A 57,417-nucleotide genomic window follows, 5' to 3' on the forward strand; every position below is an offset into this window, starting at 1 on the left:
CTACGACGCCGACACGCTGAAGAAGCTGAAGGACATTCGCGTGCCGGGCGGCGACATGGCGATCACGACCGCGCAGATGTTTACACGATGATGCATGCGCCGGCCTGCGCGCCGGCGCCGTAGACCAGGAGACATCGTGACCACCGCCATCGCCAGCAGCATGCCGCGCGACGGACTGTCGTACGTGCGCGGCGCGACCGACGTGCCGCTATCCGAAGCGACGATCGGCCGGTTCCTGCTCGACACGGCGGGCCGCTTTCCCGATCGTCCGGCCGTGGTGTTCCGCGAGCAGGGCATTCGCTGGAACTGGCGCACGTTCGCGCACGAGATCGACGTGCTCGCGGCGGGCCTCGCCGCGCTCGGGATCGCGAAGGGCGACTGCGTCGGCATCTGGTCGCCGAACCGCAGCGAATGGCTGCTCACGCAGTTCGCGACCGCGCGCATCGGCGCCATCCTCGTCAACATCAACCCGGCCTACCGCCTCGCGGAACTCGAATACGCGCTGAACAAGGTCGCCTGCAAGGCCGTGATCGCGGCCGAGCGCTTCAAGACGTCCGCGTACGTCGAGATGCTGCAGGCCATCGCGCCGGAGCTCGCGAGCGCGACGCCCGGCGACCTGCATGCGGCGCGCGTGCCGAGCCTGCGCACGGTCGTGTCGATGGGCGAGGTCGCGTCGGCCGGCATGTTCCGCTTCGCGGACGTGATGGCGCGCGGCCGCGACACGCTCGATGTCGCGCGGCTCGACGCGATCGGCGCGACGCTGGCGGCCACCGATCCGATCAACATCCAGTTCACCAGCGGCACGACCGGCAGCCCGAAGGGCGCGACGCTCACGCACCGCAACGTCGTCAACAACGCCCGCTCGATCGCGATGGCGATGCGGTTCAGCGAGCAGGATTCGCTTTGCATCCCGGTGCCGCTGTATCACTGCTTCGGGATGGTGCTGGCCGTGCTCGCGTGCGTGTCGAAGGGCGCGGCGATGGTGTTCCCCGGCGAGGCGTTCGATCCGGTCGCGACGCTCGCGGCCGTCGCCGAAGAACGCTGCACCGCGCTGCACGGCGTACCGACGATGTTCATCGCGGAACTCGATCATCCGGACTTCGCGAAATTCGACCTGTCGACGCTGCGCACGGGGATCATGGCCGGCTCGCCGTGCCCGATCGAGACGATGAAGCGCGTCGTGTCGCAGATGCATTTGTCGGAGATCACGATCGCGTACGGAATGACGGAGACGAGCCCCGTGTCGTTCCAGAGCTCGACCGACGACCCGCTCGAGAAGCGCACGACGACGGTCGGCCGGATCCAGCCGCACCTGGAGGTGAAGATCGTCGACCCGAACGGCGAGATCGTGCCGGTCGGCGCGACGGGCGAGCTGTGCACGAAGGGGTATTCGGTGATGCTCGGCTACTGGGACGATGACGCGAAGACACGCGAGGTGCTGGTCGACGGGTGGATGCATACGGGCGACCTCGCGACGCTCGACGCCGACGGCTACTGCAACATCGTCGGCCGCCTGAAGGACATGGTGATCCGCGGGGGCGAGAACGTGTATCCGCGCGAGATCGAGGAATTCCTGTTCAGGCATCCGAAGATTCAGAGTGCGCAGGTGTTCGGCGTGCCCGATGCGAAATACGGCGAGGAGCTGTGCGCGTGGATCGTACTGCGCGCGGGCGAGCAGATGACGGAGGACGACGTGTGCGCGTTCTGCAACGGCCAGATCGCGCACTACAAGATTCCGCGCTACATCCGCTTCGTCGACGAGCTGCCGATGACCGTGACGGGCAAGGTGCAGAAGTTCGTGATGCGTCAGCAGATGATCGACACATTGGGGCTGAAAGTCGCCGACACCGCGTAGTACATGCCACCCGCCGCGCCTGCCATGGCCGCGCGTCGGGCGGTTTTCCCTGCCGCTCGTTCCACCCGGGGTAAAATGCGCGCCGCGCCGCGATGTCGCGCGCGACGGGCACGCCGCCGTTCCGACGAATGGCGCACGCGGATGCCCGGCGCCCGCACCGGGATGTTTGAAGCGCCTCCCGCATGACAAGAACACGCAAGGCGCCGGCCGCCCGACACGCTCGCGATCCAGGGATCGATGGCGGCGTCGGTGCCGGGCGCGCCACCGTCATCCGATGTCCCATCCTGCGCTTTCCCGAGCGATCGGCCCGCATGCGGCCTGATCGCTCGATTCGTCTGATGAATATCGTGTCGACGTCCGTGCCCTGCTGCCGCAGGAACGGTCGCGGATTCTTGCGTGGGGTCGCGCTTCGCGGCTGCATAACGAGTTTCGAGTGTCTCGACAGGGTCGAGTGGCGAGTTTCCATCCAGAACAATGACGGTGAACAGAAGAACAGCGGCGTCCGCACGGCGGCGCGCGAAGGTCGGGCTTGGCGTCGGTCTCGGCATCACGCTTTTCGCGGCGCAGGCCGCCGCGGCACCGGGCGACGCACCGGCATCCGACGCCGATGCGGCCGGCGCAGCGATACTGCCGGCGATCACGGTCAGCGGCGAACGCGGTGGCACGTTTCACGTGCGCGAGGCGTCTGTCGCGGGGCTCGACGATGCGCCACTGCGCGACACGCCGGCCTCCGTCAACGTCGTCACGCGCGCGCAGATCGACGACCAGCAGGCCAGACGCTTGAGCGACGTGGTGCGCAACGATGCGTCGGTCGTCAACGACTATGCGCCGGTCGGCTATTACGAAGGCTTCGCGATCCGCGGCTTTCCTGTCGATCTCGCGAGCGCGATCCGGATCGACGGACTGACGGTGTCCGGCGAGCAGAACGTGCCGCTCGAGAACAAGGAGCGCGTCGAGATCCTGAAGGGACTGGCCGGCATCGACAGCGGCGTGGTCGCGCCGGGCGGCGTGATCAACTTCGTGACGAAGCGCTCGGCGAACGTCGCGAGCGTGACGACCGGCGTCGACAGCCGCGGCTCGACGTCGGCGGCCGTCGATCTGGGCCGCCGCTTCGGCCCCGACAATCAGTTCGGCTTCCGGATCAATGCCGCGAAGGAGAACATGCACTCGTACATCGACGGCACCAACGGGCGACGCACGTTCGGCTCGATCGCCGCCGACTGGGACATCAGCCCGCGCGCGAGCCTGCAGTTCAACGCGGAATTCCAGCAGTGGATCCAGCGTTCCGCACCCGGCTACCAACTGCTCGGCGGCACCGTCGTGCCGTCCGTCAACACGACGTCGAAGGCGCTCGGCACGCAGTCGTGGGCGAAGCCGGTGACGACCGACGCGCTGAACCTGAACGCGCGCTTCGACTACCAGTTCAACGACGACTGGAAGGCCTACATCGCGGCGGGCCGCAGCCGCACGATGATCGACGACAACAGCGCGTTCGCGTACGGCTGCTCGTATGCGCCGAGCTGCGCGGCCGGCGCGACGTCGCCGTTCTTCTTCGGCGCGAACGGCGACTACGACGTATACGACTTCCGCAGCCCAGGCGAATATCGCCGCAACGACAACTTGCGCGCGGTGACGACGGGCAAGTTCGCGACCGGCCCGCTGCGTCACGAGTTGACGCTCGGCGTGAGCGTGCAGCGCCGAGTCGTGCACATGGCGAACGCCGTGTACGACTACGTGGGCAGCGAGAACATCTACGGACCGGACGTCGCGTTCGCGCCGTCGCCGAATACGGCCGGGCCGTCGTATCCGCAGCTCGACTCGTGGCAGTACGGCGTGTTCGGGCTCGACCGCGTCAGCATCGGCGAGCACTGGCAACTGCTCGCGGGCGGCAAGGAAGTGCTGCTGCGCCAGCGCAGCTGGGCCAGCCTCGACGGCGACGCGACGCATACCGACCGCTCGGTGTTCCTGCCGCAGGTCGCCGTCGTCTATAAACCGGTGAACGCGCTGTCGCTGTACGCGTCGTACAGCAAGGCGCTGTCGCTGGGCGACCAGGCGCCGGTGCGCGCGACCAACGCGTATGCGTTCCTGCCGCCGGTCGAATCGCACCGGTTCGAGCTCGGAGCGAAATACGACTGGCTCGATCGGCTGAGCCTCACGGCCGCCGTGTTCTCGATCAGCAAGCCGTTCCAGTTCGCCGATCCCGATGCGTCCGGCACGAGCTACACGTTCGTGCAGCGCGGCACGCAGCGCCACCAGGGGATCGAGCTCGGCGCGGCCGGGCGCGTGACGGAGCGGCTCGGGCTGACGGCCAGCGTCGCGGCGATTCGCGCGCGCGCGTACGATTCGGGTTCGCCGGCGTACGAAGGGCACCAGATCATCAACGTGCCGGCGCTGCGCGCGTCGCTGTATGCGGACTACGCGGTGCCGGGCGTCGCGGGCCTGAACATGCTCGGCGGCGTCGAGTACAGCGCCGCGCGCAATGCGAACGAGGAAGGCACCGCGCGCGTGCCATCGTGGTTCGTGTTCAATCTCGGCGCACGCTACACGACGAAGATCGGCGGCCATCGCACGGTGTTGCGCGTGTCGGTGGACAACCTGTTCAACAAGTTCTACTGGCGCGACGCGGGCGAGCAGCAGGGCGATGCCTATCTGTTCCCGGGTGCGCCGCGCACGGCGCGCGTATCGTTGACCTATGATTTCTGATCGTCCGGATCCGGCCGCGTGATGCGCGGCCCCGACAGCCCACCAGGAGACCACAGACGATGTCCCCACTCGAAATCGCCGGCGTGATCGTCAGCGCGCTCGCGATCTGGCTGACCGCGAAGCGCCGCATGCTGTGCTGGCCGGTCGGGCTCGCGTCGGTCGCACTGTACGGCTGGATTTTCTTCGACGCGAAGCTGTATTCCGACATGCTGTTGCAGGGCGCGTTCGCGGTGCTGCAGGTGTACGGCTGGCGCCGCTGGATCGCGCAGCGTGCGCTGGAGGCGCGCGGCGGCGCGGCGCCGGCGGGCGACGTCGCGCCCGTCACCGGCGTGCGGCCGCGGCAGATGCTGCCCGACCTGATCGCGGCCGTCGTCGGCGGCGCGCTGCTCGGCGGGATGATGGCGCGCTGGACCGATGCGGCGCTGCCGTTCGTCGATGCGTCGCTGACGGCGTTCAGCCTCGTCGCGCAATACTGGACCGCGCGGCGTTACATCGCGTCGTGGGGATTATGGATCGTCGTGAACGTCGTGTACGTCGGGATGTTCGTGTTCAAGGCGCTGTATCTGACGGCCGGCCTCTATGCGCTGTTCATCGCGCTCGCCGTTGTCGGCTGGCGCGACTGGAGCCGGACGGCCGACGCGCTGCGCGCGACGGCAAGCCCGGCGAGCTGATTGACGGGCCGATTCAACTACGGAGCTGCGTCGTCCATGACATTTCCTCTCGAGCCGAACGCGCCTGCATCGCGTGACGCCGCCGATGCGCGAGACGTCGCACCGCCGCAGTTCGGCGTCGACGGCGAGCAGGCCGAGCGCGACTGGCCGCTTATGACGCACGCCGAAGTCGCGGCCGTGCTCGCGCGGATCGATGGCGTCGGCGTGCCGGCGCGGCTCACGTGGCACAGCCCGCGGCCATTCTCGGCAGCCGTGCTCGTGCGCACGACGGACGGGCGCGCACTGTTCGTCAAGCGTCATCACGTGAGCCTGCGCGATGTCGCCGGACTCGAGGAAGAGCACCGTTTCATCGCGCATTTGCGCGAGCGCGGTGTTCCGGTCGCCGACGTGCTCGCCGGTCACGACGGTGCGACTGCGTTCGCATCCGGCGACTGGACTTATGAAGTGCACGTGGTCGCGCCCGGTGTCGACGCGTATCGCGGCGTGATGTCGTGGCAGCCGTTCACGGATGCTTCGCACGCGTACGCGGCAGGCCGCGCGCTGGCCGAACTGCATCGCGCGTCGGCCGGCTACGATGCGCCGGCGCGGCCCGTGCGCACGCTGTTGTCGAGTTTCCGCGTGCTGTCGTCCACCGATCTCGCCGGCGCGCTCGAACGCTGGGTCGATGCGCAGCCGCTGCTCACGCGCGCGCTCGGCACGCGCGACTGGCGTGGCGATGTAGCGGCTGCGATCGGCCCGTATCACGCGCGCCTCGTACCGCTGCTGCCTGCTCTGTCGCCGTTGTGGACGCACGGCGACTGGCACGCTTCGAACCTGTTGTGGACCGATGCCGGCCCCGGCGCGCGGGTGCGCACCGTGCTCGATTTCGGTTTGTCGGATCGCACGTGCGCGGTGATGGACATCGCGCTGGCGATCGAGCGCAATACGATCGACTGGATGGCGCCGGCCGATGCGCGCCGCATCGAATACGCGCACATCGATGCGCTGCTCGACGGCTACGAATCGCTCGAACCGTTGAGCGACGATGCGTATGCGGCGCTGGTCGCGATGTTGCCGATCGTGCATACGGAGTTCGCGCTGTCGGAGGTTGCGTATTTCGGGTGCGTCATTGACGCCCCAGCGATCGTCGACATCGCGTACGACGGCTACCTGCTCGGGCACGCGCGCTGGTTCGGCGAACGCGACGGACGACAACTGCTCGACTGGCTGATGCAGCGCTGGCGCGCGAAGCGGGGCAGCGTGTAACGCCGCGTGCCGGCCGCGTCGGCTGCCCGAGCTTCTTCTTCCCTCCTTCGATGCGGCGATTGCGCCGCACGTTTATCCGAACTGCGTGAGCTTCGAAGCGGGACGCTGTCCCCGCGCGACATCGCACGTCCTCACTCCGTCGCATCCAACATGACGGAATTGTCATCTTCGGCTCATGTTCGCATCGCACCCGATCCGTAGCATCGGTGCGAACCGTTATCGCAGAACCGAACATGCTCAAGTTCCCCCTCGTCGCGGCCGTTGTCTTCGCAACGGCCGCGACGGTCCAGGCACAGTCGTCGCAGGTTGCGGCGCCGCCGCTGACGTTGCCATCGACGGCCTCCGGCACCGCACCGCCGTCCGATGCACTTTCGTTCCCGTCGCTGACGCTGTCCGACGCGCTCGCGGCCGCAGCCCGCAACAACCCGATGTTGCGCGGCGCGCGAGCGGACGTCGATGCATCGGCCGGCGCGCTGATGCAGGCTGGCGTGCGTCCCAATCCGGAAGTGTCGTTCCTGCAGGAAGGTTTCAGTCGCGCGGAGCGCACGTCGACGGCACTGATCAACCAGACCGTCGAACTCGGCGGCAAGCGCCGTGCACGGGTCGATGTCGCGTCGTACGGCCGCGAGGTCGCGAACGCGTCGCTCGACGAGCAGGGTGCCGCCGTGCGCGCCGATGTGATCGCGGCGTTCTACGGATTGCTTGCCGCGCAGCGGCAACTTCAGGTTACCGAAGAGTCGGCCGCCATCGCCGCGCGTTCGGCCGACCTCGCGGGCCGCCGCGCTCGGGCCGGCAAGGTGTCGCCGGTCGAGGCGACCAAGGCGCAGGTGGCGGCGGCCGGCGTGCAGATCGAGGTGACGACCGCGCGCGGCCGTGTCGACGTCGCGCGCGAGAAGCTGAATGCGGTGATGGGTGAAGCGCGCGGCGACCGGCGCGTCGCGCTCGGCGATCTGGAAGCGGTGCCAGCGGTCGAACCGTTGTCCGCGCTCGCCGCGCAGCTCGACGACGCGCCGCTCGCCCGTGTCGCGCGAGCGGAGATGCTGCGCGCGAACGCGTCCGTGTCGCTCGAACGGGCGCGGCGCATTCCCGACGTAACGGTCAGCGCGGGCGTGAAGCGGGTGACGACCGGCGGCCAGCCCGACAACCAGGCGGTGGTCGGCGTGTCCATTCCGATTCCGCTGTTCGACACGAATCGTGGCGCGTTGCTCGAAGCGACGCACAAGGCCGAACGTGCGAGCGCCGACCTCGATCGCGCGCGCATGCGGCTGCGGCTCGAACTGGCGCAGGCGTATGCGAACTTCGACGCGGCGGCGCAGGAAGCTCGGCGGTTGAAGACCGACATCCTGCCCGGCGCGCGGCTCGCGCTCGATGCGATGTCGCGCGGCTACGAGCTCGGCAAGTTCAGCCTCCTCGACGTGCTCGACGCGCAGCGCACGCTGTTCCAGGGGCAATCGCAATACGTGCGCGCGCTTGCCGACGCGCATGCGGCCCGCGCCGACATCGGTCGGCTCGTCGGCACGCCGCTCACAGCCGTCGCGCAATAGCCGCGCCTTTCACCTGAAGGATCATCATGTCACGCAGCAGAATCTTCGTCATTGCGGCGGCCGTACTCGGCGGCGTCGGGATCGTGCTCGGCGCGCTCGCCGTCACGCGAGGCGGTGCGTCCGCGCCAGTGGACACCGAAGCCGCACAAGCGGCCGAAGGCGCGGGCACCGGCTCGCACGGCGGCGTCGTGCTTACGCGCGGCAAACTGTCCGTCGAGATCGTGATGACGGAAAAGCCCGGCGACGCGCGGCTCGTCGTCTATCCGTTCGTCGACGGCAAGCCGGTCGACAAGGGCGTTGCCGTGTCCGGCACGCTGGTGCGGTACGACCGCTCGCATGAACCGATGCGTTTCGACGCGGCGGGCCAGAAATTCGTGTCGGCGCAGTCGATCGCGAAGCCGCACGTGTTCGACGCGACGATCGACGTCAAGGCGGGCGACGAGGCCGCGTCCTTCCCGTTCGCCCGCGCGGACGGCGCGATCACACTGACCGACACGCAACTCCAGACGGCGAGGATCGCGATCGCGAAGGCGGGCCCCGCGCAGATCGCCACGCCGTTCCAGCTGCCGGGCGAGATCAAATTCAACGAGGATCGCACCGCGCACGTCGTGCCGCGCGTGGCCGGCATCGTCGAACAGGTGTCGGCGTCGCTCGGGCAGAACGTCGCGAAGGGACAGGTGCTGGCCGTGATCGCGAGCACCGATCTTGCGGACCGTCGCAGCGAACTGCTGACCGCCGAACGCCGGTTGGCGGGTGCGCGCGCGACCTATGAACGCGAACGCACGCTGTGGCAGGAGCGCATCTCGGCGGAACAGGACTACCAGCAGGCGCAGGTGCAACTGCGCGAGGCCGAGATCGCCGTGCAGAACGCGCGGCAGAAACTGGCCGCGCTGAACGCGCCGGCCGGTTCGGGCGCGCTGAACCGCTACGAGCTGCGCGCGCCGTTCGCGGGCACGATCGTCGAGAAACATGCGACGCCTGGCGAAGCGATCGCGGCCGACGCGAGCATGTTCGTGATCTCCGACCTGTCGACGGTGTGGGCCGAGATGGCCGTTCCCGCGCAGCGGCTGAACGATGTGCGTGTCGGCCGCGACGCGACCGTCAGCGCGACCGCGTTCGAATCGCGCTCGAGCGGCCCGATCGCTTACGTGGGCTCGTTGCTCGGCGAACAGACGCGCACCGCGCCCGCGCGCGTCGTATTGCCGAATCCGGACGGCGTGTGGCGGCCGGGGATGTTCGTGAACGTGTCGGTCGACGCGGGCAAGCAGGCCGTGCCGCTCGCGGTCGCGAGCGATGCGCTGCAGGACGTCGACGGTGCGCCGTCGGTGTTCGTGCGCTCGCCCAAGGGCTTCGTTGCACAGGCCGTCGAGACGGGGCGTCGCGACGAACGCGCGACGGAAGTGCTGAAGGGGCTCAGGCCGGGCCAGGAATATGTGGCCTCGAACAGCTTCGTGCTGAAGGCCGAGCTCGGCAAGGGGAGTGCGGAACATGAATGAACGTCGCCCGCCGAGGGGCCACGCAGTGGCCGTTCCCCGCTTCGAGGAATTTCGCCATGTTTGAGCGCCTGATCCGCTTTGCGATCGCGCACCGCTGGCTCGTGATGCTGGCAATCGCGGCCGTGGCCGCGCTGGGCGTGTTCAGCTACCAGAAGCTGCCGATCGACGCGGTGCCCGACATCACCAACGTGCAGGTCCAGATCAATACGGCCGCGCCCGGCTACTCGCCGCTGGAGGCCGAGCAGCGCATCACCTATCCGGTCGAGACCGCGATGGCCGGCCTGCCGGGCCTCGAGCAGACGCGTTCGATTTCGCGCTACGGGCTGTCGCAGGTCACCGTGATCTTCAAGGACGGCACCGACATCTACTTTGCCCGGCAGCTCGTCAACGAGCGCATCCAGGAAGCGAAGGACAAGCTGCCGGCCGGCATCGCGCCCGCGATGGGGCCGACGTCGACCGGCCTCGGCGAGATCTACCTGTGGACCGTCGAGGCCGATGCGTCCGCGCGCAAGCCCGACGGCACGCGCTACACGGCGGCCGACCTGCGCGAGCTGCAGGACTGGGTCGTCCGGCCGCAACTGAGAAACGTGCGCGGCGTGACCGAGGTGAATTCGATCGGCGGCTATGTGAAGGAATACCGCGTCGCGCCGAACCCGGCGAAGCTCATGTCGTACGGGCTGACGCTCGCCGACGTCGTGCGTGCGCTCGAACGCAACAACGACAACGTCGGCGCGGGCTACATCGAGAAGCGCGGCGAGCAGTACCTGGTGCGCGTGCCGGGCCAGGCGCGCACTGTCGACGACATCGCGAACATCGTGCTGACCAACGTCGGCGGCGTGCCGGTGCGGATGAAGGAGGTGGGCCAGGTCGACATCGGCCGCGAGCTGCGCACCGGCGCGGCGACGTCGAACGGCGAGGAGGTCGTGCTCGGCACGGTGTTCATGCTGATGGGCGAGAACAGCCGCTCGGTCGCGAAGGCCGTCGCGGCGAAGATGGCGGACGTGAACCGTACGCTGCCGGCCGGCGTGAAGGCGATTCCCGTCTACGACCGCACCGTGCTCGTCGAGAAGGCCGTCGCGACGGTGAAGAAAAACCTGCTGGAGGGCGCGATCCTCGTGATCGCCGTGCTGTTCCTGTTCCTCGGCAACATCCGCGCGGCACTGATCACCGCGCTCGTGATCCCGCTGTCGATGCTGATGACCTTTACCGGGATGGTCAACGCGAAGGTCAGCGCGAACCTGATGAGCCTCGGCGCGCTTGACTTCGGGATCATCGTCGACGGAGCCGTCGTGATCGTCGAGAACTGCGTGAGACGGCTCGCGCATGCGCAGGCCGTTGCCGGACGGCCGTTGACGCGCGACGAACGCTTCGCGGAAGTATTCGGCGCCTCGCAGGAGGCGCGCCGCGCGCTGATCTTCGGGCAACTGATCATCATGGTCGTGTACCTGCCGATCTTCGCGCTCACCGGCGTCGAAGGGAAGATGTTCCATCCGATGGCCGTGACCGTGGTGATGGCGCTCGCGGCCGCGATGGTGCTGACCGTCACGTTCATCCCGGCAGCGGTCGCATTGTTCATCGGCGCGCGCGTCGAGGAGAAGGAGAACCGGCTGATGGGCTGGGCGCGGCGCGCGTACGATCCGGTGCTCGCCGCTTTCATGACACGCCCCGCGCGCGTGATGCTCGGCGCCGGCGCGATCGTGCTGGTCACGCTCGGGCTCGCGACGCGGCTCGGCAGTGAGTTCATCCCGAGCCTGAACGAGGGCGATCTCGCGGTCGCCGCGCTGCGGATTCCCGGCACGAGTTTGTCGCAGTCCGTCGAGATGCAGAAGTCCATCGAGAAGACGCTGAAGGCGCGCTTCCCGGAAATCGAGCGCGTGTTCGCGCGCACCGGCACGGCCGAGATCGCGGCCGACCCGATGCCGCCGAACCTGTCGGACGGCTACATCATGCTCAGGCCGACCGACGAGTGGCCCGCCCCGAACAAGCCGCGCGACCAGCTCGTGCGCGAGATCGAGGCGTCGCTCGCGGAATTGCCCGGCAACGCGTACGAGTTCTCGCAGCCGATCCAACTGCGCTTCAACGAGCTGATCTCGGGCGTGCGCAGCGACGTCGCGGTGAAGATCTTCGGCGACGACATGGCCGTGCTGAACCAGACCGGCGAGCAGATCGCCGCCGCGCTGCTGAAGGTGCCGGGTGCATCCGAAGTGAAGGTGGAGCAAACCACCGGGCTGCCCGTGCTGACCGTCAACCTCGACCGCGACAAGCTCGCCCGCTACGGCGTGACGGTCGCCGACCTGCAGGACACGGTGGCCGCGGCCGTGGGCGGGCAGAAGGCGGGGACGCTGTTCCAGGGCGATCGCCGCTTCGACATCGTCGTGCGGCTGCCCGACGAGCTGCGCTCCGACATCGAGGCGATCAAGCGGTTGCCGATCGCGCTGCCCGCGCCGGCCGCAGGCGCCAGCGCGCCGCTCGCACAGGCGCCGTACGTGCCGCTCGCGGAACTCGCGACGATCGAGGTCACGCCGGGCCCGAACCAGATCAGCCGCGAGGACGGCAAGCGGCGTGTCGTCGTCAGCGCGAACGTGCGTGGCCGCGACGTCGGCTCGTTCGTCGCCGACGCGCGCGAGCAATTGCAGCAGGACGTGCGCGTGCCGGCCGGCTACTGGGTGTCGTGGGGCGGCCAGTTCGAGCAGTTGCAGAGTGCAAGCGAGCGGCTGAAGCTGGTCGTGCCGCTCGCGCTGTTCATGGTGTTCGTGCTGCTGTTCGTGATGTTCAACAACGTGAAGGACGGGCTGCTGGTGTTCACCGGCATTCCGTTCGCGCTGAGCGGCGGCGTGGTGTCGCTGTGGCTGCGCGGGATTCCGCTGTCGATCACCGCGGCGGTCGGCTTCATCGCGCTGTCCGGCGTCGCGGTGCTCAACGGTCTCGTGATGATCTCGTTCATCCGCAACCTGCGCGACGAAGGGATGCCGCTCGACGCGGCCGTGCGCGAGGGCGCGCTCACACGACTGCGGCCCGTGCTGATGACCGCACTCGTCGCGTCGCTGGGCTTCCTGCCGATGGCGTTCGCAACCGGCACCGGCGCCGAGGTGCAGCGTCCGCTCGCGACGGTCGTGATCGGCGGTATCCTGTCGTCCACGGCGCTGACGCTGCTGGTGCTGCCGGTGCTGTACCGCGTGAGCCATGCGGTGTCGTGGCGTGCGGTATTGCGCGGCGGCTTCGGCGCGGGCGTGCTGCGCCGGCTGGGTTTCTTCAAGGGTAATGCGTGATGCGAATTCTGATTGTCGAGGATGAACCGAAAACCGGCGCCTATCTGCGCAAGGGCCTGACTGAAGCCGGGTATGTCGTCGACTGGGTGGAGGACGGCATCACGGGCCAGCACCAGGCCGAGACCGAGGAGTACGACCTGCTCGTGCTCGACGTGATGCTGCCGGGGCAGGACGGCTGGACGCTGCTGCAGAACCTGCGCCGCAGCAAGTCGACGCCCGTGCTGTTCCTCACCGCGCGCGACGACGTCGGCGATCGCGTGAAAGGCCTCGAGCTTGGCGCCGACGATTACCTGGCCAAGCCGTTCGACTTCGTCGAGCTCACCGCGCGCATCAAGTCGATCCTGCGGCGCGGCCAGCCGCGCGATTCGAACACGCTGCGCGTGGCCGATCTCGAGCTCGACCTGACGCGCCGCAAGGCGACGCGGCAGCGCGACACGATCCTGCTGACCGCGAAGGAATTCGCGCTGCTGTGGCTGCTGATGCGTCGCGAAGGCGAGATCCTGCCGCGCGCGACGATCGCGTCGCAGGTGTGGGACATGAACTTCAACAGCGATACGAACGTCGTCGATTCCGCGATCCGGCGGCTGCGCTCGAAGATCGACGACGCTTACGAACCGAAGCTGATCCATACCGTGCGCGGGATGGGCTACGTGCTCGAAGTGCGCGACGGCGCGGCGAAATGATCGCGCGCCTGCTGCCGCGCACGCTGCGCGGACGCCTGACCACGCTGATCATTCTGTCGACGTCGGTGATCCTCGCATCGAGCGGGGTTGCGCTGTACGAGGCGTTGAGCAATCGCATCGAGACGACGGCCACCGAGCAGATGGCCGGTATATCCGTTGCGCTGGGCGCGCATTTGGCGGAAGCGCGTTCGACAGCCGAGGTCGCACGCGACACCGATATCTGGGTCGACCAGTTGCACGGGCATCCGAACATGGATCTGGCGATCTACGATGCGGCCGGCACGCGCATCGTCGGCACGCCGGGGTTCCGGACCTACGCGCCGCTGCTGTCGAAGGACGCTGGCCGTATTCCGGTATCCGTCGCGCCGCCCGGCATGCGGCACCAGTATCTGGTGATGACCGTGCCGCTCGCCGGCGCGGGCGCGCCCGTCGTGCGCGTCGCGGTGCAGTACGACCGCAGCGCCGACGTGCGGCTGCTGCGCACGCATGCATACACGATCGTCGTGATCGAGGTGTTCGGCGTCGTGCTGGCGGCCGCGATCGCATACGGCATCGCGGCGCTTGGCCTGAGCCCGCTGCGGCGCTTCGCGGCCCGGGCCGAGCAAATGTCGACGAGCAGGCTGGCCCATCCGCTGCCCGAACTCGATACGTCCGGCGAACTGAAGGAACTGGAACATGCATTCAACGGGATGCTAGCCCGCCTGAACGAATCCTTCACGCGCCTGAGCCAGTTCTCGTCGAATCTCGCGCACGACATGCGCACGCCGCTCACGAATCTGCAGGCGGCCGCGCAGGTCGTGCTGTCGCAGCCGCGCAGCGCGGACGAATACCGGAGCGTGATCGAGTCGAGCATCGACGAGTATCAGCGGCTGTCGAGGATGATCGAGGACATGCTGTTTCTCGCGCGCTCGGAGCAGGCCGGCACGTCGATCGACGTGCGACGGCTCGATGCGGCCGAGGAAGCGTCGCGTGTCGCCGGCTACTACGAGCCGCTTGCGGAGGATGCGGGCGTGACCGTGAAGGTGGACGGCTACGCATGGGTCGATGCGGATCTCACGTTGTACCAGCGCGCGTTGAGCAACCTGCTGTCCAATGCGCTCGCGTATGCGCCGCGCGGCAGCGTCGTGACGATCGATTGTTCGGAACAGGCCGGGGCGACGACGATCGCCGTATCGGATACGGGGCCGGGCATTGATGCGCAGCATGTCGCGCGGATTTTCGAGCGCTTCTATCGCGTCGATCCGTCGCGACACAATTCGGCGTCGGGGACGGGCCTCGGCCTCGCCATCGTCCGGTCGATCATGGACAACCATGGCGGCGAATGCGGCGTCGACAGCGATCCCGGCCGGCGCACGACATTCTGGCTGCGCTTTCCGCAGCGTCCGCCGGTCGCGTCGAATGCGGTGCCGGCCGTCCATGCTTGAGATCTCACGCTGGCACGGCCGTGTGTTCGCCGCGATGCGGTGGCGCGCCGCACGCTGCCCGCGATTGTGCAGCCGCGGCCGCGCCTGACCGGCATCAGCGGGTCGCGAGGCTGTCGTGATTGTCGGCCTGCGGCGACTTCTCGCCGGCGTGCACCGAAATCCCGTGAAGCTCCTTGTTGCGCGCGACGATCTCGCTGGTCGGCGGGTACTGCGTCTTGCTCGTCGGCACCGTGCCGTCGTGCTGCGCCTGCTTCAGTTCGGTGACGACTTCCGAGCGGGTCTTGCCCTGCGTCTGCGTTTGCGTTTGTGCGAATGCGGCTTGCGTCGCGATGCCGAGCGACAACGTCGCGGCGACGAACAGGGCAGCGAGTTTTACCGTTTTCATGGAGCTCTCCTTGATGAGGCCGCCGGGTGGCGATCCATGGAACCAGTATGCGAAAGCAGCCGAGCGTCGCCGTGATCGGCAGATGAAAAATCCGTCAGATTGCGTGGCGGTGTGGAACGTGCGTGGCGGCCGACATGACGCAATCGTCATGTTCGGGTCATGTGTGCGATGAGCGGGAAGCGGAGCATGGCGCGTGCCTGCGACCGATGGTGTCGACGGCATGCACACCGTTCGCCGCGCCGGCATGGAAGGCGGGCGATCTCGTTTCGATTTTCCGCTCCGGACCAAACCGTGGATCGTCCCGCCATTCGCCTGTCGTTGCTCGCCCTGCTGATCGCCCCGTTGGTCGCGGGGTGCGCTTTATTTCCTCCGGATGGCGAAACGGTCGGATCGCCGGCACCGAAAGCCATGCGCGATGCGGTGCCCACCGGACTGATGCCCGGCGAGCAGATCGACTATGCGGGGCATCGCTGCGGCAATCCGAACTTCTACGTGAAAGTGCATCCGTGCCTGTTTCCGAGGCGGTGATCGGCCGTACGTGAGAGAAACAGAATTCGTCGCGGATTTTCGAGGAACGCGGGCAAGAACGCCGGTGCTCGGCCAGTATCTGTCATTCTCTGGCAGGCGCCCGCAGACGCTCGACCAGTCGCTTCTCGGTACACGCTGACGTTCAGTTGCAAACCGCGCTCGTCGTGCCATCGCGCCAATGCCGCTTGTGTTCGTCACCTCCGTGACTAGACTGGAACGATACCGCCCGGACCTGCTTCATCGGCCGCTGGCCGTCGCGATTCTGCGAACCGCTGGCACTCGCGTAAGTTGCATCGATCAGGATGGCATATGAAATGCTCTAATCTGGCGCCAGCAAAGAGCATGGCGTCGAGACTGGCAGGGAGCGCCTTCGCGGCCTCGGTTCTGTTGGCGACCTCCGTGTCTTTCACGTCAGGACATGCCGAACCGGTCGTCATGGGGCCGCTCAGCGTCGACGGATCGCTCGTCGTCCTCGGGCCGGTTACTGTCGACGGCTCGCTGACGGTGGCCGGTGACGTCTTCGCCCGCGGCCCGATCACCGCGGCCTCGATTGAACGGATTCCTCCTGACGGTCATGCCATACGCCGACGTCAGGGAGAAAATACGTTTCACGGTCCTCTTACCGTGCATGGCGCGCTGACCGTGCACGGTGATCTGGAAGCACATGGCCCGATCACCGTTGGCGGCCCCGTCAGCACCGTTGGGAAAGTTGGCGCTGAGGGTCCGATTACGGAGCGTCGTTGAATACGTGCAAGGCCAGATGTTCTGACGGCCTGCAACACCCTGTTGACTCGGCGGTCGGTTGACACATTTCGCGGAATGCGCGCTAGAAGCGTTCGAGGTAACGGCGATGCGCTCGAGTTCGGCCGGTTTCCGACATTGGGTCGCCAGCACTGAATCGACGACAACTGGTAAATTTCCCGAAACACAGGCGCATGGAGGGCTGCGTGTCCATTGGTGTCAGTGGCACGGAGGGCTACGCGGAGAATGCGCCATTGCTCATCGAGCAATGGCGGGACATTTCGTTTGCGGAGCATCACGCGTGCATCATGCATCTCGTTCCGATGGCGCCATCCTGCATCCTCGACGTCGGGGCCGGTATCGGAACCGACGCTGCTGCGTTGGCAACGATGGGGCATTCGGTCGTAGCCGTCGAACCGGTAGACGCGCTACGGGTTGCAGGAATGCGGCAGCATCCGTCTCCCCGGATTGACTGGCTGGACGATAGCCTTCCGGATCTCGCGATACTGCGTTCCAGGCGAAATGAATTTCACTTTGTAATGCTATCCGCTGTCTGGATGCACCTTGACGAGCACGAACGTCGCCGCGCGATGCCGAATGTCAGCGCTCTTCTTTGCGATGGTGCAGTTCTTGTCATGTCCTTGCGCCACGGCCCCGTTCCCGCAGGCCGACGGATGTTCGATGTTTCGGCCGCGGAGACGATGCAACTCGCGAATGCTAATGGCCTGCGAACTGTAATGAACGTTCAGACCGAATCCTCTCAGCGAGGAAATCGACGCATGGGCGTGACGTGGAGTCGCCTGGTTTTCGCCAAGGACGATGGGTAGGGCCACCGGGAAGCTCGGAATTTCCGCACGAGTTACCGCTGTCAGGAACACGATGAATGTCGGCTTCGGCCAGAGTCGCCGGTCGCACGTCGCAGGGTCGGGCGTGACCACGACCGATGGCGGTTGTCATCCCGGTTCGGTCACGCGCGTGACGGTTTGCCTATCCCGCCATCCGGTCATTTGCGGGCGCCATCGGACAAGTGACCGATGGCGCCGGCTGATGCATGGCGGCGCGCGACCGTCGATACTGCGCACGCGAGATGACATCCGTGACGTGCCGATCGGGCTCGATATCGGTGAACGCGTCGATGTCGGCCATGACGTCCGCCGCCTCCGCGGACGCAAACGCCGCATCCAGCGCGGCTCGGTCCGTGAAGCGGCACATCGCCACGACGATCAGTTCGCTGTCCTTTCGTGCCGGGAAAAAAGCATCGACATATTCGAGTCCGTACTGCTTCAAGGATTTTTCCACGAGTGGAATGTGTTGCTCGACGTAGTAACGGGAATCGAACCGCGTGCCTGCGGCTCGGCGATACGAAACGACGAGATACATAAGAACCCTCCGGGTCGCACTGATGCAACGATGAATGTCGAGACGGGCGACTACGGCCGATCGCGTTCAGGGCCGAAGCGCGGCAGGGCGGCTGCCCGCACCGAGGTCCGCTGGGGGGAGGTGCGAGCGAGCGAGATGCCGAGCGCGGTGCCGGCGGCGAGGAACAACGAAATCGAGAGAAGCGCGACGATGAACGCATGCGCAATGGCGGCCGGATCCTGCCGCGTGCCGAGGGCCGTATAGAAAATGCCGCCGATGATCGCGACGCTGAGCGACGTGCTGACCTGCAGCGTCGAACTGGCGATGCCGGCGATCATGCCGGAAAGCGCCGGTGCGACGCGCCCGGTCACCATGCGCATCAGCGTGGGCAGCGCGAGCCCCTGTCCGAAACCGATGACGAACAGCGCGGCGGTGAGTGGCACGGACGCAAGCGGCATCCCGATCGGCGTGGCATCGATCAACCATGCGAGGCCGACCAGCCCGGCGACCTCCAGCCCCATGCCGAACGGATTGACGTAAGCGCCGATGAGACGCGCGCAGAACGGCGTCGACAATGGGCCGAGCAGGAACCCCACGCCGAATGGCAGGAACACGAGGCCCGCGCTCAGCGCGTCGACGTGTAACGCATTCTGCAGATACACGGAGAACAGCAGGAAGAATGCACCGATCGCGTACAGCAGCAGCGCGATCAGCAACGCCCGTCCCAGCCCCGGCGCGCGCAGCGCGGCCGGATCGAGCAGCGGTGCGCCGCCACGGCTACCCAACCGGCGCTCGTAGCGCCAGAAGGACGCGGCGAGGGCCGGCACCGCGAGCAGCGACACCCATGCCCAGACGGGCCAGCCTGCTTCGCGTCCCTCGATCAGCGGCACGATCAGCGCGCCCAGCGTCAGCATCGACAGCGCTGTACCGCCGAGGTCGAGCTTGCGAGCATGCTGCGCACGCGTTTCCTTCAACAGCGGAATTCCGAACAGCACGACCAGAATCGCCAGCGGCAGATTGACGAGGAAGATCGTGCGCCAACCCAGGTTCAACAGGTTCAGCGAGATCAGGATCCCGCCCAGCGCTTGCCCGACCACGGCGGCGAGGCCGAACACCGCGCCATACAAGCTGAGTGCTAACGGCTTTTCCGTTTCCGGGAAGATCGCCTGGATCGAAGCGAGCGCCTGCGGCGCCATGATCGCGGCCGTCACACCCTGCAATGCGCGACCGGCGATGAGCGTCCACGGCGAGCTCGCGAGGCCGCATAGTGTTGAGGCCGTCGCAAATCCGATCAACCCGAGAAAGAACATACGGCCGCGGCCGAACAGGTCGCCCAAGCGCCCGCCGGTGATCAGCGTCACGGCGTACAGGCCGGCATACGACGAAATGACCAGTTGCTCGGCGGACGACGACGCGCCCAGCTCCGCGCGGATCGATGGCAGCGCGACGTTGATGATGAAGAAGTCCAGCGGTGGCAGGAACGCGCCGACGAGCAGGACCGAAAACATGGCCCAGCGACGCGGGTCGGGCGAGACGGGATCATTTCGTGACATGGACGGGTCTCAATAAGGAACCAAATGGTTCCAAAGTGGGTAAAAAAATTCAGTCGAGGAGGCGCATCGTGCGGTCGACCAGGGCGAGCATGTCGGGCTCCGGCACGCCGGTTTTCCCCAGCACGCGCATGCCCTCGACCTGGCAGACGAGCAAACGCGCCAGCACCTGTTCGTCTTGCTCGGCGATCTCGCCGCTCGCCTGGCCGCGGACGATCGCGCCTGCATAGAGCTGCTGCAGGCGCCGGAACATTCGTCCCGTGCGCTCCGCGACATCTGCGTCGCGTGCGGCCAGTTCGGTGGTCATCGCGATCGCCAGGCATCCCCGCCGGCCGGCCTCGCCGACGGACAGGCGCGCATAGCGCAGCAGCGAGTCGCGAATCGCATCCTTCACGGGGCCGGGTTGCGACAGGATGTCCGCGGTCTCCTTTAGCCCGTTGGCCATGTACAGGTCGAGCGCCGCCAGCAGCAACGCCTTCTTGTCGCCGAATGCCTTGTAGAGACTGCCGCGCGACAGGCCCGTGCCGGCCATCAGGTCGGGCAGGGACGCGCCTTCATATCCACGGTCCCAGAAAACGTCCATCGCGTCGCGCGCGGCATCGCCAAGTTCGAATTCGCGGGGGCGGCCCACGCCAGCCGGATTTGCCATCGATCAGTTTCGCAAACGATGCGGTGCTTGAAAGTAGAGGCGATTATATGGACTGATCGGTTCCGATGTCAATGCGCGTGTGTCGCCGGGCGCGGCGATGGCCGTCCTCGCGGACGGCCCGGATATCGTACGGTCAGACTTTCGTGTTCGGCGAGCACCTGCGCCGGGGCGAACTGTGTCGCTGCAGCCGGCCTACCGTGCCACTGAGTTAGCGATCCAGGCGGTTCATCCGAGCGCGCGACGCATACCACCTGGAGTGCGTCGCTTTGTCGATTACCTCACTGAAGCGTTGGGCGAGGAATCCCTCGGGATCGAGTGGCGAAGCTTTGAAAGAGCGGTGGATGGTCATGCGTCACCGGCGTGGCTGCGTGCTGCCAGGACGCCATCCATGTAGTTTCGTCTGCGATCGGCTGTTCAGGGGCGATTGGCGCTGGTCGCGCGTTGCAGGGCGGCGGCCGGCGCCGGCCGCGTTCGGCCAAAAAGCGACATTAGTTCGCGGCGTCGCCACGACATTCGAGAGTCAGCTCCACTCCGCAAGGGTGGTCATTTAAATCCCGAGGGTCTCCATCAAGTCATCGGCATTTTCGTCCATTGAGAAGCCTGAGTTTTACGTTTGCAATGTGACGGAACACTGATGGTGCGGGCACGATGATGCCGGACAACAGTTTCCTGCATCGGCGAACTCACAATCCCGACCATTTGACGCATTGCACGTCTCGGTGAGGCCCGCTTGAACCCCCGGACTGGGGCGCACGGTCCCATTCACTGTTTTCAGTGCGCGTCTATCGTCGATCAAACACTTCGTTCGATCCATTGCGCTGGCAATCCACGCTGGTGCACGACCGTGACCGGTCCAGGTCGCGCCAGCCTTTCGATCGCGGTATTTCGCCGAAACTGCAGCCTTGTCAATTGCCTTTATAGCCGGTCTGCGCCGCGCTTTTTTGTCGCCAAGTGCGCTAAAGACGCACGACTTTATGCCGTTAACCTCTATTCGTGTGCTGAGACCGGCAAATTAACTCCGGTCTAGCGCTTGCCGGTCGAATAGGTAGAGAGGCCTGGCTTTCGGATCTATATAAGGACTTGAATGACGATTCGCAGCCCCATCGTGCTGGGCGTGGCCCTATGTGTTTCGGGATGTGCCATTAACCCGCAAACTGGTCAACCGGAAGTTGTTGCTTCCGTTAAAAGCCAGTTCAACAGCATTTTCAATAACGAAGACCCGTGCTCAAACAATGGTCGCAATATTGGCATTGCCGTTGGTGCGGTGGCCGGCGGTGTAATCGGTTATCTGGCGCACGGCGCAAAAGGTGCTGCAGCTGGCGTCGTAATCGGGGCGGGCGGTGGCTTCCTGGTCGGCCACACGCTAGACGCTCGCCGGTGCGAACTGTACAGGATCGCGCAGGCGAATGGTTTGAAACTGGCATCGGCCCCAATCACTCAGGCGAAGCCAGGAGTTGCCAATTCTGCCGACAAACCAGTGACAATTGGCCTCGACGTCCAGCTCGAAAACAAATCCGACGAGTTCGTCGCGGGCACCGCGGAATTGACTCCGCATGCACGCAAATACCTGGCGCAAATCGCCACCCAGTACTCACCGAAAACGCTACTGGCAGCGCTGCCCTCGAACGCGACGCCCGAGCAGCGCGCGCAGGTAGGGTCACGCAGAGTGCTGATCGTCGGACACACCGACGAAAACGATACGTCGCTCGGCGCGGATCCTGCGACGCTTTCACAGCAACGAGCGAAAGCTGTCGCCAAGGTGTTTGCGGATCAGGGCGTGCCTGTCCAGAACATCTTCTACCAAGGCGCGGGCGACACGCTACCGATCGCCCCGAATACGACAGATCAGGGCCGCGAGGAAAACCAGCGCGTGCAGATTGTTGATGTTCCAACGGAAAAGGACCTGCAACAATTCCTGTCTGCCCGCACGGCTGACCCGGCAAACTATCGCTTCGCCAACGCAAACACGGTGTCCCCGCAAGGGACGTCTTCGGGCGAGCGCACTAACACGATCACTCCCACGTCCGCTACCCACGCGACAACGGGCCAAACAACCATCAAACGGCGATCGAAGCCGACGACCGTCGCGAAAGCAGGCAGCGCGAACAACATCAAGACGGAAGTTAGCGCAAGCCCAACGGTCGCATCCACTGCTGCGCCTGCTTCCGTAGCCCCGCCGCAGGCCACAGTAGCTGTTCGCGATGCAGGATCGGGTTTCGACTTCGGCGGCACGCCAACTGCAGGTAGGGGGATTCCGGTGCGCCTCGGTTCGGCTCCGGCAAAGTCGTCGTCGTTCAGTCTGATCGGCAATGCGAACGCCGACTCCCCCATGACTCTCAACTCGTGCCTGGGCGATCGTCCGCACGTTACATCAGCCGTGCGTAATCTCGCCACTGACCAGGTGCTGAACGTTCGCGATTACCTGCCGGGCTTTTACGGCGCGCCATGGACAGCTGGACTTGGCGGCAACTTGATTGCGCTGCTCGACGTACGCGTGCCTAGTGATGCAGGCAGCCCCGTACCCGAGCCAGAACTCAAAATCTATAAAGACTACAGCGGCAACGTAAGCCAGAAACCCTCGTACTCCGCCCGGGTTCCCGTCAACGTGTATCGCGGCAGTGACGCTACGCTCTATCGGGTTTTCGTAAGGGGACCGATGCAGTGCATGGATCTGGTTGTCCCGGTCAGCAAGCCTCGCGCGACGGGCAACGTCTACTATACGAACCGATCGGTGGACTACACCGCGTCGGGCAACTTCGCACTTCGTTAAAACCAGCTAACCACTAACAACCAATAACCCCGGGGCCCGAACGTGACAACCGATTTTCTCCAGGCTTTAGTCTCCTCGATCGTGTGGTCGCTGCCACTTCTGATTGCGGCTGTCGTGACACTCTTTTTCGTGTGGAAGCGCTATACCGACGACCTCTGGTGGGCTGATTTCTGGGTGTGCGTCCCGCTGGTTGGCAAAATGCGCCGCTGGAAACAGCAAACCCACGGCATTGAAAATATAGCGACGTGGAAGGACGCCGGCCTGCCGCCCGCAGAAGAATCGCTGTGCTCCACCTATATCGACAAGCTGCCGAAAGTGGATCAAAGGGTGTTCGAGCGCGCGAGCGAATATCTCAAGATTACTCACCAGAATGGACGCTCGCCGATGTCGGCGTTCATGTTTGTCGCACTGATCCTGTTGACGATCGCGGAAGCGGCCGGTACAGGAATGCTGATCGCGCCTTTCGTCGCCAGCGAAATCACCGGTAATCAGATGGTCTGGATTGGCTATGTGATTGCAACCGTGATGGCCGTCGGTCTGCTCGGATTGACTCATGCGGCAGGCTCCGCGGTGTACAAGCGCTCCGCTATCAAAAAGGCGCTCGGCTCCGTCAATGCGACGGTTGAAGGTTATACGGGTCACAAGATCAGCAGCGGCGACGACCAGCAGGTCGACAAGGATGCATCGCCCAAGGTGCGCTTCGGCAGCCGCGTGCTGGAAGGTGCGCACGATCGCGGCAGCCTCGTCGTGCCGATCGTTGCCATTACGTTGCTCGCCGTTCTTCTGATCGGCATCACGTGGATGCGGATCAAAGGTTTGCAGATCGAGATGACCAATCATGTCGCCGACCACGGTCAATTGGCAACAAGCGGGGGCAGCAATCCTTTCCCTGCCGTGCCGGGTCTCGATGCGTCGACACCGATGCCGACCGATGTGGCCGACTCGTCACGCGCTGCGCAGCAGACCGTCGACCACGAACTGAGCAGTGAGATGTTTAGCCAGGGCATCGCTGGCGCAATCGTCCTCGCAATCATCTATGTGATCACGCAGGCACTTGGATTTTTTCAGGCATTCGGCAGTTCGTTCATCGGTGACGGCAAGAACGCCTATCGGCAGACATTCGGCCATACCAGCTTTCAGAGCTACCAGGCGAAGCACATCAAGCCTGCCCTCGATCGAGGCAACATGCGGTTGACAGAACTTCGTTCGCACCTCGGTCGTGAAGTGCCGAAGTACCGCGAATACGTATCGAAAGTCAGTTGCAGCGACTACTACAGACGCAAGGTGGAAGAGGAAACGGCTCTCACACCAGCCGCTCGCCACACGCAACAAAGCGATGTCGTTCCTGTATCCCGTGCTGTTGGGCAATCCGCGCAACAGTCCGCGCCACAGGAATCCGTCAATGTCGTACAGGCGGCGGAAACACTCCCGCTCTTCAGCGACGTCGCACGAATCGCGGAACGTATTCTCGATGAGCCCGATCAGGAACGCCGCAAGGTGATTCTCGACATCGCCGCCGAGGATTCGGTCGAACGTCGCAGTTCGATCCTCTCCGCCGTTCAAGCCCTCAAGGCGCACCGCAAGGCTGCCGCCGAACAGGCGCGTCTCGAAGACGACATCCTCGGGGACATCTGATGCGCCGATCGATCCAGGTACTGCGCTCCTTCGCCTTCGGCGCCTGCCTCGCGTTGTCGGCTGCACTGCCCGCTCACGCGGGCCTGACGAACGACGTCCCCAGTTGCTATGCGGCCAACAAGATCGCTCCGCCGCAAGCCCCGTACGATCAGTTCATCTATGTGCTGATCGACCAGACTGTGTTGCTCGACGCCACGTTGCAGAAATCCGTGCTCGACAACGTTCAGTCAATGCTGAAGCCCGGTACGAAGTTCGTCATCGCTGAGTTTTCGGCCTTTTCGCAAGGGCACTATTTGAATGTGCTGCATACAGGCGTCATCGAGCGTCCGATTCCTCCCGCCGAGGAAAGTAATGTCGTGATGAGACGCCTGCGGGATTTCCACACCTGCATGCAGCAGCAACTGGTGTATGGCCAGCGACTCGCGGTAGCAACGACCGCACAGGTACTGAAGTCGGGGACATCGAACCTGGATCAGTCGGATATTCTGATGGCACTGAAGAGCGTGTCACCCGCCGTGGCCCAGGAAAAGGTCGCGCGCAAGCTGGTCTTCGTCGTCACGGACGGGCTGGAGAACTCAAGTGTGACCAGCTTCTATGCGCGTAATGCCGTGCGACACATCAATCCCGACGTCGAACTTAAGAAGGTGCAGGACAATAATCTCTTTGGTGATTTCGGCTCAACGCGAATCTATGTCCTCGGAGGCGGTGTCATGCCGCCGGCCGCCAGCGGATCGACGTCCGAGCGTAACGGCTATCGAGACCCGAAGACATTGCTGGACCTGAAGCGGTTCTGGAGCGGGTATTTTTCGCGCTCGAACGCGCGGCTCGTCGAGTTTGGCGAGCCTGCGCTGCTTGAGCCGCTGTCTTGGTAGCCACGTGGCAACGGTTCGATGGCATCACGGCCGGCGAGCGGTCGCTTGCCGGCCACAAACGGCCGTTCGACACAGCTTTTTAGATCGTCGACAATCGGTGCAGATAAGGGCGTAGGCTTTAGCGGTTACCGTCGATCAGATCGTTCAGCAGCGCATCGAACGCGGCCTGTGCGTCTTCAAGTTCCTGCAGGGCGGCATCAAAGGTTTGCAGCGCGAACGGCGAAGGCTCGCCGCTGCCTTGCGGCGGAAATTGCTTCTGCATCGAGGCGAACGTACTCTGCACGCGCAGCGTGGCGGCCACCATGCGCTCCATCGCCTGGGTTTCTTCGGCTCGGGCCTGTTCCGGATTCATTCCTCTCTCCTTGGATGGTTTTCTTGAAGACCAGATCGTACACGCGGTGTCCGTTCTTGCCGCCCTTTGCAGACCGGCTCCGTTGAAGGTTCCAACGGCACGCTGCGGGAGAAGCGATTTAATCGGGAATGATTGCGCAGTCGCGCCGAGGCCAAGATACTCATCGAGCGTGGCTACAAAATCCCGCCGCAGGTCACAACGATTGGCCGCTTTGGATAAATCTGAAGGGCCGTTCAGGGTCGGCAACCGACACACCAAACAATTCCGCAAAGAACAAAAAAAGCCCGGCACTCACAGTGTCCGGGCCCAACGCGTAATCGCGCTGTGCGACAGCGATACGCTTGCGTGGTTTGCAACGGGGGCATCCCCGTCACGCATTCGATGGTAGCGACACGCTTCATCGCAAGCCTGACCCGAAGATGAAATTTTCGTCATGCGCGCGCCCGAGCGTTGCCGCTGCCCCGATCGGAAGCGATGGCGCAGCCTGAGATTGACGATCCTTGCGCCGTCTGCGTACCGCCGTCGAGCGTCCATTGCTCTCCGTTGCCTGATGGTTGAAGAAGCGCGAGCGATGACGAAACCGTCATCCCGCGTTCACGATCGCGCACCACCGCCGGATCAATCTTTGAACACCCGTTACCCATTCCGGACAAGGAGCGAAGCTCATGCACATTGGACGCCCAGTGATTTCGATCGCCGTAGCCGCGCTGGCGATCGCCGCTTTCTCGCAGTCGGCCGCCGCGCAGTCCCGGACCCGACAGGAAGTGCGCCAGGAACTGCTGCGCGCCCGCCACGAAGGCGTGATCCCGAGTCCGAAGCACGACTACCCGCCGAATCCGGCCACCATTGCGCGCAATCAGCAAATCCATCGCTCGACGGTGCATCGCGGTGAATCGGCGCCGCTCGTCGATGCGCACGACAACGGCTTCGCGCTGCGTTGATATGTTTTCGGGGAGAAGCGAATGATGCGCAACATGATGAAAGCGATCGTACTGGCCGCATCCCTGACGGCGTCGACCGTGATGGCAGCCGGCTGGCCGGAGCGTGCGTTGTCGCATGCACCGGAGCACGAAGTTGGCCGGCGCGCGAGCGAAAGGATGCGCTGCGAGTTCTCGATCGTGCCGGCGGGCGAGTGGAGCGCGACGTTTGCGCGCGGGCAATGCGAAGTCGGCAACGGACTGCTGACGTTCCTGCCTGTCGATGCGGGTGGCGCGCCCGCGCCTCTCGCCGAGCAGCGGATCATGCTCCGGGAGGTCCGCACGGCGTCGCATCGATCACGCAAATTGAAGGAGCAACTGCAACTGACCACGCGCGACGAGGTGATTGCGCTGAACGTGCTGACCGACGACTGCCGCCGCAAGTCGCGCGAACATGCGATCGACCTGTGGACGGCTTTGCGCAACGAGGGCGTGACGCCCGTCAACGGCACACGCATCGTCGAGACGTATCCGACGGCCGCGACGACGTGGTGAAGCTCGCGCGTCAGCCAGCCTTCACCGAACCTTCGATCAGGAAGAACACGATGAAGCCGGTGAAGAATGCGGCGGTCGCAAATGGCGTCTCGGGCACTTCGTGCGCTTCGACGAGCAGTTCCTCGGTAACGAGGTAGAGCAGCGCGACCGTGCCGAGCCCGAGCAGCGCCGCGTAGAGGTTCGCGGGCAGTCCCGCGAACACCGCATTGCCGACGACGGCCGCGAGACTCAGCAGCGCGGCCAGCGCAACAGGCGCGACGATCGCGAGCAAGCGGCCGACGCCTGCCGAAGCCAGCGCCGCACTGACCGACAGCGCGAGGAACAGCACTTCGAGCGTCAGCGCGACGGTCAGGATGATGCCGCTTTCGTCGTTCGCCGAGAACGCGATGCCGAGCACGAGGCCGTCGACGACGAGATCGATCGCGGTGACGATGATCAGGCTGACCGGCAGTCGCGCATCCTCGAAGCGCGTTTCGACCGCGCCGGACAGCGCGCGGATCGCGAGCATCAGCGCCAGGCCGAGCACGAAGCCGACGACGACCGGAAACAGCGCGTGCGCACGATCCTGCGGCAGCAACTCGAGCGCCGCCGCCGCGAACACGATGCCGCCGGTGAAATGCTGGATGATGCTCGACGTTTTCGGGCCCGGTGCGCGCCATGCGGCGGCGAGGGCGCCGAAGCAGGCCGCCAGCAGCGGCGGTAACGTAAGCAGTGCGAGCTTTTCGGTCGGTGTCATGTGGCCTCGGCGGTGGAGCACGCCGCAGCGGGTGCCGCGGCGCGCGACGGTTTCGCGCCGGGCATCGCCCCGGCATCAACCGGGGATTGAACACCTTGAAGCCGCTCCAAGGTCAAGACGTTTGACGCGCCCGCGTCGGGTCACAGCTGCGCGAGCGCCTGATCGAGATCGGCGAGCAGGTCGTCGATGTGCTCGATGCCGATCGACAGCCGCACCGTTTCCTCCTTCACGCCGGCCTTCGCGAGTTCGGCCGGCGATAGTTGGCGGTGCGTCGTCGACGCCGGATGCGTCGCGAGCGATTTCGTGTCGCCGATGTTGACGAGCCGCGTGAACAGCTTCAATGCGTCCTGGAATTTTGCGCCGCCGTCGCGACCGCCCTTCACGCCGAACGTCAGGATGCCGGGCGCGCGGCCCGACAGGTAGCGCGCGACGAGCGGATGATCCGGGTGATCGGGCAGTCCCGCGTAGTTCACCCATTCGACGTGTTCATGGCGCGCGAGGTGCTGCGCGATCTTCAGCGCGTTGTCGCTGATGCGTTCGATACGCAACGCGAGCGTCTCGATGCCCTGCAGGATCTGGAACGCGTTGAACGGCGAGATCGCCGCGCCCATGTTGCGCAGCGGCACGACCCGCGCGCGGCCGATATAGGCGGCCGGTCCGAATGCTTCCGTGTAGACGACGCCGTGATAGCTGACGTCGGGCTCGTTGAGTCGCTTGAAGCGATCCGCGTGTCGCACCCACGGGAATTTGCCCGAATCGACGATCGCGCCGCCGAGGCTCGTGCCGTGGCCGCCGAGATACTTCGTCAGCGAGTGCACGACGATGTCCGCGCCGTGTTCGAACGGGCGCAGCAGATACGGCGACGGCACCGTGTTGTCGACGATCAGCGGGATCCCGTGGCGATGCGCGACTTCCGCGAGCGCGGCGATATCGGTTACGTCGCCGAGCGGATTGCCGACCGATTCCGCGAAGATCGCCTTCGTGCGCGCATCGATCAGCGGCTCGAACGACGCCGGGTCGCGCGGATCGGCGAAGCGCGTCGTGATGCCGTATTGCGGCAGCGTATGCGCGAACAGGTTGTAGGTGCCGCCATACAGCGAACTGGCGGACACGATGTTGTCGCCGGCTTCGGCGATCGTCTGGATCGCGTATGTGACGGCTGCCTGGCCCGACGCCAGCGCGAGCGCGCCGATGCCGCCCTCGAGCGCGGCGATGCGCTGCTCGAGCACGTCCGTCGTCGGGTTCATGATCCGCGTGTAGATGTTGCCCTGGACCTTCAGGTCGAACAGGTCCGCGCCGTGTTGCGTGTCGTCGAATGCGTACGCAACGGTCTGGTAGATCGGCACCGCGACCGCGCGCGTGGTCGGGTCGGGGCGATAGCCGCCGTGCACGGCGATGGTTTCGAGGCGCCAGTTCGAAGAGGCCTGATCGGTCATGGGTGCTCCGTCTGTTGTTGTCGTGGTCGAGCGATTATAGGAGCAGGTGCGCTGCTGCCTTTAGAACGAATGGTTGGTTGCTTATGGGGCCGTCGCGCATAGAATGCATTTTTCCGCAGACGAGAGGGCGCGATGGACCAGGATCAGTGGAACAGGGTGGATGCATATTTCTCCGCGACGCTCGTGCCGTCCGACGACGTGCTCGACGCCGCGCTTGCGGCGAGCGACGCGGCCGGGCTGCCCGCGATCAACGTCGCGCCGAACCAAGGCAAGCTGCTGCAGTTGCTCGCGACGATTCGCGGCGCGCGGCGCATCCTCGAAGTCGGCACGCTCGGCGGCTACAGCACGATCTGGCTCGCGCGCGCGTTGCCGCCGGGCGGCCGGCTCGTGACGCTCGAACTGAACCCCGATCATGCGAAGGTCGCGACGCAAAACATCGCGCGCGCCGGGTTCGCGGATGTCGTGTCGGTGGTGGTCGGCAGCGCGAAGGACAGCCTCGCGCGGCTCGTCGATGCGGGCGAGGCGCCGTTCGACTTCATCTTCATCGACGCGGACAAGGACAACAACGCCGCTTATCTGGACGCCGCGCTGAAGCTGTCGCGGCCGGGCACGGTGATCGTCGTCGACAACGTCGTACGGCGCGGGCGCGTGGCCGATCCGGACAACCACGAGCCGGACGTCGTCGGTGTGCGCGCCGGGTTCGCGCGAATCGTCGCCGAACCGAATCTCATGACGACCGCCGTGCAGACGGTCGGGCTGAAGGGCTGGGACGGGTTTTCGATCTCGATCGTCGGCGCGTGAAGCGACGGCGGTGCATCAGCGCGGCATCGAACGCCGACAACGAGACGCGTGTTGCCCTCGCGACGACTCGCGCGACGGTGGCCGCAAGCAGGGCGATACGGAAACGACGCGATGCCGGCGGGCATCGCGTCGTTCGTTCGTCAGCGGGCGTCGACCACATCGCGCAGGAATGCGTCGAGCATGGCAGCGTCACCCCAAGGCCGCTTGTAGTCGCGATCGTGTTCGGCATCCGCGAGCATCGTTTCGACGAGCGCGTGGATAGCGGGGCGGCGCGGGCCGGTCTCGCCTTCGTTCGCGCGCATCTTCAACGCGAGCAGTGCATCGAGTTCGTCGCGCACCGCCGGCTCGTGCACGGTGCCGTCGACGAGATCCGCGAATCGCATCGGCGGCATCCCGAGCCCCATGTCGATCCAGCGCACCGCGAGCAGCGGCCGCAGCACGTACAGGTACTTCTTGTAACGCACCGTGTCGCCTTGCAGGTAGCCGCGAAAGTTCTTCTTCGCCATCGCGAGGTAGTGATGCCGTCCGCGCATCGGTGAGAAGAACGCGTTGGCGAGCGCCCGCAGGCGCGGCGTCCAGCGCGCGTCCTCGCGATAGACGACGGGCGACGCGAGCCATTCGAGCAGCGTCGGATTCGACCGGTGCAGCAGTTGCAGCGCCTTGCGAAGTTCCCAGCCGCTGACGTCGAGTTCGTCGTCGAGCGGCCGCTCGATCACGTCGCGTTGCGGTTCGACGCGCAGGTACCAGTCGTGCCGGTGCACGTAGACGAAGCGCACGTCATAGTCGCTGTCCGGCGACGCGAAGCCCCAGCCGCGGCTGCCCGATTCGCATGCGAACAACACGCTCACGTCGTGGCGGCGTTCGACGTCCGCGAGTTCTGTCATCACGCGTGCCCGTACCGCCGGATCAACCGGATGCGCGCTGCGCACCGTCTTCAGTGTCGTTGCCGTTTTCATCGTTGTCCTTTCCTTTGATTGCGCGCGGCCGCCCGGCCTTCGGCCGCGCGACGCGCTATCCTTTCACGCACACCACCTGACGCAGGGTGTGCACCACTTCGACGAGGCTGCGCTGCGCCGCCATCACCGCATCGATGTCCTTGTAGGCCATCGGGATCTCGTCGACGACGCCCGCATCCTTCCGGCATTCGACACCGCGCGTCGCGCGCACCTGGTCGTCGACCGTGAAGCGGCGCTTCGCTTCGGTCCGGCTCATCGAGCGTCCGGCGCCGTGGCTGCACGAACAGAAGCTCTCGGGATTGCCGAGCCCGCGCACGATGAAGCTCTTCGCGCCCATCGAGCCCGGAATGATTCCTAGCTGTCCCTTCTGCGCGGACACGGCGCCCTTGCGGGTCACGAGAACGTCCTCGCCGAAGTGACGTTCGCGCTGCACGTAGTTGTGATGGCAGTTCACCGCGTGCTCGTCGACCATGAACGGTTTCGCGATCACGCCGCGTGCCGCGCCGATCACCGCATCCATCATCGCCTGCCGGTTGCGGCGCGCGTAGTCCTGCGCCCAGCCGACCGCTTCGACGTAGTCGTCGAAGTGCCGGCTGCCCTCGGTGAAGTACGCGAGGTTGCGGTCGGGCAGATTCGCGATGTGCTGCCGCATGTCGGCCTGCGCGAGCTCGATGAACAGGCTGCCGATCGCGTTGCCGACGCCACGCGAGCCGCTGTGCAGCATGAACCACACGCGACCTGCTTCGTCGATGCACACCTCGATGAAGTGGTTGCCCGTGCCGAGCGTGCCCAGATGCGCATAGTGGTTCGTCTTCTCCAGCTTCGGATACTTGTCGACGATCCGCTGAAAGCCCGGCAGCAGCGACTTCCACGATTCGGTCACGGCGGTCGGCGTGCGATCGCCCCATGCACCCGGATCGCGGCGCCCCGGCGCGCGGCCGTGCGGCACCGCGCGTTCGATCGCGCTGCGCAGCCCGCCGAGCGAATCGGGCAGGTCGGCTGCCGTGAGCGTCGTGCGCGCGGCCATCATCCCGCAGCCGATATCGACGCCGACCGCGGCCGGGATGATCGCGCCCTTCGTCGGAATCACGCTGCCGATCGTCGAGCCCTTGCCAAGGTGGACATCCGGCATCGCCGCGACGTGCCTGAAGATGAACGGCATCTGCGCGGTGTTGCGCAACTGCGCGCGCGCGTCGTCCTCGACCGCGACGCCTTGCGTCCACATCTTCACCGGCTTGCCGTTCGACAGTTCCATCACCTGGAATTCGTCGTTACTCATTTGCTTCACCCTTCATTCCTCTATTGGTGCGGCGCGGCACCCATGCGCCGCGCCGTTTCATCCATCACGCGCCCTTGATGCTGACGAGTCCGTTCAGCACCTGGTCGAGGCCGCCGAACACCGAGATGCGGTCGATCCGTTCCGCGACGCGCTCGAGCGTTTCCAGCTCCTTGAGCCGCAGCGCGGTCGGGTTCTCTTCCATCACCTTCGCGGTGTTCAGCAGCGAGCGCGTCGCCGCCGTTTCTTCGCGGCGGCGGATCACGTTCGCCTGCGCGGCCTTTTCGGCCTCGACCACCTGCGCGAGGATCGTCTTCATGTCGCCCGGCAGCACGATATCCTTCACGCCGACGCTGCGCACGTCCACGCCCGATTGCGCGAGCCGCGGGCGCACCTGGGCGATCACGACGTCGTCGATCGCCTGCTTGTCCTCCAGCAGCTCGTCGAGCGAGCGCGTGCCGACCGCCGCGCGCAGCGCGAACTGCAGCTCGCGATACAGGTGCTCGGCCGGCTTCTGCAACTCGCCGAACGCACGCAGCACGTCCGCATAGCACCACGTTGCCGACAGGTTCAGCCGCAGCGCTACCTTGTCGCGCGTCAGGATTTCCTGGCCGGCGACTTCGAGCGCCTGGAGGCGCAGGTCCACGAGCTCGACCGCGATGTCGCGGTTGAAGCGCCAGAACGCTGCGACACCCGCATCCAGCAGCCGCTCGATCTTGCCGTCGATCTTCAGCATACCGACGTGATATGCCGGCACCTGCGCGAGCAGCACGCCCGTCAGGCCCGCCACGCCGCGCGCACGCAGCGCGGGTTGTGCGATGCGCTTCGCGAGCGCGGCCGGCAGCATGCTGACCTGCGCGAGGTCGACGCGCTCCAGCCGATGCGCGATCAGGCCGCGCCAGTACAGCCGGCGCGTGCCGGGCGACAGGATCTCGACGAGCACGTCGTCTTCGTAACGCAGGCCCGCTTCGTCGTCGGCCAGATCCATCGCGACGAAGTGTTGCGCGAGCACGTCCGGTGCATCGTGACGCAGGTAGTCGGCCAGTGCCGCGTCGGCGAGCGGCGCGTCGAGACGCGCGGTCTGCACCGACAGACGCTTGAACGGATCGAAGGCCTTGAACACTCCCGGTTCCAGCACCTTCACGAAATCGCCCTCATTCATCAGCAGCGCGCGTTCGTTCTTTTTCACCACATGACGCTTCCACATATTCTTGTCCTTTTCTTCAATGACCGCCGGGCGACACGCGTCGCACGGATCGGGGCGCGACGCGATCGGGCGGGCGGCGCGCGGGCCCGGCGCGGCTGCGCGCGGCGACGCATCCAGCATCGCGTCGTCGAGCGCATTCGCGCGGGCCGTCCGGCCGCCCGGCCGATCGCGCGGAACCGCAACCGGTCCGACGCGCGGCGGGCCTGTCGGCCCGCACCGGCGGGTACTGCTTCTATCGACAGACCGTCCTTGCGGACGGCGTTCGGACGGGATTCGAACCCGCCACACACCGGCTCGCGCCGGCTGCTCCACCTGAATGAGCTTCCGAACAGTGGGCGCTCCGGGATTCGAACCCGGACAAGGCTGCCTCGCGCGCCCCTTTGCCTTCGTCTGTCCATGGCGGCATGCGCTGCCGCGACGAACGAGGTTCGGCGGCGGCGCACCAGCAGGGCTTTGTGAACCCTGGCTCGCGGGCCAGCGGGACATCCGGCGTCTTCCATTTAGCGAAGAGCGTGCCAGCGGGCGGAGCCCGCTACGGGGAAAGCGAACAAGTCCTTGAAAAGAAAGGACAATTCATGCTCTTCAACGATCGGTCGCGGGAAGGCCGCCGCATCGCATCGTCGTCGAATTCCGATACAATCGGATCGCTTCTTATCCCATGAGATAAACATGCGCAAGACCGTCGCCATCGGCTTTCTCGGCACCGTGCTCGACCAGGGCGGCCGTGCGCCGCGCCGTTACCGCAAGTGGCGGCCGACGGTGTCGCTCTGCATGCAGCCGGACTTCGCGATCGACCGGCTCGAGCTGCTGCATCCGCCTGGCTACGCGCGTCTCGCCAATCAGGTGCGCGACGATCTCGCGAACCTGTCGCCGCATACCGAGGTGCGGCTTACGCCGGTCACGATCCACGATCCGTGGGATTTCGAGGAGGTCTACGCGACGCTGCACGACTTTGCGCGCGCGTATCCGTTTGACCTCGACCACGAGGACTACCTGATCCACATCACGACCGGCACGCACGTCGCGCAGATCTGCTGGTTCCTGCTCGCGGAAGCGCGCTACCTGCCCGCGCGCCTCGTGCAGACGGGGCCGCCGAAGCAGACCGACGAAGGACCGAGCGGGCCGGGCACCGTGTCGGTGATCGATCTCGACCTGTCGCGCTACAACCGCATCGCGCAGCGGTTCACGCGCGAGCGCGACGAAACCGTGTCGTTCCTGAAGGCCGGCATCGCGACGCGCAACGCCCGCTTCAACGCGCTGATCGAGCAACTGGAGCGTGTGGCCGTGCGCTCGCGCGCACCGATGCTGCTCGTCGGTCCGACAGGCGCCGGCAAGTCGTTTCTCGCGAAACGCGTGTACGAACTGAAGCGCGGCCGCCATCGGCTCGCGGGGCCGTTCATCGAGATCAACTGCGCGACGCTGCGCGGCGACGCGGCGATGTCGACGCTGTTCGGCCACGTGAAGGGTGCGTTCACCGGCGCGCAGTCCGCGCGTGCGGGCTTGCTGCGCGCGGCGGACGGCGGCCTGCTGTTTCTCGACGAGATCGGCGAACTCGGGCTCGACGAGCAGGCGATGCTGCTGAAGGCGATCGAGGAGAAGCGCTTCCTGCCGGTCGGCGCGGACGTCGAGGTGGCCAGCGATTTCGAGCTGATTGCCGGCACGCACCGCGATTTGCGGCAGATGGTGGCCGCCGGCACATTTCGCGAGGATCTGTATGCGCGAATCAACCTGTGGACGTACGACTTGCCGGGGTTGGCGGATCGGCGCGAGGACATCGAGCCGAACCTCGAATTCGAGCTCGATCGCTTCGGCCGCGAGCAGGGCGAGCAGGTGCGGTTCAACGTGGAAGCGAAGCGGCGCTATCTCGCGTTCGCGGCATCGCCGCGCGCGGCATGGGCCGGCAACTTCCGCGAGTTGTCCGCATCGGTCACGCGGATGGCGACGCTGGCCGATGCGGGGCGGATTACCGAGGCGATTGCCGAACAGGAGGTCGAGCGGCTGACGCGCACGTGGTCGTCGCCCCACGATGCGTGCGCATCCGAAGGGTGCGTCGACGCGGTATTCGGCACGCGTGCGGCGGAACTCGACCTGTTCGACCGCGCGCAGCTCGAACGCGTGCTCGACGTGTGCCGTGCATCGGCGAGTTTGTCGGACGCCGGCCGCACGTTGTTCGCGGTGTCGCGGCAGAACAAGAAGCAGCCGAACGACGCGGACCGGCTGCGCAAGTATCTCGCGCGGTTCGGGCTCGATTGGGACGGCGTGCGGGACGCGCTGGGCGCGAGGTAGTCAGGCGGGCGCGGCAGGTCGGGTATGGAGGATTGCGCCGGCGGTTGCCGCGCCGGGCGTCATGCGAAACGCGCGCGTCAGCGTTGCTGGACCGCGACGCGCAGCCCGAGCGCGATGAAGATCGAGCCGATGATTTTCCCCTGCCAGCGCGTGAGCCATGCGAGCCGCTTCACGAGGCGGCCGAGCGGGCGGATCGAGCACGCGATCAGCGTCGTGTAGAGCGAGCTGAGCACGACGAAGATCAGCCCGAGCACCGCGAACTGCACGAACGTCGAGCCGCGTTCCGGATGCACGAACTGCGGCATGAACGCGAGGAAGAACAGCGCGGTCTTCGGGTTCAGCACTTCGGCGGGAATTGCCTGCAGGTACGCCTTCAGCGGCGTGACGGGCGACACCTGCGGCAGCGACGGATCGGACGGCCTGTCGAGCAGCGCGCGCACGCCGAGGTAGATCAGATACGCGGCGCCAACCAGCTTCACGACGTTGAACGCGAGCGCCGACGTCATCAGCAGCGCCGACAGCCCGACCGCCGCGAACAGCGTATGCACGAAGTCGCCGCTCGCGACGCCGAGCCCGGTCAGGATGCCGGTCCTGCGACCGCCCTGTACGGTGCGGCTCAGCACGAGCAGCACGGCGGGGCCGGGAATCAGGAACAGACCCAGTACGACGGCGGTGAAGGTGGTTAGCGTGGTCAGATCGAACATGGCGGCTCCGGCAAGGTTGGCGCAGCGGCGGGGGATGATGCGGCGGCGCGGATATCCCGATCATGCAATGGTTCGATTCGCCAGAATATCAGCGTTTCGGGCGCCGATGTCTGCTCCGTCCGCGTGCCGTCACCCGCCCAGTTCTCCCGCCAGAAAATCCACGAACGCCCGTATCCGCGCGGACATCTGGTGCCGCTGCGCATATACCGCGTAAATGTCGGCGCTCGGCGTCTCGTGGTCCGGCAGCACGACGACGAGGCGCCCGTCCGCCAGATAGTCGCGGATATCCCATTCGGCGCGCATCAGGATCCCGTGCCCGTCGAGCGCCCATTTCACCGCGATCTCGCCGTCGTTCGTCGTCAGGTTGCCGTTGATCCGCACGGCTTCCGTGTTGCGCGCCGCGCCGCGCCCGCTCGTCAGCCGCCAGATTCCATAGCCTTCGTCGCCCTGCCGGATGCCGATGCAGTTGTGCCGCGTCAGCTCGTGCGGCGTGCCGGGCGTCCCGTGTCGCGCGAGATATGCGGGCGCCGCGCACAGCAGCCGCCGGTTCGGCGCGAGCCGTCGCGCGACGACACGCGCATCGGGCGGCTCGCCGAAGCGGATGCACACGTCGAACGCGTCGTCGGTGAGCGGCGGCGGCATCACCGACAACTGCAGTTGGACCGACACCTCCGGATAGCGCGTGACGAATCGCGAGATCGCCGGGCCGACGTGGCTGCGCCCGAAGCCGAGCGTCGCGTTCACGCGCAGGAGTCCCTTCGGCCGCTGCTTCGCGCTGCCGAGCAGTTCGCCGAGCTCATCCATCTGATCGAGGATCCGGCGCGCGTAGTCGAGATACACGTCGCCTTCGGGCGTCAGCATCATGCGCCGCGTCGTGCGGTTGACGAGCGTCACTCCCGCGCGCCGCTCCATCTGCGTGAGCCGCTTGCTGACGGCCGCCGCCGTCAGTCCGAGTTCGCGCGCCGCCGCGCTCAGGCTGCCCGATGCGGCCAGTGTCGAGAAGAAGCCGAGATCGGACGGCTGGACGGTATCCGTCATGGCGGGATTCGTGAATTGAAGTTAAAGATGCTTTGAGTATAGCCCCGGTTACTGCACTTCCAGTTGGATAAAGTGCGTTCACGCTCACGATCAATCAAGGATGTCAGCATGAAGACCTACCGTATTGCGACCATTCCCGGCGACGGCATCGGCAAGGAAGTGGTGCCGGCCGGCAAGCAGGTGCTGGAAGCGCTCGCTCGCGGCAGCGACCGCTTTGCGTTCGAGTTCGAGGATTTCGACTGGGGCGCCGATTACTACCGCCGGCACGGTGCGATGATGCCGGCCGACGGCCTCGACGCGCTGCGCGGCAAGGACGCGATCCTGTTCGGCTCGGCCGGCGATCCGGACGTGCCCGATCACGTGACGCTGTGGGGCCTGCGCCTGAAGATCTGCCAGGGCTTCGACCAGTACGCGAACGTGCGCCCGACGCGCATCCTGCCCGGCATCGACGCGCCGCTCAAGCGCTGCGGGCCGGACGACCTGAACTGGGTGATCGTGCGGGAGAACTCGGAGGGCGAATACGCAGGCGTTGGCGGCCGCGTGCACCAGGGGCATCCGATCGAGGCGGCGACCGACGTGTCGATCCTCACGCGTGCCGGCGTCGAACGCATCATGCGCTTCGCGTTCCGGCTCGCGCAGTCGCGTCCGCGCAAGCTGCTGACCGTCGTCACCAAGAGCAACGCGCAGCGTCACGCGATGGTGATGTGGGACGAGATCGCGAAGCAGGTCGCGCAGGAATTCCCCGACGTCACGTGGGACAAGGAACTCGTCGATGCCGCGACCGCGCGCATGGTGAACCGCCCGGCGTCGCTCGACACGATCGTCGCGACCAACCTGCACGCGGACATCCTCAGCGATCTCGCCGCCGCGCTGGCCGGCAGCCTCGGCATCGCGCCGACCGGCAACATCGATCCCGAACGCCGCTATCCGTCGATGTTCGAGCCGATTCACGGTTCCGCCTTCGACATCATGGGCAAGGGCCTCGCGAATCCGGTCGGCACGTTCTGGTCGGTCGTGATGCTGCTCGAGCATCTCGGCGAGACGGAAGCGGCCGTATGTGTGATGCAGGCGATCGAGGCCGTCACGGCCGATCCGTCGCTGCATACGCGCGATCTCGGCGGCAGTGCGACGACCGCGCAGGTGACGGCCGCCGTCTGCGAGCGTGTCGCGCGCGCGGCGGTCGCGATCTGACGGCAGCACGAACGGCGACGGCCGCGCGTGTGCGCAGCCGGCCGCGTTCCGTTCGTGGCTGCGCGGATTTTCTTGCCCGCGACGCGCGCATTCGACGCGAGCCGGGCGCCGGCGCACACGCTTCGCCGTGACGCCGGCCGGCACCCACCGGGCTTCGCGGAGAGCGCGGCCCGACCTCCAAGGAGGAGACACATGCAAGCGGATCTGGAAACCCGCGTCGCGCGGAAACTGATGTGGCGCATCATTCCGTTCGTGATGCTGCTTTACTTCGTCAGCTTTCTCGATCGCGTGAACGTCGGCTTCGCGGCGATGACAATGAACAAGGCGATCGGCCTGTCGCCGACCGCGTTCGGGCTCGGCGGCGGGCTGTTCTTCATCGGCTACTTTTTGTTCGAAGTGCCGAGCAACCTGATTCTCCATCGTGTCGGCGCCCGCATCTGGATCGCGCGCGTGATGATCACGTGGGGCATCGTGTCGGCGGCGTCCGCGTTCGCGGCCGGGCCGACGAGCTTCTACGTGCTGCGCTTCCTGCTCGGCATGGCGGAAGCCGGTTTCTTTCCCGGCATCATCCTGTACCTGAGCCTGTGGTTTCCCGCGAAGCAGCGCGCGGTGGCCGCCGCGTGGTTCATGGCGGCCGCGCCGATCTCGACCGCGATCGGCTCGCCGCTGTCGGGCGCGATCATGCAGATGCCGCCGATGTTGGGCCTCGCCGACTGGCAGATGCTCTACATCATCGAGGCGCTGCCCGCGGTCGCGCTCGGTTTCGTCGTGCTGAAGTGCCTGACCGATGCGCCATCGAAGGCCGCGTGGCTGCAGCCGGACGAACGCGACTGGCTGATCGCGAAGCTGAAGTCCGAGGCCGATGCGCGGCACACGCATGCCGGACATACGGCCGGCGCGTGGCAGGCGCTGCGCGACGCGCGCGTGCTGGCGCTCGCGCTGATTTACTTCGGCACGTCGGCGGGGCTCTATACGCTCGGCCTGTGGGCGCCGCTGATGGTCAGGCAGTTCGGCTTCACCGCGTTGCAGACGGGCCTGCTGACCGGCATTCCGAGCATCGCCGCGGTCGTCGCGATGATCGGATGGGCACGGCATTCGGATCGCACCGGCGAGCGCCCCTGGCACGTCGTGATCCCGTGCGTGCTGGCCTGCATCGGCTTCGTGTTCGCGGGGCAGGCGAGCACCGCGCTCCTGACCGTGCTCGCGCTGGTCGTCGTCAACATCGGGATCAGCGCCGCGAAGGCGCCGCTATGGGCGATGCCGAGCGCGTTCCTGTCAGGCGCCGGCGCGGCCGCCGGGATCGCGATGATCAATTCGATCGGCAACCTCGGCGGGTTCGTCGGGCCGTTCGCGATCGGCTGGCTCAAGCACGTGACGGGCGGGTATGCGGCCGGACTGTACGTGGTTGCGGGCACGCTCGCGGTATCGGCGGTCGTCACGCTGCTGCTGAGCCGCAAGGGTGCGCGCGAGCAGGTCGTGCCGGGAGTGCGGCAGCATCATTGACGGCGGCGCATGCCGGACGCGGCGATCGAAGGTTCGGCTATGCGCCCGATGCGCGGACGTTTTGCACGATCTCCCGCACACATGCATCGGCCGTCGCCTTCGACGTATCGATCATGATCGGGCCGTTCAGGTGAATGACGGTGAGGGAGGTCCCGCGCCGGGCCGAAAATCGGACGGCTCGGAGCTTGCCATGAATGCAGCAGCGTTGCAGCGCCGTTCGCGGGCGATGCGGGCGTGATGCGATAGCAGGGGAAACGCAGGAAGGGTAGAGGCGGAAGGGGAACGGCAGGCCGCGCGTGCGGCGACGCATACGTGGCCTGCCCGGCCGAGACGCGTATCGGCTACGCGTCCGGCGTGTCGAACGACGACGCTTACTGCTCGCCGTCGCCCTTGATCTGCGGCAGCGCCGACGATTCACCCGGCGTCAGCAGGCCGACTTGCGTGTAGACGCGCAGCTTGTCGCGCGTATCGGTGATGTCGAGGTTGCGCATCGTCAGCTGGCCGATCCGGTCGCGCGGTGAGAATGTCGACGCCACCTTCTCCATCGACAGACGTTCCGGCTGGTACGTGAGGTTCGGCGACTTCGTGCTCAGGATCGAGTAGTCGTTGCCGCGGCGCAGTTCGATCTTCACTTCGCCGGTGATCGCGCGCGCGACCCAGCGCTGTGCCGTTTCGCGCAGCATGATCGCCTGCGGGTCGAACCAGCGGCCCTGGTACAGCAGGCGGCCGAGACGGCGGCCGTTCTCGCGGTACTGCTCGATCGTGTCTTCGTTGTGGATGCCGGTGACGAGGCGCTCGTACGCGATGTACAGCAGCGCGAGGCCCGGGGCTTCATAGATGCCGCGGCTCTTCGCCTCGATGATGCGGTTCTCGATCTGGTCGCTCATGCCGAGGCCGTGGCGGCCGCCGATGCGGTTCGCCTCGAGCAGCAGCTCGACCTGGTCCTTGAACTCGACGCCGTTCAGCGCGACCGGCTGGCCTGCTTCGAAGCGCACCGTCACTTCCTCGGCGGCGATTTTCACGTCGTCACGCCAGAACGCGACGCCCATGATCGGGTTCACGATCTTGATGCCGCTTTCGAGGCTTTCCAGATCCTTCGCCTCGTGCGTCGCGCCGAGCAGGTTCGAGTCGGTCGAATACGCCTTCTCGGCCGACATCTTGTATGCGAAGCCGGCCTGGTTCATGAATTCGGACATTTCGGCGCGGCCGCCGAGTTCGTCGATGAACGTCTGGTCGAGCCACGGCTTGTAGATCTTCAGGTCCGGGTTCACGAGCAGGCCGTAGCGGTAGAAGCGCTCGATGTCGTTGCCCTTGTACGTGCTGCCGTCACCCCAGATGTTGACGCCGTCTTCCTTCATCGCGGCGACGAGCATCGTGCCCGTCACGGCGCGGCCGATCGGCGTCGTGTTGAAGTACGTGACGCCGGCCGTCGTGATGTGGAACGCGCCGCTTTGCAGCGCCGCGATGCCTTCGGCGACGAGCTGCGCGCGGCAGTCGATCAGGCGGGCGCCGGCTGCGCCGTATTCGATCGCGCGTTTCGGGATCGCGTCGTAATCGTCTTCGTCGGGCTGGCCGAGGTTCGCCGTATATGCGTACGGGACGGCGCCCTTCAGTTTCATCCAGTGCAGCGCGGCGCTGGTGTCCAGGCCGCCAGAGAAGGCGATACCGACCTTCTGGCCGGTCGGGAGGCTTTCGAGAATCGTGCTCATAGGAATTACCGTGGATTGAAGCCGGTGGGATCGTATTTCGCGGAATATGCGAGTATCGGCTGTCCGGGAAGTTGGGGCAAGACCTGATTTTCGCGCCAATACGTCGTCGGGCTTGTCGCGGCGGGCCTGACGGGCGATCAACCGGCCGGAGAATCCGCCGGGAACCGATCCGGGCGACCGTTGAAACCGGCGGGATCGCGCCACCGCGCGGGGCCGGTTTCGGGGGCCGGAGCGGCCGACACGCACGGCCGCTGGCGCCGGCATCCGGTTCGCCTTATTGAAGGGAATTTGAAAGGCGTCCGCCGTCCGCCGGAATCCGCCGCTCTTCAGATATTCCACGCCTGCGCGGTATCGAGCAGTTTCTCGCGCAACTGATCCACTTCGCCGGCCAGCTTGGCCGTGATCGATACATAGCCCGACAGCTGCGGCGGCGGCGCGCCGTGCGGCGGCTCGGCCGGCCGGCGGCGGGCCGCGAGCCGGCTCGGCGTGCCGAACTTGAGCGCGCGGCTCGCGCCGACGAGCGTGTCGCGGATGCGCCGGTTCACGGCCTTCATTTCGTTGCGCATGTATTCGCGGGCAGCCACGTCGTCGCGGGCCGGCACCGTGCTCGACAGAATCTCCAGATAGCCGATGCACAGGCGCAGGCCGCGCTGGATCGCCTCGAGCTGCGCGACCGGAATCTCGCATTCCTTCGACACCGAAGGCATCAGCGAACGCAACTGCACCAGCAGTGCGCTCAGCGCGGCCATTTCCTTCAGGTGTGCGTCGTCGCTCACGTGGCGGTCGCCCGCAAGGCGCGCATGCACGGCCGCGCACGCACGCAGCGCGTCGGCGAGCTTGTAGCGCCACGAGTAAGTCGCGTAGAGCGGCAGCGCGAACGAGAAAGCCAGCGCGATCGCGATGCCGGTCAGCACGTTCACCGCGCGCCACAGGCCGTCGACGATCTCGTTGTCGCCGTGTCCGGCGACGATCACCATCGTGATCGCCGACAGCAGCGCGATGTAGCCGGCCTTGCCGATCGCGTGATACGCGCAGAACCCGCACGCGATCGCCATCAGCAGGTAGATCGCGAGCGGCGCGTGCAGGACGGAGTAGAGCAGGATCAGCCCGAGCCCCGCGAGCGCGCCGATCGACGTGCCGAGCGCGCGTTCGGCCGCCTTCTTGCGGATATTGCCGTGGTGCTGCAGCCCACCGACGACGATCAGCACGGTGATCGTCGACCATTCGCCGTGCGGCACGCGCAGCCCGGTGGACAAGGCGATCGACACGAGGATCGCGAGCGCGACGCGTGCCGCATGGATCAGCTTCGCGTGCCGGTAGCGGCGGTAAGGGTCCAGCAGGGGACGGAGCGCATGGCGCAGGAGCGGCGGCAATCGGGCAGGAAGCTGGGCGGTCATGACGGAGCGGGGATGGCCGGGGAGGCCGGCGGGGTGGCCGGAATACGCGCGTGCGGCCCGCGCGGGTCGGCGCCGCGCCGCGCGCGCGGCTGACGTAACGCTAGCCGAACACGCGCGGGCTGTCCACGGCGGCGCGGCGCGGATGCCGCCGCGCCGGCCGTCGTGTCACGCGTCGGCCGTGTTTGCCTCGGCGTTCGACACGCGATTGCGTCCGCCGGACTTCGCACGGTACAGCGCTTCGTCGGCCTGCCGCAGCAGCGTCGCTGCGTTGACGCGCCCGCCGGCCGTGGTCGCGGCGCCGATGCTCGCCGTCACGTGCCCGTACGGGCTGCGCGCGTGTGCGATGTCGAGCCCGGCGATTGCATGGCGGATCGCTTCGGCGACGGTCGCCGCACCCCGCGCATCGGTGTCGGGCAGCGTGACGACGAATTCCTCGCCGCCGTAGCGCGCGACGTGGTCGCTGTCGCGGCGCAGGCAGCCCGACGCGGATTGCGCGACGCGGCGCAGCACGTCGTCGCCGGCGAGGTGGCCGTAATAGTCGTTGAACGCCTTGAAATGGTCGACGTCGACGAACAGCACCGACAGCGGGCGGCCGCTGCGCGACGCGCGCTGCGCTTCCTTCGCGAGCACCGTGTCGAACGTGCCGCGGTTGTCGAGCCCCGTCAGTGAATCGGTGTACGCGAGCCGGTACAGCTTCGACTCGGCGATCTGCCGGCGCTTGAGTTCGCGCGACAGCGCGAGCGAGCCCCAGCCGATGAACGCCGTAAACAGGCACATCAGCACGGCGGCCCAGATCGTGCGATGGCGCCACGATGCATAGACGTCGATTTCCGCGGGCGCAACGTCGACGACGAGCGGCAGATTCGCGAGATGCTTGTAAACATAGATGCGCCGCACGCTGTCGATCGCGCCGATGCCCGTCAGCGCGCCTTCGCTGCGGCGCTGCGCCTCGATGAAGAGCGGTGCGTCGTGAAGATCGAGGCCGACCACGCGCGCATCGTACGGCAGGCGCGACACGAGCGTGCCGTTGTCCTCGACGATTGCCGCGCTGCCGTGCTTGCCGACCGCGAGACCGTCGAGCAGCGCGCGGAAGTAGTCGATGCTGAGCGTGCCGACGACGATCCCGCCGAAGCGGCCGTCGGCCAGCGTGATCCGGCGGCTGAGCGCGATCGTCAACGCGCCGCCGCGCAACTGCGACGCATAGGGTCGGCTAATGTAAAGACCTTGCGCGAGCCGGTCGCGATGCACGGCGAAATAGTCGCGGTCGGCGAAATTGCCTTGTCGCGGCGGCGATTCGGCCGAATCGATCACGATATTGCCATGCGCATCCATCACGAAAATGGCGCCGAGATACGCACCGGTCGCCGCGCGATCGAACAGCAGCCGGTGGCGCTGACGCGGCGGCAATGTCATCAACTCCGGATCAGCGAGACCGTCGACGACGTTTTGAAGCGACAGATCGTACAGTTCGATATTGCGAGAAATATCGCGCTCGATCAGCAGCATCAGGTTGCGCGAATTTTCGACCGCGTGGTCATACGCGTCGTGGCGTGCCTCGATTAACAGCGATGTCGAGAGCCCCCAGCTGAACAGCAACAGCACGACGCCCGCTACGAGCACGCCGCGGGGCGACAGAATGCGTGCCACGGCCGACGCGGTATGACTGCGCAGCGTAGCGAGCGGCGTGTGTGGCTTCATTCTCGGGGACGGGCGGCGGATATTTGCGTCGCAGACGATTCCGCGCACTGATTAATTCGCATTATTCGGCATTATCTCGCGAATTCCCGGATTTCGCCGGGCGATGCAAAAGATGCATGCGCCGATCGCGATTCGGAACGATTACGTACCGTTACCGTGAGCCAGGTATCGAATTTGATTTAAATCAATTACGGCGGCCGGTATTTTGTCTGATTATTGGCGTCAGATGTCGATCGATTTGTCGTTTTAATACAGGATCGAATCATTGCGCCCGCGCGATTACTCGCTACGCGGTTCGGGCCGCGCATGACCGCATGAATGGCATGACCTGTGCCGCGCAACCCGCGGCCGTGCCGCCGTCTCGTCGCCGTCGCCGCATCCAACTTGTTGATTCTGCTGCGTCTGTACGCAATGCCTGGGGCGTTCGGCGCTCAGCTCTCCGCTCGGCGAATCAGGTAGAATCCGCGCTTCGCCGCAGGCGCCCGGCGCACAACGCATATCGGGGCCGCATCGAATGCATCGCAGCAGGCGGCGCGCCGCGCCCCGATCCCGCACGCGCCGGCTCCGGATGCCGGCCCGCTCAACGTTCGTCTCGTTTATGTCCGCAACTCCGAATTCCGACCAACCCGGTTCGTCCGCGAACCCACCCAAGCTTCATCGCGCGCTGAAGGCGCGCCATCTGACGATGATCGCCATCGGCGGCTCGATCGGCACGGGCCTGTTCGTCGCGTCCGGCGCGTCGATCTCGCAGGCCGGCCCCGGCGGCGCGATGGTCGCGTACATGCTGATCGGCCTGATGGTCTACTTCCTGATGACAAGCCTCGGCGAGATGGCCGCGTTCATGCCGGTGTCGGGCTCGTTCGCGACCTATGGCGCGAAATACGTCGACGAGGGTTTCGGCTTCGCGCTCGGCTGGAACTACTGGTACAACTGGGCCGTGACGATCGCGGTCGAACTCGTCGCCGCGCAACTCGTGATGCACTACTGGTTCCCGGACGTGCCGGGCGTCTGGTGGAGCGCCGCGTTCCTCGGCGTGATGTTCCTGCTCAACGCACTGACGGTGCGCGGTTTCGGCGAGGCCGAATACTGGTTCGCGCTGATCAAGGTCGTCACCGTGCTGGCGTTCATCGGCGTCGGCCTGCTGATGATCTTCGGCATTCTGAAAGGCGCGCCGGCCAACGGCTGGGGCAACCTGACGATCGGCGACGCGCCGTTCGCGGGTGGCCTGCCCGCATTGATGGGCGTCGCGATGATCGCGGGCTTCTCGTTCCAGGGCACCGAGCTGATCGGCGTCGCGGCCGGCGAATCGGAGAACCCGCGCACGACGATCCCGCGCGCGGTGCGCCAGGTGTTCTGGCGGATCCTGCTGTTCTACGTGCTGGCGATCTTCGTGATCGGCGTGCTGATTCCCTATACCGATCCGAACCTGCTGAAGAGCGACGTGACCGACATCGGCGTGAGCCCGTTTACGCTCGTGTTCCGCCACGCGGGCCTCGCGTTCGCGGCCGGTGTGATGAACGCGGTGATCCTGACGGCCGTTCTGTCGGCCGGCAACTCGGGCATGTACGCGTCGACGCGGATGCTCTACAACCTCGCGACGGAAGGCCGCGCGCCGAAGCTGTTCGCGAAGCTGTCGGCCGGCGGCGTGCCGCGCAACGCGCTGTACGCGACGACCGCCGTCGGCGCGCTGTGCTTCTTCACCTCGCTGTACGGCGACAAGACTGTGTACCTGTGGCTGCTGAACACGTCGGGGATGACGGGTTTCATCGCGTGGCTCGGCATCGCGATCAGCCATTACCGGTTCCGCAAGGGCTATGTGAAGCAGGGCTACGCAGTCGACCAGCTGCCGTACCAGTCGAAGTGGTTTCCGTTCGGCCCGCTGTTCGCGTTCGTCCTGTGTCTCGTGATCGCGCTCGGCCAGGACTATCAGGCGTTCCTCGCGAACCGGATCGACTGGGCGGGCGTGGCCGCGACCTACGTCGGCATTCCGCTGTTCCTCGTCGTGTGGCTCGGCTACCGGCTTCTGAACAAGAGCCGTTTCGTGCGTTACGAGGACATGGAGATCGCGCCGTGGGTCGCCGCGAATCGCGGCGCGCAGATGCAGCGCGTGGAGAACCGCGAAACCGTGGGCTGATGCCCGCCTGGCACGCGGTCGCGCGATGGCGCAATGAAACGGGAAGCTGCGCGCTTCCCGTTTTTTTTGTCCGCTTTTCCCTGCACGGGGTCAAAGCCGGTTATATTGCCCGACCTTGCCGGGCCACGGCCCGGCTGGCGCGACGAGCGCGACGCGGATCGGGCATCCGGCGCGCGCCACTCGCGGCGGCCGGCGGCGCCCGCCGTTTCCATCGTTCCGCCGCGGCCGGCACGGCCCGCGGAACGCGCAACCCAGAGGAATCCATGAGCGCATCACCCGCCGAGCGGAAGGCCGGACCCGTTTCCATCGTGCGAATCGAAGCCGCGATCAACGCGTGGCGCGAAGTGTATCCGCCGGCACCGGACGGCGAGGACGGCTATGCGCTCGACGCCGGCAGCAACTGCCTGGCCGAGTTGTACGGCGCGATGATCTGCTATCGGCTGCCGGACGTGCCGCTCGACTCGCTGAGCGACGCGCAACGCGACGCGCTGTACGCGACCGAGGCGTGACACACGATCGAGACGCTGCCGCGACGCGGCATCGATGACGAAACGGGAAGCCTGGCGGCTTCCCGTTTTGCTTGGCGTGGTGCCGCCCCGGCGTCCGGCACCGCGCTGCTCGCGCCGGTAGCGACGCGGGCTGAGGTATCGTCATGGCATCGGGATCAGGCGATCGCGGGACGAGCGGCGCGGCATGTGTCCGCGCGGAGCCGAATGAACGTCCGTTGCCGGTCCGGGAGGGTTCGAACATGGAGTTGAGACACCTCCGCTACTTCGTCGCGGTTGCAGAGGAGCGGAATTTCACGCGTGCGGCCGAGCGCCTGCACATCGCGCAGCCGCCGCTCAGCCGGCAGATCCAGCAGCTCGAGGAGGCGCTCGGCGTGCCGCTGTTCGAGCGCAACGCGCGGCCGCTGAAGCTCACCGACGCGGGGCGGTTCTTCTATTCGCACGCGGTGCAACTGCTCGCGCAGACCACCGAACTCGAATCGATGACGAAACGGGTCGGCAAGATCGAGCGCAGCATGTCGGTGGGATTCGTCGGTTCGACGCTTTACGGGATGCTGCCGAAGATCATCCGGCGCTTTCGCAGCGAGTATCCGGCCGTCGAGCTGAGCCTGCACGAGATGTCGACGATGGACCAGATCAAGGCGCTGAAGGAAGGGCGCATCGACGTCGGGTTCGGCCGCATCCGCCATGAGGATCCGAGCGTGCGGCGCGTCGTGCTGCGCGAGGAGCGGATGATCGTCGCGCTGCCGGTCGGTCACGTGCTCGACGGCGCGAAGCCCGTGCTGTCGCTGCACGATCTCGTGAACGACACGCTGATCATTTTTCCGAAGGCCCCACGGCCGAGCTATGCGGACCAGGTGCTCGCCGCCTTTCACGATCGCGCTTTGCAGCCGCGCAAGATCTACGAGACGCGCGAACTGCAGATCGCGCTCGGGCTCGTCGCGATGGGCGAGGGCGTGTCGGTCGTGCCGCACAGCGTGTACGGCCTGAAGCGCGACGATATCAGCTACAAGCCGCTCGACGATCCGAACCTCGTGTCGCCGATCATCATGAGCATGCGGATGCTCGACGAGTCGGAGGACATCCGCGCGATGCAGGCGCTGATCTACCGGCTGTACGACGAGTCGCAGATGGAATATCTGCCGCCACAACCCGAATGAGCGCGCGGACGGCGGGGCTTGCTTGACGCGGCATGCGTCGCCGGGCCACCATCGTCGGCATTCGATGCGGCCCGCGTGTGCGGCCGCCTTCATGCAGACGACACACATGACTGAAATCGTGACCGAGGAGACCTGGGTCGAGACGCCGCAAGGGCGTCTCTTCGCGAAGCGCTGGCACGGCGCGCCGGCGCAGGCATCGGCCGCGCCTGAGCCGGCCGCGCCTACGCCGGCAGCGCCGATCGTGCTGCTGCACGATTCGCTCGGCTGCGTCGAACTATGGCGCGACTTCCCCGCGCAACTCGCGCGCGCCACCCGGCGCGACGTGATCGCTTACGACCGGCTGGGCTTCGGCCGGTCCGATCGTCATCCGGGGCAACTCGGCACGACGTTCGTACGCGACGAGGCCGATCGAGGGTTCCATGCGTTGCTCGAGCGGTTCGGCATCGATGCGTTCGTGGCGTTCGGGCACAGCGTCGGCGGCGGCATGGCGGTCGGATGCGCGGCGGCGTATCCGGCGCGTTGCCGCGCATTGGTGACGGTCTCCGCGCAGGCGTTCGTCGAGGATCGCACGCGCGACGGCATTCGCGAGGCGGAGCAGCAGTTCGACGCGCCCGGCCAGCTCGACCGGCTCGCGCGCTATCACGGCGACAAGGCCGAATGGGTGCTGCGTGCGTGGGTCGATACGTGGCTGTCGCCGGCGTTTCGCGACTGGAGCCTCGACGACGAACTGCCGCGCGTGCGGTGCGCGACGCTCGCGATTCACGGCGAGCAGGACGAATACGGATCTGACGTGCATCCGAAACGGATCGCCGCGCGCGTCGCGGGGCCGTCGTCGTTCCTGCTGCTCGACGGATGCGGACACATGCCGCATCGCGAGCGGACCGACGACGTACTCGCGGCCGTGGCGACGTTCCTGCGCGACGCGCTCGCGTGAACGCCAGGGCGCCGCAGTGCGATGCGACCCGGCGGGCCGAACCCGCCGGCGCTCAGAACGACAGCTGGATCGCGAGGTCGATCGCGAGAATCGCGATCGAGCAGCCGATGCCGAGAACCACGTTCGGCAGCCGGTGTTCGAAGTCGCGATTGTCGCGGCGCATCGCGGCACCGAGCAGGAAGATCGCCTCGACGACGATCTGCAACCCGACGAACAGCAGCATCAGCAGATATTCGTAACCCATCTGCTTGAACGCGGCGAATTGCATCCCGTGATCGCGGATCCATTGGCCGACGCGCAGCAGTTCGTAGACGAACAGCAAGGCGGGAAACAGGTAGCTGATGAAATACGTCGGCGCGGTGGCGTGCCGTAGTTCGAGGTGGAAGTGCTGATGCGTGGTAGCCATCAAGAAGCCCTCCTTGCAACGCATGATTGCGGTCGCGACGGCGGCGCGACGACGTGCGGACTAAGGGATTGCCCGAGGCATCGTGCGCGGTCGTACGGCACCAGCATACTGCTGCGCGGGAAATTTGGCATCCGGTTCGTGCAATCGTTGTAAAAATCCCTCCTCATCGCGCGATACCTTCCACGGTTGGCGCGCGCGCTTTTTCAGCGCGACAGCCCGGGCAAGCATCACGTTCGACGCGATTCTCGCGCGAAACGCGATGTGTTGAACGAACGGATGGAACATCAGCAGGACTACTACAAACGATTCAAGCGCGACTACCCGAGCGCGCGCGATTCGGGCGAAGCGCAGCCAACGCTGTCCGCGCAGATCGTGACGATGCGCGAGGTGATCGATCAGCAGCCGTCGGCGGCTCCGAGCGCTGACGGGCCGCGACGACCGCTCACGCTTTTGCGTGCGCGCCTTCGACGAACAGCTTCGCGACCGACTGGAATTCCCGCTTCAGCATCAACCCCGGCACGGTCAGCCAGCGCAGCATCGCCGCGAGATACAGGTGATGGAACCATGTGGCGAGCTGGTCGGCCGCCAGTGCCGGGTTCAGTTCGCCTGCCTGCTGTCCGGCCGCGATCAGTTGCTCCCACACGGATGCGATGTCGCCGCCGTTGCCTTTCCCGCTTTCCGCTTCCGCCACGCCGATGCTCAGGAATCGATGCCGCAGGTATGCGAGCAGGTACACCGGATGTTGTTCGCACCACGCGGCCGACGCGTCGAGCACGCAGGCGATCCGCGACGCGAAGGTCTTCCGTCGCGCGATGTCGCGCTGCAGATGCGCGAGATCGCGCGCGAGTTCGCTTTCGAGCCAGTGCGCGAGCACGGCCTCCTTCGTCGGAAAGTGGTTGTACAGCGTGCGTTTCGCGACATCGGCCTGCGCGGCGATCTGTTCCATCGTCACGGCATCGTAGCCGTGAGCATCGAACAGGCGTGCGCCGGTGTCGGCGAGATGCGCGAGCATCTGGATGCGCTTGCGTGCGCGGCGGCCCGGATCGTCGGTCGTCGTCGGCATGGTTCGGTATCGACTGAAAGTGTACGAATTGCATTAGTATACGACGTGCATTTTTACGAATCCACTCGCCTGCATCGTGCAGGAGGAGCCACGCATGAAACTCGTCATCGCCACCTACGGAACCGAAGGCGACACGCGCCCGCTCGCGGCGCTCGGCCGCGCGCTGCTGGATGCCGGCCATGAGGTCAGGTTGCTGGCCGACGCCGCGACGCTCGGTTCGGCCGCCGCGCTCGGCGTGCCTTGCGCACCGCTGTCCGGCGACATCCGCGCGGCGATCGCGCCGGATGGCGCGTTGTCCGGCGCGGTGCGTGGGCGCGGCGGTTTCAACGACACGTCGAAGGCGCTCGCGGCGATCGCGAATGCGAACACGGCGTCATGGATGCGCGAAGTCGCGGCCGCATCGGCCGGTTGCGATGCGATCCTGGTGTCGGGGCTGGCGTCATTCGTCGGGCTGTCGATCGCCGAGTATCGCGGCGTGCCGGCGATCGGCACGGGAATGATTCCGATCACGCCGACCGCTGCGTTCGCGTCGCCGTTTCTGCCGCCCGGCAAGGTGCCGCGCTGGCTGAATCGCGCGAGCCACGGGTTCGTGAACGCACTGCTGTGGCATGCGTTCAAGAGGGCGACCAATGCAGCGCGCGCCAGCGTGTGCGGACTGCTGCCGCGCCGGCGCGTATGGACCGATCATCCGATGCTCTACGGTGTGTCGCCCGCGCTGCTGGCCGATCCGGCCGACTGGCCGCCGCATGTGCTGGCATGCGGTCAATGGCGTGTCGACGCGCCGGCGTGGACGCCGCCGCCCGCGCTGTCGAGCTTTCTCGACGCGGGCGATCCGCCCGTGTATATCGGCTTCGGCAGCATGGCCGGGTTCGACCGGGCCGCGATGGTCGACGCGCTGCTGCGTGCGCTCGACGGCCGGCGCGCGCTGTTCCATCCGGGCTGGAGCGGCATCGATGCGTCGATGCTGCCGGCGCATGTGTGCATGATCGGCGAGACGCCGCACGACCGGTTGTTTCCGCGTGTTTCGATGGCGATCCACCACGGCGGATCGGGTACCACGCATTCGGCCGCGCGGGCGGGCATTCCGTCGGTCGTCGTGCCGTTCGCGGGCGATCAGTTTTTCTGGGCGAGCCGGCTGCAACGCCTCGGTGTGGCCGATGCGCCGGTAGCGGGGCGGCGTGTGGACGCTGCGGCGCTAGCACGCGCGATCGCGTTCGCGGCACGCGCCGACACGCAAGCGCGTGCCGTCGAACTCGGTGCGCGGATCGCGCGGGAGGACGGGGTGCGGCTGGCGGTCGGCGCGATCGAGCGCTGGGGGCGCCCCGGCGTGGCCTGAGCGCGTCGGCCCCGCGTCAGAAATGCCCCGTGAACCGGTAGCGGCTGCCCGGATGCCACAAATTGGCCACCGACGCGACCATCCCTTGCGACCACGTGCGCCGATGCAGCAGCAGGCACGGTTCGCGTTCGTCCGTCGTCAGGTGGCGGCGCGTCGCCGCATCGGGCATTGCGGCCTCGATCCGGTATTCGACCCGCTGCAGCGGCGCGACGCGCGTCAGGTACTGGTTCGGCGTCGTTGTCGTGAAGTCCTGCAATGCATATTCGGGCGCGCAGGCCGGATTGACCCAGCGCTCCTCGAGTTGCACGGGCGTGTCGTTCTCGAAGTGCAGCACGCGCGAATGGAAGATCGGGCTGCCGGTGTCGAGCTGCAGCTCGTCGGCGAGTTTCGCATCGGCGACGGCCGCGCCGACCTCCAGCACCTGCGCACGATACGCATGGCCGCGCGCGGCGACTTCATCGGAAATGCTGCGGATCGCGACCAGTGTCGATTCGTATTTCGGCGACGCGACATACGTGCCCGAGCCGCGCGTGCGCGTGAGCACCTGTTCGGCCGTCAGCTCGCGCAGCGCGCGGTTGACCGTCATCCGCGCGACATTGAATTCGCGCGCGAGCTCGTTCTCCGACGGCACCTGGTCGCCTTCCGCCCACTCGCCCGCGTGAATGCGCGCGAGGATGAAGTCCTTGATTTCCTGATAGATCGGTGTGGTCATTGCATTGCTGTTCGAGAGACGGCGGCCGCGTGCCGTCGCAGGCCGGCCTTCGTGCGGTGTCCGGGCGGAGTGTACCGGGTTCGACGCGGGGCAGGCCCGACTGTACGCCCGGGATTCGGGTTATTCCGGCCTGCATCCGGCGCGCCGATCGGAGCCCCGCAGCGGTACCGCGGACCGCGGTCGCCGCGCCGGCTGAAAAGTATAGACAAATGCAGGCGCGGCGACGACGCACCGAACCCGCACAGAAAGCTGGATTCCATCTGCATGTAATCTATAGCGAATTGAAATATAAGGGAAATTCGCTCATGGAAACAATCCACCGACAATTAGAGATAAACACGGATTGCTGGCCGCGACCTGAAAAAGGCAAAGTTGTATGTACAACTTCGGGAGTCACTGAACGAGCGGCTCCCGGGTTGGAAGGGTTCGCGGCGGCGACGCCGACGGGACCCGTGCCCAGTTCGCCTAAGACAGGAACGCCATGAAGAAACTCGCGCTCAGTATTGCCCTCGCCTGCCTCGCGGTCGGTGCTCATGCAAAGGATTGGTCGACGATCCGGTTCGGCGTCGACGCCAGCTATCCGCCGTTCGAATCGAAGGACGCAAGCGGCAAGGTCGTCGGCTTCGACGTCGATCTCGGCAACGAGATCTGCGCGCGGTTGAAGGCCAAATGTGTGTGGATCGAGAACGACTTCGACGGGATGATCCCGGCCCTGAAGGCGAAGAAGTTCGACGGCGTGCTGTCGTCGATGTCGATGACGCCGGCGCGCGCCGAGCAGATCGCGTTCTCCGACAAGCTGTTCAACACGCCGACGCGCCTGGTCGCGAAGAAAGGCGCGAACCTGCAGCCGACGGCCGAATCGCTGAAGGGCAAGTCGGTCGGCGTCGAGCAGGGCACGATCCAGGAAACCTACGCGAAGACGTACTGGGCGCCGAAGGGCGTGCAGGTCGTGCCTTACCAGAACCAGGACGGCGTGTACCAGGACCTGATGTCGGGCCGCCTCGATGCCGCGCTGCAGGACGCGGTGCAGGCCGACCTCGGCTTCCTGAAGACGCCGCGCGGCGCGAGCTTCGAATTCGCCGGCAAGGACATCGACGATCCGAAGACGCTCGGCAACGGCGCCGGCATCGGGCTGCGCAAGGACGACGCCGACCTGAAGGCGAAAATCGACCACGCGATCGCCGACATGATCAAGGACGGCACGTACAAGAAGCTCGAGAAGAAGTACTTCGCATTCGACGTCTACGGCGGCTGATCGTCCATGCGGCGCGCGTCGGCTGTGGCGCGCGCCGCGTCGGTTGCCGCGTGCAACCCGCTTCGCATCATGCGTCCGGCTTGATGAGCAAGTCGCATCAGGTAGTGCGCAGATATCGTTTGATGCGCGGTTAATGGCTATTGACAATCCAGCCACTTCGTTCTGGATCCCTTATATGATCTTCCAAGGATTTGGCCCGCTGTTGTGGGCCGGCACGGTCGAGACCGTGAAGCTCGCGGTGCTGTCGCTCGCCGCGTCGCTGATACTGGGCCTCGCGGGCGCGGGCGCGAAGCTGTCGACGAACCGCGTGCTCAAGTCGGTCGGCACGTTCTATACGACGCTGATCCGCGCGGTGCCCGATCTCGTGCTGATGCTGCTGCTGTTCTACGGGATCCAGATCCTGCTGAACAATGCGACCGACCTGCTCGGCTGGGACCAGATCGACATCGACCCGTTCGTGGCCGGCGTCGTGACGCTCGGCTTCATCTACGGCGCGTACTTCACCGAAACGTTCCGCGGCGCGTTCCTCGCGGTGCCGCGCGGCCAGCTCGAAGCGGGCTTTGCATACGGGATGAGCGGCTGGCGCGTATTTCACCGGATCCTGTTTCCTCAGATGATGCGCTTCGCGCTGCCGGGCATCGGCAACAACTGGCAGGTGCTCGTGAAAGCCACCGCGCTCGTGTCGATCATCGGCCTCGCCGATGTCGTGAAGGCGTCGCAGGACGCCGGCAAGAGCACGCTCGATTTCTTCTTCTTCACGCTCGCGGCCGGTGCGATCTATCTCGCGATCACGACGGTATCGAACGTCGTGCTGCACCACCTCGAGAAGCGTTATTCCGCCGGCGTCCGGAGGCTTGCACTGTGATCGAACTCGTCAGCCAGTACTGGCAAAGCTATCTCTATACCGACGGCTACCGCTTCAGCGGCCTGGCGATCACGCTGTGGCTGCTGGTCGTGTCGATCGCGCTGGGTTTCGCGCTGGCCGTGCCGCTCGCGATCGCACGCGCGTCGTCGAACCGCTGGATTTCCGGCCCGGTGTGGCTCTATACGTACGTGTTCCGCGGTACGCCGCTCTACGTGCAGCTGCTGATGTGCTACACCGGCATCTACAGCCTGCAGGTCGTGCACAACCACGTGTTGCTCGACACGTTCTTCCGCAACGCGATGAACTGCACGCTGCTCGCGTTCGTGCTGAACGAATGCGCGTATGCGACGGAAATCTTCGCGGGCGCGATCAAGGCGACGTCGGCCGGCGAGATCGAGGCCGGGATGGCCTACGGGATGTCGCGCTTCAAGCTCTATACGCGCATCATCCTGCCGTCCGCGCTGCGCCGCTCGCTGCCGAGCTACAGCAACGAAGTAATCTTGATGCTGCACGCGACGACGCTTGCGTTCACCGCGACCGTGCCCGACATCCTGAAGGTCACGCGCGACGTCAATTCCGCCACGTACATGTCGTTCCAGGCTTACGGCATCGCCGCCGTGCTGTACGCCATCGTCGTGTTCGCGCTCATCTGGGCGTTCCGCAAGCTGGAGACGCGCTGGCTCGCGTATCTGTCGCCGCGCGGCCATTAACGCATTCGCAAGATTCGCAAGGAAGGACCAAGCATGTACAAGCTCACCGTTGACAACCTGCACAAGAAATTCGGCGACAACGAGGTGTTGAAGGGCGTGTCGATGAAGGCGAAGGCCGGCGACGTGATCAGCATCATCGGCTCGAGCGGCTCCGGCAAGAGCACGTTCCTGCGCTGCATCAACTTCCTCGAGCAGCCGTGCTCGGGGCAGATCACGATTGGCAGCGAGCCGATCGAGACCACGCGCGACCGCAACGGCTCGCTGCGTGTGGCCGACCAGAAGCAGCTGCAGCGCATGCGCACGAAACTGTCGATGGTGTTCCAGCACTTCAACCTGTGGGCGCACATGACGGTGCTCGAGAACGTGATCGAGGCGCCGATGGCCGTGCTCGGGATCGGCAAGGAAGAGGCCGTCGCGCGAGCGCGCAAGTATCTGGAGAAGGTCGGCCTCGCGCCCCGTGTCGAAGGCATGTATCCGTCTCACCTGTCGGGTGGCCAGCAGCAGCGCGTCGCGATCGCACGTGCGCTCGCGATGGAGCCGGAGGTGATGCTGTTCGACGAACCGACGTCGGCGCTCGACCCGGAACTCGTCGGCGAAGTGCTGAAGGTGATGCAGAAGCTGGCCGAGGAAGGCCGCACGATGATCGTCGTCACGCACGAGATGGGCTTCGCACGCAACGTGTCGAACCACGTGATCTTCCTGCACCAGGGGAAGATCGAGGAGGAGGGCGATCCGCGGGAGATTCTCGTCAACCCGAAGAGCGAGCGGCTCGGGCAGTTCCTGTCGGGGCGGCTCAAATGAGCGGCGCCGACAGGCGTTCGTCACGAGGCCGAGTTTCCCATCGTCATCGTGCCGAAAGGCTCGGCACGCCTCCGTGGTTTCGGACGTGATGCCGTGCCTCCAAAAGACCGCCTTCGTGAAGGCGGTTTTTTATTGGCCTCGTTCAGGCGCCTCGTTCTGCTTCGGTCATTCGAGGTCCGAATCGTTTGTCGCGTAAGGAAATCGAAAAAATGGATGGCGGTTTGTCAGCCGCGCGTGATGTTTCGTTACACGGTGTCAAAGATGGTCAATTCGCGACAGGTGCGGTGCACGGCGCGTCGGCGTGCCGCGTTAAGGGGATAACAGCCGGACCACCGGCTGCCCTACCCAGGAGAATGTCATGACCCGCATCGCGAAGATCCTGACCGTGACGGCC

51 protein-coding genes and 1 tRNA gene (2 of these 52 running past the window's edge) are annotated in these 57,417 nt (G+C 65.9%); 32 read left to right on the top strand and 20 right to left on the bottom strand.

The genetic code is table 11. The annotated features are described in order from the left end of the window. The 10 genes from peaD to WI26_RS17285 all read left to right on the top strand — a co-directional run. Positions 1-91, top strand: partial view of a quinohemoprotein amine dehydrogenase subunit beta gene (gene peaD / locus WI26_RS17240; protein ID WP_069226632.1) — the 3' portion only. It extends 1,028 nt beyond the left edge of the window; 91 of the gene's 1,119 nt are visible here — the last part of the coding sequence; its start codon lies beyond the left edge, outside the window; its stop codon occupies positions 89-91. A 69-nt stretch (positions 92-160) separates the two neighbouring features. Further along, positions 161-1,855, top strand: coding sequence for an AMP-binding protein (locus WI26_RS17245; protein WP_167359267.1), 1,695 nt, complete (start codon positions 161-163; stop codon positions 1,853-1,855). A 474-nt stretch (positions 1,856-2,329) separates the two neighbouring features. After that, positions 2,330-4,558, top strand: a complete 2,229-nt coding sequence (locus tag WI26_RS17250) for a TonB-dependent siderophore receptor (protein WP_069226634.1) — start codon at positions 2,330-2,332, stop codon at positions 4,556-4,558. Positions 4,559-4,617: 59 nt separating this feature from the next. Further along, entirely contained in the window at positions 4,618-5,229 is a 612-nt protein-coding gene (gene pnuC / locus WI26_RS17255) for a nicotinamide riboside transporter PnuC (RefSeq protein WP_069226635.1), read from the top strand. Between the two features lie 36 nt (positions 5,230-5,265). Then, the gene (locus WI26_RS17260) at positions 5,266-6,474 is read left to right on the top strand and encodes a phosphotransferase enzyme family protein (protein ID WP_069226636.1); all 1,209 of its coding nucleotides are present in this window, start codon (positions 5,266-5,268) and stop codon (positions 6,472-6,474) included. Between the two features lie 233 nt (positions 6,475-6,707). Next, on the top strand, positions 6,708-8,018 hold the full coding sequence (locus WI26_RS17265; protein WP_069226637.1) for a TolC family protein: 1,311 nt from the start codon (positions 6,708-6,710) through the stop codon (positions 8,016-8,018). Between the two features lie 26 nt (positions 8,019-8,044). Then, positions 8,045-9,514, top strand: a complete 1,470-nt coding sequence (locus WI26_RS17270; RefSeq protein ID WP_069226638.1) for an efflux RND transporter periplasmic adaptor subunit — start codon at positions 8,045-8,047, stop codon at positions 9,512-9,514. A gap of 56 nt (positions 9,515-9,570) precedes the next feature. After that, the gene (locus WI26_RS17275; protein WP_069226639.1) at positions 9,571-12,783 is read left to right on the top strand and encodes an efflux RND transporter permease subunit; all 3,213 of its coding nucleotides are present in this window, start codon (positions 9,571-9,573) and stop codon (positions 12,781-12,783) included. Next, positions 12,783-13,466, top strand: coding sequence for a heavy metal response regulator transcription factor IrlR (irlR, locus tag WI26_RS17280; RefSeq protein WP_059466657.1), 684 nt, complete (start codon positions 12,783-12,785; stop codon positions 13,464-13,466). Before WI26_RS17275 ends, irlR begins: the two co-directional genes overlap by 1 nt. Continuing rightward, positions 13,463-14,890, top strand: a complete 1,428-nt coding sequence (locus WI26_RS17285) for a heavy metal sensor histidine kinase (protein WP_069226640.1) — start codon at positions 13,463-13,465, stop codon at positions 14,888-14,890. Before irlR ends, WI26_RS17285 begins: the two co-directional genes overlap by 4 nt. Before the next feature lie 94 nt (positions 14,891-14,984). Here the strand turns inward: WI26_RS17285 and WI26_RS17290 are convergent, their stop codons facing one another. Further along, on the bottom strand, positions 14,985-15,275 hold the full coding sequence (locus WI26_RS17290) for a DUF4148 domain-containing protein (RefSeq protein WP_069226641.1): 291 nt from the start codon (positions 15,273-15,275) through the stop codon (positions 14,985-14,987). Between the two features lie 291 nt (positions 15,276-15,566). Between WI26_RS17290 and WI26_RS17295 the strand changes: the two genes are divergently transcribed. From WI26_RS17295 to WI26_RS17305, 3 genes are all read left to right on the top strand, one after another. Continuing rightward, positions 15,567-15,803, top strand: coding sequence for a hypothetical protein (locus WI26_RS17295; protein WP_236849348.1), 237 nt, complete (start codon positions 15,567-15,569; stop codon positions 15,801-15,803). Between the two features lie 342 nt (positions 15,804-16,145). After that, entirely contained in the window at positions 16,146-16,547 is a 402-nt protein-coding gene (locus WI26_RS31370; RefSeq protein ID WP_081334291.1) for a hypothetical protein, read from the top strand. A gap of 203 nt (positions 16,548-16,750) precedes the next feature. Further along, positions 16,751-17,371, top strand: coding sequence for a class I SAM-dependent methyltransferase (locus WI26_RS17305; RefSeq protein WP_208604144.1), 621 nt, complete (start codon positions 16,751-16,753; stop codon positions 17,369-17,371). 160 nt (positions 17,372-17,531) lie between these two features. Here WI26_RS17305 and WI26_RS17310 read toward each other — a convergent pair whose 3' ends face one another. The 4 genes from WI26_RS17310 to WI26_RS33425 all read right to left on the bottom strand — a co-directional run bounded on the left by WI26_RS17310 (position 17,532) and on the right by WI26_RS33425 (position 21,093). Further along, positions 17,532-17,924 (bottom strand): EthD family reductase, encoded by a 393-nt coding sequence (locus tag WI26_RS17310; RefSeq protein WP_081334292.1) that lies wholly within the window; start codon positions 17,922-17,924, stop codon positions 17,532-17,534. A 50-nt stretch (positions 17,925-17,974) separates the two neighbouring features. Then, positions 17,975-19,456 (bottom strand): MFS transporter, encoded by a 1,482-nt coding sequence (locus WI26_RS17315; RefSeq protein WP_060188991.1) that lies wholly within the window; start codon positions 19,454-19,456, stop codon positions 17,975-17,977. Between the two features lie 49 nt (positions 19,457-19,505). Continuing rightward, positions 19,506-20,102 (bottom strand): TetR/AcrR family transcriptional regulator, encoded by a 597-nt coding sequence (locus tag WI26_RS17320; RefSeq protein WP_059466650.1) that lies wholly within the window; start codon positions 20,100-20,102, stop codon positions 19,506-19,508. 607 nt (positions 20,103-20,709) lie between these two features. Continuing rightward, positions 20,710-21,093 carry an H-NS histone family protein gene (locus tag WI26_RS33425; protein ID WP_081334293.1) on the bottom strand — a complete coding sequence of 128 codons (384 nt, stop codon included), beginning with the start codon at positions 21,091-21,093 and terminating at the stop codon, positions 20,710-20,712. Positions 21,094-21,186: 93 nt separating this feature from the next. Between WI26_RS33425 and WI26_RS17325 the strand changes: the two genes are divergently transcribed. From WI26_RS17325 to WI26_RS17335, 3 genes are read left to right on the top strand one after another with little or no spacing between them, the layout of a single operon-like run. After that, positions 21,187-22,872, top strand: coding sequence for an OmpA family protein (locus WI26_RS17325; protein WP_069226643.1), 1,686 nt, complete (start codon positions 21,187-21,189; stop codon positions 22,870-22,872). Positions 22,873-22,914: 42 nt separating this feature from the next. Beyond that, positions 22,915-24,507, top strand: coding sequence for a hypothetical protein (locus tag WI26_RS17330; RefSeq protein WP_069226644.1), 1,593 nt, complete (start codon positions 22,915-22,917; stop codon positions 24,505-24,507). Beyond that, complete coding sequence (locus WI26_RS17335) at positions 24,507-25,379, top strand: hypothetical protein (protein ID WP_059511619.1); 873 nt, start codon at positions 24,507-24,509, stop codon at positions 25,377-25,379. Before WI26_RS17330 ends, WI26_RS17335 begins: the two co-directional genes overlap by 1 nt. Positions 25,380-25,497: 118 nt before the next feature. Here the strand turns inward: WI26_RS17335 and WI26_RS17340 are convergent, their stop codons facing one another. Next, positions 25,498-25,731 carry a hypothetical protein gene (locus WI26_RS17340; RefSeq protein ID WP_011549124.1) on the bottom strand — a complete coding sequence of 78 codons (234 nt, stop codon included), beginning with the start codon at positions 25,729-25,731 and terminating at the stop codon, positions 25,498-25,500. Between the two features lie 665 nt (positions 25,732-26,396). Here WI26_RS17340 and WI26_RS17345 point away from each other — a divergent pair. Continuing rightward, the gene (locus tag WI26_RS17345; RefSeq protein ID WP_069226645.1) at positions 26,397-26,672 is read left to right on the top strand and encodes a DUF4148 domain-containing protein; all 276 of its coding nucleotides are present in this window, start codon (positions 26,397-26,399) and stop codon (positions 26,670-26,672) included. A gap of 33 nt (positions 26,673-26,705) precedes the next feature. Beyond that, the gene (locus WI26_RS17350; RefSeq protein ID WP_236849349.1) at positions 26,706-27,203 is read left to right on the top strand and encodes a hypothetical protein; all 498 of its coding nucleotides are present in this window, start codon (positions 26,706-26,708) and stop codon (positions 27,201-27,203) included. Positions 27,204-27,213: 10 nt separating this feature from the next. Here WI26_RS17350 and WI26_RS17355 read toward each other — a convergent pair whose 3' ends face one another. Together WI26_RS17355 and WI26_RS17360 are read right to left on the bottom strand one after the other, a co-directional pair. Next, positions 27,214-27,939: a ZIP family metal transporter gene (locus WI26_RS17355; protein ID WP_069226646.1), complete on the bottom strand. Its 726-nt coding sequence runs from the start codon at positions 27,937-27,939 to the stop codon at positions 27,214-27,216. Between the two features lie 140 nt (positions 27,940-28,079). Continuing rightward, positions 28,080-29,375, bottom strand: a complete 1,296-nt coding sequence (locus tag WI26_RS17360; RefSeq protein WP_069226647.1) for an O-acetylhomoserine aminocarboxypropyltransferase/cysteine synthase family protein — start codon at positions 29,373-29,375, stop codon at positions 28,080-28,082. Between the two features lie 132 nt (positions 29,376-29,507). On the opposite strand from WI26_RS17360, the gene WI26_RS17365 reads away from it, so the two are divergent. Next, the gene (locus tag WI26_RS17365; protein ID WP_059511623.1) at positions 29,508-30,176 is read left to right on the top strand and encodes an O-methyltransferase; all 669 of its coding nucleotides are present in this window, start codon (positions 29,508-29,510) and stop codon (positions 30,174-30,176) included. 140 nt (positions 30,177-30,316) lie between these two features. Here the strand turns inward: WI26_RS17365 and WI26_RS17370 are convergent, their stop codons facing one another. The 4 genes from WI26_RS17370 to WI26_RS32260 all read right to left on the bottom strand — a co-directional run bounded on the left by WI26_RS17370 (position 30,317) and on the right by WI26_RS32260 (position 33,946). Further along, positions 30,317-31,132, bottom strand: coding sequence for a nucleotidyltransferase domain-containing protein (locus WI26_RS17370; protein ID WP_069226648.1), 816 nt, complete (start codon positions 31,130-31,132; stop codon positions 30,317-30,319). 55 nt (positions 31,133-31,187) lie between these two features. Next, the gene (locus WI26_RS17375; RefSeq protein ID WP_069226649.1) at positions 31,188-32,411 is read right to left on the bottom strand and encodes an RtcB family protein; all 1,224 of its coding nucleotides are present in this window, start codon (positions 32,409-32,411) and stop codon (positions 31,188-31,190) included. Positions 32,412-32,475: 64 nt separating this feature from the next. Further along, the gene (locus tag WI26_RS17380; protein WP_059540042.1) at positions 32,476-33,615 is read right to left on the bottom strand and encodes a slipin family protein; all 1,140 of its coding nucleotides are present in this window, start codon (positions 33,613-33,615) and stop codon (positions 32,476-32,478) included. 258 nt (positions 33,616-33,873) lie between these two features. After that, positions 33,874-33,946, bottom strand: a tRNA-Arg gene (locus WI26_RS32260). A 338-nt stretch (positions 33,947-34,284) separates the two neighbouring features. On the opposite strand from WI26_RS32260, the gene rtcR reads away from it, so the two are divergent. Continuing rightward, positions 34,285-35,901, top strand: a complete 1,617-nt coding sequence (gene rtcR, locus WI26_RS17385) for an RNA repair transcriptional activator RtcR (RefSeq protein WP_060320170.1) — start codon at positions 34,285-34,287, stop codon at positions 35,899-35,901. 77 nt (positions 35,902-35,978) lie between these two features. Here rtcR and WI26_RS17390 read toward each other — a convergent pair whose 3' ends face one another. Together WI26_RS17390 and WI26_RS17395 are read right to left on the bottom strand one after the other, a co-directional pair. Next, complete coding sequence (locus tag WI26_RS17390) at positions 35,979-36,605, bottom strand: LysE family translocator (protein ID WP_059466640.1); 627 nt, start codon at positions 36,603-36,605, stop codon at positions 35,979-35,981. Between the two features lie 129 nt (positions 36,606-36,734). Beyond that, positions 36,735-37,643: a LysR substrate-binding domain-containing protein gene (locus WI26_RS17395; protein WP_069226650.1), complete on the bottom strand. Its 909-nt coding sequence runs from the start codon at positions 37,641-37,643 to the stop codon at positions 36,735-36,737. A gap of 108 nt (positions 37,644-37,751) precedes the next feature. On the opposite strand from WI26_RS17395, the gene WI26_RS17400 reads away from it, so the two are divergent. After that, positions 37,752-38,834 (top strand): tartrate dehydrogenase, encoded by a 1,083-nt coding sequence (locus WI26_RS17400; protein ID WP_069226651.1) that lies wholly within the window; start codon positions 37,752-37,754, stop codon positions 38,832-38,834. Positions 38,835-39,026: 192 nt separating this feature from the next. Further along, a complete protein-coding gene (locus WI26_RS17405; RefSeq protein WP_069226652.1) occupies positions 39,027-40,337 on the top strand; it encodes an MFS transporter in 1,311 nt (436 codons plus the stop codon). Between the two features lie 371 nt (positions 40,338-40,708). Here the strand turns inward: WI26_RS17405 and argG are convergent, their stop codons facing one another. The 3 genes from argG to WI26_RS17420 form a co-directional block, all read right to left on the bottom strand. After that, entirely contained in the window at positions 40,709-42,046 is a 1,338-nt protein-coding gene (gene argG, locus WI26_RS17410) for an argininosuccinate synthase (RefSeq protein ID WP_059503747.1), read from the bottom strand. Positions 42,047-42,372: 326 nt separating this feature from the next. Further along, positions 42,373-43,443, bottom strand: coding sequence for an FUSC family protein (locus WI26_RS17415; RefSeq protein WP_069226653.1), 1,071 nt, complete (start codon positions 43,441-43,443; stop codon positions 42,373-42,375). 165 nt (positions 43,444-43,608) lie between these two features. Beyond that, positions 43,609-45,141 (bottom strand): sensor domain-containing diguanylate cyclase, encoded by a 1,533-nt coding sequence (locus WI26_RS17420; protein ID WP_059466634.1) that lies wholly within the window; start codon positions 45,139-45,141, stop codon positions 43,609-43,611. Positions 45,142-45,739: 598 nt separating this feature from the next. On the opposite strand from WI26_RS17420, the gene WI26_RS17425 reads away from it, so the two are divergent. The 4 genes from WI26_RS17425 (at position 45,740) to WI26_RS17440 (ending at position 49,875) form a co-directional block, all read left to right on the top strand. Continuing rightward, positions 45,740-47,275: an amino acid permease gene (locus WI26_RS17425; protein WP_069226654.1), complete on the top strand. Its 1,536-nt coding sequence runs from the start codon at positions 45,740-45,742 to the stop codon at positions 47,273-47,275. Between the two features lie 263 nt (positions 47,276-47,538). Beyond that, a complete protein-coding gene (locus WI26_RS17430) occupies positions 47,539-47,784 on the top strand; it encodes a DUF3717 domain-containing protein (RefSeq protein WP_006761486.1) in 246 nt (81 codons plus the stop codon). 239 nt (positions 47,785-48,023) lie between these two features. Continuing rightward, positions 48,024-48,941: a LysR family transcriptional regulator gene (locus WI26_RS17435; RefSeq protein WP_059448822.1), complete on the top strand. Its 918-nt coding sequence runs from the start codon at positions 48,024-48,026 to the stop codon at positions 48,939-48,941. A 106-nt stretch (positions 48,942-49,047) separates the two neighbouring features. Beyond that, positions 49,048-49,875: an alpha/beta fold hydrolase gene (locus tag WI26_RS17440; RefSeq protein ID WP_069227767.1), complete on the top strand. Its 828-nt coding sequence runs from the start codon at positions 49,048-49,050 to the stop codon at positions 49,873-49,875. A 52-nt stretch (positions 49,876-49,927) separates the two neighbouring features. Here WI26_RS17440 and WI26_RS17445 read toward each other — a convergent pair whose 3' ends face one another. Together WI26_RS17445 and WI26_RS17450 are read right to left on the bottom strand one after the other, a co-directional pair. Beyond that, positions 49,928-50,281 carry a hypothetical protein gene (locus WI26_RS17445; RefSeq protein ID WP_059466632.1) on the bottom strand — a complete coding sequence of 118 codons (354 nt, stop codon included), beginning with the start codon at positions 50,279-50,281 and terminating at the stop codon, positions 49,928-49,930. Positions 50,282-50,723: 442 nt separating this feature from the next. After that, a complete protein-coding gene (locus WI26_RS17450) occupies positions 50,724-51,344 on the bottom strand; it encodes a TetR/AcrR family transcriptional regulator (RefSeq protein WP_069226655.1) in 621 nt (206 codons plus the stop codon). Between the two features lie 94 nt (positions 51,345-51,438). Here WI26_RS17450 and WI26_RS17455 point away from each other — a divergent pair, with 94 nt between their 5' ends. Beyond that, entirely contained in the window at positions 51,439-52,680 is a 1,242-nt protein-coding gene (locus tag WI26_RS17455) for a glycosyltransferase (protein ID WP_069226656.1), read from the top strand. A 16-nt stretch (positions 52,681-52,696) separates the two neighbouring features. Here WI26_RS17455 and hutC read toward each other — a convergent pair whose 3' ends face one another. Continuing rightward, a complete protein-coding gene (gene hutC, locus WI26_RS17460) occupies positions 52,697-53,392 on the bottom strand; it encodes a histidine utilization repressor (protein WP_059466626.1) in 696 nt (231 codons plus the stop codon). A 481-nt stretch (positions 53,393-53,873) separates the two neighbouring features. Here hutC and WI26_RS17465 point away from each other — a divergent pair, with 481 nt between their 5' ends. The 5 genes from WI26_RS17465 to WI26_RS32745 form a co-directional block, all read left to right on the top strand. Beyond that, a complete protein-coding gene (locus WI26_RS17465) occupies positions 53,874-54,647 on the top strand; it encodes an ABC transporter substrate-binding protein (protein ID WP_059466625.1) in 774 nt (257 codons plus the stop codon). Between the two features lie 175 nt (positions 54,648-54,822). After that, a complete protein-coding gene (locus WI26_RS17470; RefSeq protein ID WP_059466624.1) occupies positions 54,823-55,512 on the top strand; it encodes an ABC transporter permease in 690 nt (229 codons plus the stop codon). Continuing rightward, the gene (locus tag WI26_RS17475; protein ID WP_059466623.1) at positions 55,509-56,222 is read left to right on the top strand and encodes an ABC transporter permease; all 714 of its coding nucleotides are present in this window, start codon (positions 55,509-55,511) and stop codon (positions 56,220-56,222) included. Before WI26_RS17470 ends, WI26_RS17475 begins: the two co-directional genes overlap by 4 nt. A 33-nt stretch (positions 56,223-56,255) precedes the next feature. Beyond that, complete coding sequence (locus WI26_RS17480; protein WP_069226657.1) at positions 56,256-57,023, top strand: ABC transporter ATP-binding protein; 768 nt, start codon at positions 56,256-56,258, stop codon at positions 57,021-57,023. 358 nt (positions 57,024-57,381) lie between these two features. After that, positions 57,382-57,417: the 5' end (the start) of an HHHH-motif protein gene (locus tag WI26_RS32745; RefSeq protein WP_167359252.1), read on the top strand. It continues 102 nt past the right edge of the window; the window shows 36 of its 138 coding nt (coding positions 1-36); its start codon is at positions 57,382-57,384; its stop codon lies beyond the right edge, outside the window.

Source organism: Burkholderia diffusa (genome assembly GCF_001718315.1).
GTDB classification, from domain to species: Bacteria; Pseudomonadota; Gammaproteobacteria; order Burkholderiales; family Burkholderiaceae; genus Burkholderia; species Burkholderia diffusa_B.

Excerpts from the sequence above, each read along its gene's own strand:
- WI26_RS17245 (WP_167359267.1), top strand. The coding sequence starts at position 161 with ATGCCGCGCGACGGACTGTCGTACGTGCGCGGCGCGACCGACGTGCCG.
- WI26_RS17250 (WP_069226634.1), top strand. The coding sequence starts at position 2,330 with ATGACGGTGAACAGAAGAACAGCGGCGTCCGCACGGCGGCGCGCGAAG.
- pnuC (WP_069226635.1), top strand. The coding sequence starts at position 4,618 with ATGTCCCCACTCGAAATCGCCGGCGTGATCGTCAGCGCGCTCGCGATC.
- WI26_RS17260 (WP_069226636.1), top strand. The coding sequence starts at position 5,266 with ATGACATTTCCTCTCGAGCCGAACGCGCCTGCATCGCGTGACGCCGCC.
- WI26_RS17265 (WP_069226637.1), top strand. The coding sequence starts at position 6,708 with ATGCTCAAGTTCCCCCTCGTCGCGGCCGTTGTCTTCGCAACGGCCGCG.
- WI26_RS17270 (WP_069226638.1), top strand. The coding sequence starts at position 8,045 with ATGTCACGCAGCAGAATCTTCGTCATTGCGGCGGCCGTACTCGGCGGC.
- WI26_RS17275 (WP_069226639.1), top strand. The coding sequence starts at position 9,571 with ATGTTTGAGCGCCTGATCCGCTTTGCGATCGCGCACCGCTGGCTCGTG.
- irlR (WP_059466657.1), top strand. The coding sequence starts at position 12,783 with ATGCGAATTCTGATTGTCGAGGATGAACCGAAAACCGGCGCCTATCTG.
- WI26_RS17285 (WP_069226640.1), top strand. The coding sequence starts at position 13,463 with ATGATCGCGCGCCTGCTGCCGCGCACGCTGCGCGGACGCCTGACCACG.
- WI26_RS17290 (WP_069226641.1), bottom strand. The coding sequence starts at position 15,275 with ATGAAAACGGTAAAACTCGCTGCCCTGTTCGTCGCCGCGACGTTGTCG.
- WI26_RS31370 (WP_081334291.1), top strand. The coding sequence starts at position 16,146 with ATGGCGTCGAGACTGGCAGGGAGCGCCTTCGCGGCCTCGGTTCTGTTG.
- WI26_RS17310 (WP_081334292.1), bottom strand. The coding sequence starts at position 17,924 with ATGTATCTCGTCGTTTCGTATCGCCGAGCCGCAGGCACGCGGTTCGAT.
- WI26_RS17315 (WP_060188991.1), bottom strand. The coding sequence starts at position 19,456 with ATGTCACGAAATGATCCCGTCTCGCCCGACCCGCGTCGCTGGGCCATG.
- WI26_RS17320 (WP_059466650.1), bottom strand. The coding sequence starts at position 20,102 with ATGGCAAATCCGGCTGGCGTGGGCCGCCCCCGCGAATTCGAACTTGGC.
- WI26_RS17325 (WP_069226643.1), top strand. The coding sequence starts at position 21,187 with ATGACGATTCGCAGCCCCATCGTGCTGGGCGTGGCCCTATGTGTTTCG.
- WI26_RS17335 (WP_059511619.1), top strand. The coding sequence starts at position 24,507 with ATGCGCCGATCGATCCAGGTACTGCGCTCCTTCGCCTTCGGCGCCTGC.
- WI26_RS17340 (WP_011549124.1), bottom strand. The coding sequence starts at position 25,731 with ATGAATCCGGAACAGGCCCGAGCCGAAGAAACCCAGGCGATGGAGCGC.
- WI26_RS17345 (WP_069226645.1), top strand. The coding sequence starts at position 26,397 with ATGCACATTGGACGCCCAGTGATTTCGATCGCCGTAGCCGCGCTGGCG.
- WI26_RS17350 (WP_236849349.1), top strand. The coding sequence starts at position 26,706 with ATGATGAAAGCGATCGTACTGGCCGCATCCCTGACGGCGTCGACCGTG.
- WI26_RS17355 (WP_069226646.1), bottom strand. The coding sequence starts at position 27,939 with ATGACACCGACCGAAAAGCTCGCACTGCTTACGTTACCGCCGCTGCTG.
- WI26_RS17360 (WP_069226647.1), bottom strand. The coding sequence starts at position 29,375 with ATGACCGATCAGGCCTCTTCGAACTGGCGCCTCGAAACCATCGCCGTG.
- WI26_RS17365 (WP_059511623.1), top strand. The coding sequence starts at position 29,508 with ATGGACCAGGATCAGTGGAACAGGGTGGATGCATATTTCTCCGCGACG.
- WI26_RS17370 (WP_069226648.1), bottom strand. The coding sequence starts at position 31,132 with ATGAAAACGGCAACGACACTGAAGACGGTGCGCAGCGCGCATCCGGTT.
- WI26_RS17375 (WP_069226649.1), bottom strand. The coding sequence starts at position 32,411 with ATGAGTAACGACGAATTCCAGGTGATGGAACTGTCGAACGGCAAGCCG.
- WI26_RS17380 (WP_059540042.1), bottom strand. The coding sequence starts at position 33,615 with ATGTGGAAGCGTCATGTGGTGAAAAAGAACGAACGCGCGCTGCTGATG.
- rtcR (WP_060320170.1), top strand. The coding sequence starts at position 34,285 with ATGCGCAAGACCGTCGCCATCGGCTTTCTCGGCACCGTGCTCGACCAG.
- WI26_RS17390 (WP_059466640.1), bottom strand. The coding sequence starts at position 36,605 with ATGTTCGATCTGACCACGCTAACCACCTTCACCGCCGTCGTACTGGGT.
- WI26_RS17395 (WP_069226650.1), bottom strand. The coding sequence starts at position 37,643 with ATGACGGATACCGTCCAGCCGTCCGATCTCGGCTTCTTCTCGACACTG.
- WI26_RS17400 (WP_069226651.1), top strand. The coding sequence starts at position 37,752 with ATGAAGACCTACCGTATTGCGACCATTCCCGGCGACGGCATCGGCAAG.
- WI26_RS17405 (WP_069226652.1), top strand. The coding sequence starts at position 39,027 with ATGCAAGCGGATCTGGAAACCCGCGTCGCGCGGAAACTGATGTGGCGC.
- argG (WP_059503747.1), bottom strand. The coding sequence starts at position 42,046 with ATGAGCACGATTCTCGAAAGCCTCCCGACCGGCCAGAAGGTCGGTATC.
- WI26_RS17415 (WP_069226653.1), bottom strand. The coding sequence starts at position 43,443 with ATGACCGCCCAGCTTCCTGCCCGATTGCCGCCGCTCCTGCGCCATGCG.
- WI26_RS17420 (WP_059466634.1), bottom strand. The coding sequence starts at position 45,141 with ATGAAGCCACACACGCCGCTCGCTACGCTGCGCAGTCATACCGCGTCG.
- WI26_RS17425 (WP_069226654.1), top strand. The coding sequence starts at position 45,740 with ATGTCCGCAACTCCGAATTCCGACCAACCCGGTTCGTCCGCGAACCCA.
- WI26_RS17430 (WP_006761486.1), top strand. The coding sequence starts at position 47,539 with ATGAGCGCATCACCCGCCGAGCGGAAGGCCGGACCCGTTTCCATCGTG.
- WI26_RS17435 (WP_059448822.1), top strand. The coding sequence starts at position 48,024 with ATGGAGTTGAGACACCTCCGCTACTTCGTCGCGGTTGCAGAGGAGCGG.
- WI26_RS17440 (WP_069227767.1), top strand. The coding sequence starts at position 49,048 with ATGACTGAAATCGTGACCGAGGAGACCTGGGTCGAGACGCCGCAAGGG.
- WI26_RS17445 (WP_059466632.1), bottom strand. The coding sequence starts at position 50,281 with ATGGCTACCACGCATCAGCACTTCCACCTCGAACTACGGCACGCCACC.
- WI26_RS17450 (WP_069226655.1), bottom strand. The coding sequence starts at position 51,344 with ATGCCGACGACGACCGACGATCCGGGCCGCCGCGCACGCAAGCGCATC.
- WI26_RS17455 (WP_069226656.1), top strand. The coding sequence starts at position 51,439 with ATGAAACTCGTCATCGCCACCTACGGAACCGAAGGCGACACGCGCCCG.
- hutC (WP_059466626.1), bottom strand. The coding sequence starts at position 53,392 with ATGACCACACCGATCTATCAGGAAATCAAGGACTTCATCCTCGCGCGC.
- WI26_RS17465 (WP_059466625.1), top strand. The coding sequence starts at position 53,874 with ATGAAGAAACTCGCGCTCAGTATTGCCCTCGCCTGCCTCGCGGTCGGT.
- WI26_RS17470 (WP_059466624.1), top strand. The coding sequence starts at position 54,823 with ATGATCTTCCAAGGATTTGGCCCGCTGTTGTGGGCCGGCACGGTCGAG.
- WI26_RS17480 (WP_069226657.1), top strand. The coding sequence starts at position 56,256 with ATGTACAAGCTCACCGTTGACAACCTGCACAAGAAATTCGGCGACAAC.